Consider the following 54467-nt stretch of genomic DNA (forward strand, 5'->3'; position numbering starts at 1 on the left):
GCGGTGCAGGTCGGTGCGGCGTACGCAGCGCGGCTGAGCCTCCGCGCCCCAGAACTCGCGTTCGTCCACCTGGAACAGCAGCCGCCCCCGGCCGGTGCGGTATTCGCGCCGCAGGACCGGGTGGCCCGCGGCGGCGATCTCGTCGCCCAGGCCGAGGCGGCCCAGCGCGGTGATCGCATTACCCGGCAGGTTGACCGCCAGGCCCGCGTCGGCCGCCTGCTCCCGTCGTTCATACAGCGTGTACGCAATGCCGTGTCGGTGCAGCGCGCGGGCGAGGGCGAGGCCGGCGATGCCGCCGCCGATGATCAGAACTGGCTCGGTCATGCCGCCGATCGTGGCGGGCGGCGCCTCCGCGCGCCAGCGTCACGGTACGGACGACCCTCGATCATGGACGAACGTTGCGCCGGAGGGCCGAGAGGCTGCGCGCCCGGACCAGCGCCTGCCGCCGGCCGATCTCGCGCCCGTCGGCGGTGACCTCCACGCCGTCGACCTCGTACCAGTTGTCGTCGTCGTAGCGCACCGGCCGGTTCCAGTCGACCCGTTCGACGCGCATCCGCAGCGGGCCGGCGCCGAATCGGTAGTCGGACTCGGGGAAGAGACTCACCGGCACCACCGGGCCGCGGTTCCTGTCCATCCGCCAACTCCTTCACCATCGCCGCCACAGATATGGGAGGAAACCGTCCGTACGCGACGGGACGGGAGCCGCGCACGTGCCCCAGCATGGCCATATGCCATAGCGGATGCAAGGACTCCTGCACGTGCATATGCACATTGGAACGGACAAAAGAAAGATCGGATGCGGCCCGGGGGCCGTTCGGCCGATACGGACCGGCTGATCAGCCCGCGGAGCCGTCGAGCTCGTCGAGGATCTTGCGCAGGATCGCCGTCGTCCGGTCCGGCGGTTCCGCCTCCAGGCAGGCCCCGTCCATGGTCGCGGCGTAGTGGTCCACGTCCGCCGGCTTGTCCAGGTAGAGCGCGCTGGTGAGCTGCTCGACGTAGACCACGTCGGAGAGTTCGTCCGCCGCGAAGCGCAGGATGGCGAACGGCAGGCCGGCGGCCGCCCGCGGGCTGCCCCGGAACGGCACGATCTGGATCCGGACGTTCGGCCGCTCGGCGGCCTCGATCAGCGCCTCGAGCTGCCCCCGCATCACGGCCCGGCCGCCGAAGCGCCGGTGCAGCACGCTCTCGTCCAGCACCGCCCAGACCTGCGGCGGATCCGCCCGGTGCAGCACCCGGCGGCGGTCGCGGCGCAGCGCGATCCGCCGGTCGATCTCCCCGGCCGGCGCCCCGTCGTGCCCGTGCGCGATCACCGCCCGGGCGTAGTCGTCGGTCTGCAGCAGCCCGGGCACGAAGTGCACCTCGTACGACCGGATCAGCGAGGCGGCTTCCTCCAGGCCGAGATAGCTGAGGAACCAGGCCGGCACGATGTCCGCGTACTCCCGCCACCAGCCCGGCTCGTTCGCCCGGTGGGCGAGGCTCAGCAGCTCGCGGCGTTCGCTCTCGCCCACGCCGTAGAGGGAGAGCAGGTCCGCGACGTCGCGCTCCTTGAACGGCACGCGGCCCAGCTCCATGCGGCTGATCTTCGACTCCGAGGCCCGGATCTCCCACCCGGCGGCCTCCCGGGTCACCCCGCGTTCCTTGCGCAGCCGGCGCAGCCGGGAGCCCAGCTGGATGCGCAGCGCGGCGGGGCCCGCGGCGCCCTCCCTGCCGGAGCTCATCCGTTCTCCCCGATCAGCCGACGATCCTCACCACCGACGGGGATATCCCGATGCACGTGCATCCAAACGTGCAGCTTCACCGGACGATGCTCATTCACGTGCACGATCTTAGGCGCGGTTGCGGACAGGTCCAGCTCTCGTCACCCGAGGGGTCACGACGCGGCCGGTGGCCCCGTGGTCACGTCGGACAGCGCGATGAACGCCGGTTCACCCGCGTGGAAGGTGCGGGCGACGCGGCGTACGCCGTCCGGCGACATGCCGGTGGCGCGCAGCAACGCGGCCTGGGCCGCGGCGTTCGGCGTCTCCATCGGGCCGAAGCAGCCGTAGCAGCCGCGCTGGTACGCCGGGCAGATCGCCCCGCAGCCGGCGCGGGTGACCGGGCCGAGGCAGGGGGTGCCGTGGGCGACGACGACGCAGACGTTGCCGCGTTGCTTGCACTGGAAGCAGACGCTGTGCGCCGGCACGTCGGGGCGGCGGCCCACCAGCAGGGCCGTGATCACCTCGAGGAGCTGGCCGCGGTCGATGGGGCAGCCGTGCAGCTCGTAGTCGACATCGACGTGCGCGGCGATCGGGGTGGAGGTGGCCAGCGTCGAGATGTACTCGGGGCGGGCGTACACGACCCGGCGGAACTCGTCGACGTCGGCGAAGTTGCGCAGGGCCTGCACGCCGCCGGCGGTGGCGCACGCGCCTATGGTGACCAGCGTGCGGCTCATCTCGCGGACCCGGCGGATGCGCTGCGCGTCCTCCGGCGTCGTGATCGAGCCCTCCACCAGCGACACGTCGTACGGGCCCGGCTCGACGTGCCGGGTGGCCTCCAGGAACTGGGCGATGTGCACCCGGCCGGCGACGGCGAGCAGCTCGTCCTCGCAGTCCAGCAGGCTGAGCTGGCAGCCGTCGCACGAGGCGAACTTCCACACCGCGAGCGTGGGTACGGAGACAGCAGCAGTCATCACAGCTCCCGGACGGTGAGCAGGGAAGCGGCCCGCCCGTACGGCACGACCGGACCGTCGCGGCAGACCAGCAGCGGCCCGAGCTGGCAGTGCCCGCACCAGCCGCAGCCGCAGCGCATGGTGCGCTCGAGCGAGATCTGCACCCGGTCGGCGGCCACCCCGCGGGCGACCAGCGCCTCGGCGGTGTAGCGCATCATGATCTCCGGGCCGCACACGAAGGCCACGGCGCGGCGGGCGTCGAAGCGGGCCTGCGGGATCAGCGCGGGCACCACGCCGACGTGCCCGGTCCAGCCGGCGGCCGGCCGGTCCACGGTCACGCCCACGTGGGCGCCCTCGCGTGCCCAGCCGCTCAGGTCGGCGGGGTACAGCAGCTCGGCGGGGGTGCGGGCGCCGACGAGCACCACCAGGGCGCCGTACCGGGCCGGGTCGTCCAGGACGGCGTGCACGAGCGGGCGTACCGGCGCCAGGCCGATGCCGCCGGCCACGATGACGACGTCGCGGCCGGTGGCGGCGGCGAGGTCCCACGGGGTGCCGAACGGGCCGCGGACGCCGACGACCGCTCCGGGCCCCGCGTCGTGCAGGGCGCGGGTCACCGCGCCGACCGACCGTACGGTGTGCGTCAGCCGGCGGGTGCGGCCCTCGGCGGTGGTCTCCACCGCGCTCAGCGAGATGGGCACCTCCCCGATCCCGTACGCGGTGAGCATGGCGAACTGCCCGGGCGCGAATCCCGCCAGCGGCGCCGATTCGTTCACCAGCTCGATCGTGACCGTGTCGGCGGTCTCGGCGCGGCTCGACACGACCCGGTACGGCTGCGGGAACACCGGCGCGGCGGGGGGCGTGGCGGTCGCCGGGTGGCTGATCATCGGCCCGTCCCGTCGTCCGCGGCGTCGCCGGCCGGCCGCAACGCCGACAGCGCGGCGACCTCCCGGGTGATGTCGATCCCGGCCGGGCACCAGGCGATGCACCGGCCGCAGCCGACGCAGCCGGAGGAGCCGAACTGGTCGTGCCAGGTGCCGAGCTTGTGCGTGATCCACTGGCGGTAGCGGGCCTGCCCGCTGGAGCGGACGTTGCCGCCGTGCAGGTGGGTGAAGTCGAGGTCGAAGCAGGAGTCCCAGCGGCGCCAGCGTTCGGCGTGGTCGCCGGTGAGGTCGGTGACGTCCTCGGTGGTGGTGCAGAAGCAGGTCGGGCACACCATGGTGCAGTTGCCGCAGGTCAGGCAGCGCGACGCGACGTCGTCCCAGTGCGGGGACTCGCGGGAGGCGGTGAGCAGCTCCGGCAGCCCGTCCGCCGGCATGGACCGGGTCATCCGCGTCGCCGCCCCGGCGACCGCGCCGGCTGCGTGGGCGACGTCGTCGTCCCCGGCCGCGCGGGCCGGCAGCTCCGCCAGGATCTCGGCGCCGGCGGGGGTGCCGGCGCGGATCAGGAACCGGTGCTGCCCACCGTCCAGCATCTCGGTCATCGCCAGGTCGAAGCGCGCGTCGGCGTGCGGGCCGGTGCCCATGGACGCGCAGAAGCACACGGCACCCGGCTCGGTGCACTCCACGGCGATGACGAGGTTGCCGTCGCGGCGTCCGGCGTAGACCGGGTCGGCGTAGCGGCCGCCGGTGAGGACCCGGTCGAGGACGGCGATCGCGGCCAGGTCGCACGGGCGTACGCCGAGCAGCGCGAACCGGCGGCCGTGCTCGGGTTCGCCGCCCACCATCGAGCCGTCGGGCGTGCGATCGGCCGACCAGAGCTTCGCCCGGGCGGGATGCAGCACGTTCTTCCACGACTGCGGGCCCGCCGAGTGGCCGAACGCGGCCTCGTCGGCTCGCCGGCGCAGGCGGTACCGCCCGGCCTCGGTGTCCACGCCCCACCCGTACGGCAGCTCCGCCGCCGAGGAGAGCTCGGCGATCACGATCGCGCCGTCGCGGACAGTCGGCCCCATGACGGTGTACCCGCGGGCCTCCAGCGCGCCGAACAGCGCGGGCAGCGCGGCCGCGTCGAGCAGCGCCGGCGCCGGGGTCAGGGTGTGCGGTTCGGTCTGGGACGCCATGGCGGCCTCCTGTCGTCAGCCGGTGTTGACGGGGGACCGTCCCCGGACGACGGTCGTCGGGCAGTCGGCGTGGAACATCAGGTGCTGGCTGACCGAGCCGAGCACCAGCCCGGTCACGGCGCCGTGACCGCGGTCGCCCACCACGACCAGCTGGGCGCAGCGCGACCACTGGCTGAGCAGCACACCGGGATCGCCCCGGACGACCTGGCGCCGTACGGGCACGTCGGGGTAGCGCTCACCGACGCCGGCCAGCGCCTCGGCGAGCACCCGCTCCTCCTGCGCGTCGCCGGACCAGAACTCGTACGTCATCGGCAGCTTGCTGTTCAGTTCCGTCCAGTCGTTGCCGCTCCACGCGTGCAGGGCCACGAGGCTGGTGCCGCGCAGGGACGCCTCCTCGAGGGCGACCTCGAGGGCCGGCACGGAGTTCGGCGACCCGTCGATGCCGACCACCACGGGACCGATGCTGCGGGGCTCGCCGCGGACCACGAGCACCGGGCACGCGGCGTGCGCCGCCAGGTGCAGCGCCACGGAACCCACGAGCATCCCGCCGGTCCCGCGTTCACCGACGACGACGAGGTCGGCGTGCCGGCTCTCGTCGGTCAGGACGGTCGCGGGGCGCCCGGCCGCGAGCTCGGTGGTCACGGGCACGCCGGGCGCCACCTTCGCGGCGGTCTCGGCGGCCTCGGCCAGCCAGGCCCGGGCCTCCTGTTGCGCCGTCTCCGGCACGCCCTCGGTCATCCCGGGCGGCATCGGTACGGGCAGTTTCGGCCAGTGCAGGGCGTGCACGATGCGCAGCGGCCGGTGGCGGCGGGCGGCCTCGGCAGCCGCTATCTCGACCGTACCCCGGCTGTGCGCGGGCGCATCCACACCGACGACCACGGCGGCTCCGGCGACAGTGGCCATGACGCACCTCCTGCTGGGTGGACCTCAGAAACAGCATCCGTCGCCATGGATGGGCCCGGCAGGGCCGATGGTCCCGCGTTGGGGCGCCGTGGGCGTACGGCCCGGCGCAAGGGTCCTTCGGGCATCGATAGGGTGCGATCGGCCTCACTGTGGATCAAGCAACGCTCGTAGAGTGTGGTGATCGGCGGCCTCGAGGAGGCAGGATGTCGACGCACCAGCGGGCCGGCGGCGGTACGGCCACGGATCTCACCGCCCGGATCTCGTCCCACCCGTTCTTCGCCGCGCTCGTCCCGCACCACCTGGGGGCGCTGCGGGAGACCTGCACCCCGGTGTCGTACCCGCAGGGCGCACGCCTCTTCACCGAGGGCGGCCCGGCCGACCACTTCTGGCTGCTCGAGCACGGCGACGTGGCGCTCGACCTGCAGGTGCCCGGGCACGGCGCGCTGGTGCTCGAGACGCTGCCCGCGGGGACGCTGCTCGGCTGGTCCTGGCTGTGTCCGCCGTACCGCTGGCATTTCGGGGCGGTGGCCCGCACCGCCGTGACGACCCTGCGGTTCGACGCCGGCCTGGTCCTGCGCCGCTGCGAGGCGGACCCGTCGTTCGGCTACGCGATGATGCGGCTGGTCACCCCCGTCATCATCGACCGGCTGCAGGCCACCCGGCTGCGCCTGCTGGATCTGTACGGACCGCCCGGTGGAAGGCGGCGACAGCGATGACGCACCGCTCCGACCGGATCCTGGACGTCCGCGCGCTGGCCCGGGTCGAGGGCGAGGGCGCGATGCACGTCCGCGTCCGGGACAGCACGGTGGAGGACGTCCGGCTGGAGATCTACGAGCCGCCCCGGTTCTTCGAGGCGTTCCTGCGCGGCCGGGCGTACACCGAGCCACCCGACATCACCGCGCGGATCTGCGGCATCTGCCCGGTCGCGTACCAGATGAGCGCGTGCGCGGCGATCGAGGACGCCTGCGGGGTCACTGTGGACGACGGCATCGCGGCGTTGCGCCGCCTGCTGTACTGCGGGGAGTGGATCGAGAGTCACACGCTGCACATCTACCTGCTGCACGCCCCGGACTTCCTCGGCTACGCCGGCGCCCTCGACATGGCCACCGACCACCGCGGCCTCGTGGAGCGCGGCCTGGCCCTGAAGAAGGCCGGCAACGACATCGTGGAGCTGCTCGGCGGGCGTCCCATCCACCCGGTCAACGTGCGGGTCGGCGGCTTCTACCGGGCGCCGCACCCACGGGAGCTGCGCGGCCTGCGCGAGACCCTGCGGCGGGCGCTGGACCTGGCCTGCGACACGGTCGACTGGGTGGCGGGCTTCGAGTTCCCCGACTTCGAGCACGACCACGAGATGCTCGCCCTGGTCAGCCCCGGCCGGTACGCCATCGAGTCGGGGACGCTCGCCACCACCGGCGGCCTGACCTTCGCGCCGCAGGAGTTCGAGCAGCACATCATCGAGGAGCAGGTGAAACACTCGACCGCTCTGCACGCGAGCCTGGCCGGTCGCGGCTCCTACGTGGTCGGCCCGGCCGCCCGGTACGCGCTCAACCGGCAGTGGCTGCCGCCGGTGGCCCGCGAGACGGCCGACGCGGCGGGGCTGGGCGCGGACTGCCGCAACCCGTACCGCAGCATCGTCGTGCGGGCCGTCGAGAACGTGGTCGCGGTGGAGGAGGCGCTGGCGATCATCGACACGTACGAGCCGCCGCCGCGCCCCTTCGTGGACGTGCCACCCCGCGCCGGCGTCGGGTTCGGCGCCACCGAGGCCCCGCGTGGCATCCTCTTCCACCGCTACCGCCTCGACGACGACGGTCTGATCACCGCCGCCCGGATCGTCCCGCCGACCTCGCAGAACCAGGCGGCGATCGAGGACGACCTGCGCCGCTTCGTCTCGGCCCGGCTCGAGCTCGACGAGGAGCGGCTGACGCGCGAGTGCGAGCAGGCCATCCGCAACTACGACCCGTGCATCTCCTGCGCGACCCACTTCCTCGACCTCGTCGTCGACCGAGGGTGAGCGGTGGGCGGCCAGCGCCGGCGCGTCATCGTCGGCATCGGCAACGAGTACCGCAGCGACGACGCGGTGGGCCCCCTGGTGATCGCCGAGCTCCTCGCCCGGCAGCCGGGCGATCCGGCGCTGTCGGGCGTCGAGCTGCGGGTCAGCGACGGTGACCCGGCCGGCCTGCTGATGATGTGGGCCGGCGCCGAGGTGGCCGTGGTCGTCGACGCGGTCCGCATGGACGGCGCGCCCGCCGGTCACCTGCACGAGCTGGTCGCCGACGACCTCGCGGCGCAGGCCGGCGCGCCGGTCGCCACCTCGCACGCGATCGCCCTCGGCGAGACCGTCGCCCTGGGCCGGGCCCTCGGGCGCCTCCCGCGCCGCCTCGTGGTGCTCGCCGTCTGCGGCAAGGACTTCGGATTCGGGACGCAGCAGACCCCCGAGGTGGCCGCCGCCGTGCAGCCGATCGCCTCGCGGGCCCGCGACCTCGCGAGCGCGCCGTGACGGCGCCGGCCTGGCTGGTCCGGGTCCGCGGCACCGTCCAGGGCGTGGGCTTCCGGCCGTACGTCCACCGGATAGCGACCGGGCTGCGCCTCGACGGCGTGGTCCGCAACGTCGACGGTGACGTCTGCATCGAGGTCAGCGCCCCCTCGGCGGCCGTGGCGGCGCTGACCCGCACCATCCGTGAGAACCCGCCGCCGCACGCGGTGATCGACGAGATCAGCGTCCGGCCGCTCGGTTGTCTGCCGGCCCGCACCGGGTTCGCCGTCGAGCTCAGCGCCGGCGGCGCACCGGTGGCCGCCCGCGGCTTCGCCGGTCTGCCACCCGATCTCGCCACCTGCGACGACTGCCTGCGCGAGCTGTTCGACCCGGCGGACCGCCGCTACCGCTACCCGTTCCTCAACTGCACCGCCTGCGGGCCGCGGGCCACGATCATCGACGAGCTCCCGTACGACCGGGAGCGTACGGCGATGGCCGGATTCACGCTGTGCCCGGCGTGCGCCCGCGAGTACCACGATCCCGCCGACCGCCGCTTCCACGCCGAGCCGATCGCCTGCCCCGCCTGCGGCCCGCGTCTCGTGTGGACGGGCGACCCGGCGGAGGCGTACGCCGAGGACGCTCTCACCGAAGCCGTGACGGCGCTGACGCGCGGCCGCATCGTGGCGCTCAAGGGCCTCGGCGGCTACCAACTGGTCTGCGACGCGACGGACGCGGCCGCGGTGGCGGCCCTGCGGACGCGCAAACGCCGGCCCCGCAAGCCCTTCGCCGTCATGGTCGCCGGCGCCGCCGCGGCGGGCGGGCTGGCCGAGCTCACCGGCGCCGACGCGGCCCTGATGGCGTCCCCGGCCCGCCCGATCGTGCTCGCCCCGGCGCTGCCGGGCGACGAGCTGGCGGCCGGCGTCCACCCCGGCACGCGCCTGGCCGGGCTGTTCCTGCCCGCGACCCCGCTGCATCATCTCCTGCTGCGCGCCATGGCGCGGCCGCTCGTGGTGACCAGCGGCAACGTGTCGGACGAGCCGATCGCCATCGACGACCGGCAGGCCCGTCGCTCGCTGGCCGCCGTCGCCGACGGGTTCCTGCACCACGACCGGCCGATCCGCGCCCGCTACGACGATTCGGTGGCCCGGGGGGCCGGCGGACGCGGCCGGCTGGTGCGCCGGGCCCGCGGCTACGCTCCCCGGCCGGTGCCGATGCCGGTTCCGGCCCGGCGCCCGGTGCTGGCCGTCGGCGCGCAGCTCAAGCACACGTTCACCCTGGCGCGCGGCGACCTGGCCCTGATCGGGCCGCACGGCGGCAGCCTGGACGACGCGGACGCTCTGGCCGCGTTCGCGGCGACCCGCGAGCAGCTGTGCCGGCTGCACCGGTTCGTGCCCGAGATCGTCGCGCACGACCGGCACCCCGGCTACCTGTCCACCGCGTACGCCCTCGAGAACGCGCCCGCCGAGCGGCGGATCGCGGTGCAGCACCACCACGCGCACGTCGCCGCCTGCGCCGCCGAGAACGCGGTGGAGGCGCCGTTCCTCGGCGTCGCGTACGACGGGCTGGGGTGGGGCGAGGACGGCACGTTCTGGGGCGGGGAACTGCTGCTCGCCTCGTACACCGGTTTCCGGCGGCTGGGCCGCTTCTCCCGGGCGCCGATGCCCGGAGGTGAGGCCGCGGTCCGCCGGCCGGCGCGGATGGCGCTCGGATACCTGTACGGCGGCGAGTTCCCCGCCGGGGACGAGCGGGCCGTCGACGTCCTCGACCGCCTCGACGCCCGGGAGCGGCGGGTCGTGCGGCGGATGGTGGAACGGCGCGTGAACTGCCCGCAGGCCGGAAGCGCCGGGCGCCTCTTCGATGCCGTGGCCGCGGTTCTCGGTGTCTGCGACGACGCGAGTTACGAGGGCGAGGCCGCGGTCATGCTCGAATCCGTGGCCGCGACGGCGACCGGCCCGGCCACGCCGCTGCCCTGGAGGCTGCGGACGGCCGGCGGCCTGTGGGTGTACGACGGCGGCATGACGCTCGCGGCGCTCGTCGAGGCGGTGCGGGCCGGCGAACCCGTGGCCGCGCTCGCCGCAGGCTTCCACCGTACGGTCGTGGACGTGACGGCCGAGATGTGCGCGCGGGCGGCCGAGCGCACCGGCGTGACCGTCGTGTGTCTGTCCGGCGGCTGCCTGCAGAACGGTCTCCTGGCCGCGCAGTTGCCGCCGGCGCTGGAGGCGGCCGGGCTCAGTGCCCGGCTCGGCGCCGAGGTGCCCGCCGGAGACGGCGGCGTCAGCTACGGCCAGGCCGTGATCGCCGCGGCCCGGACCGCCGCGGAAGGATGATCGGAATGTGCCTGGGCATCCCCGGAAAGGTCACCACGGCGGACCGCGACGACGGCCTGCTGATGGGCACGGTGGACTTCGGCGGCGTCCGCAAACGGGTCTGCCTGGAGTACGTGCCGGGCGTGCGCACCGGCGACTACGTCATCGTCCACGTCGGCTTCGCGATCACCCTGGTCGACGCCGTGGAGGCCGAGCGCACGCTGGAGGTGCTGCGCGCGATGGGGGACGCGGTCGCGGCCGAGCTGGGGGAGCCGCTCCCGTGAAGTACCTCGACGAGTACCGGGACCCCGGGCTGGCGCGGGTGCTGCTGGACCGGCTGCACCGGGTGGCCACCCGGCCGTGGAGCCTGATGGAGGTCTGCGGCGGGCAGACCCACACGATCGTGCGGCAGGGCATCGACGAGCTGCTGCCGGCCGGGATCCGCATGATCCACGGGCCGGGCTGCCCGGTGTGCGTGACGCCGCTGGAGACCCTGGACCGGGCCATGGCGATCGCCGCCCGGCCGGGCACGGTCTTCACCAGCTTCGGCGACATGCTGCGGGTGCCCGGCTCGCACACCGACCTGCTGGCGTTGCGGGCCCGCGGCTGCGACGTCCGCGTCGTCTACTCGCCCATGGACGCGGTGGTGCTCGCGCAGCAGAACCCGGACCGGCAGGTGGTGTTCCTCGCCGTCGGGTTCGAGACCACGGCGCCGGCGAACGCCATGGCCGTGCTGCGCGCCGCCGGCCTGGGCCTCGCCAACTTCAGCCTGCTGGTCAGCCACGTCCTCGTCCCGCCCGCGATGACCGCGCTGCTCGGCTCGCCGGACTGCCGGGTGCAGGCGTTCCTCGCCGCCGGGCACGTCTGCGCGGTCATGGGCTGGACCGAGTACGAGCCGCTCGCCGAGCGCCACCGGGTGCCGATCGTGGTTACCGGATTCGAACCGCTGGACCTCCTGGAGGGCATCCTGATGGCCGTGACGCAGCTCGAGCAGGGCCGCCACGAGGTGGAGAACCAGTACGCCCGGGCCGTACGCCGCGACGGCAACACCGCCGCGCAGGACGCGATCCGCCGGGTCTTCCGCATCGCCGACCACGCCTGGCGCGGAGTCGGCACGATCCCCGCCAGCGGGCTCGTGCTGGCGCCGGAGTACGCCGCCTTCGACGCCGAACGCCGCTTCGACGTGGGGAACCTGACGGCCCGCGAGCACGCCGAGTGCATCGCCGGTGCCATCCTCACCGGGACCAGGGAGCCCACCGACTGCATCGCGTACGGCAGAACGTGCACGCCCCGGAACCCGCTGGGCGCGCCCATGGTGTCCAGCGAGGGCACCTGCGCCGCGTACTACTCCGCCGGGCGCACGAAGCCGGCGGCCGTTCCGGGGATCGTGCCGTGAGCACCGCCGACCTGCTGTCCGGCGCCTGCCCGGCCCCGCGCCGGGAGACCGAACGGGTGCTGCTCGGCCACGGCTCGGGCGGCCGGCTGTCCGCCGAGCTCATCGCGGACGTCCTGGTCCCGGCGCTCGGCGCGGCCGCCGTCGCGGGCCCGCTGGAGGACGCCGCCGTGGTCACGGCCGCGGGCGCCGACCTGGCGCTCAGCACCGACGCGTACGTGGTGACCCCGCTGTTCTTCCCCGGCGGCGACATCGGCCGGCTCGCCGTCCACGGCACCGTCAACGACCTCGCCATGCGCGCCGCGATGCCGCTGGCGTTGTGCGTCGCGTACGTCATCGAGGAGGGGTTCCCACTGGAGGACCTGCGCCGCGTCGCCGCCTCCGTGGGCGAGGCCGCCCGCGACGCCGGGGTCCGCGTGGTCACCGGGGACACCAAGGTGGTCAACCGCGGCGCCGCGGACGGGCTGTTCGTCGTGTCCACCGGGCTCGGCCGGCGGCTGCCCGGGACGGCGCCCTCGGCGGCGGGGGCGGCACCCGGTGACGCGGTACTGCTGTCCGGCGCGATCGGCAGCCACGGCGTCACTGTGCTGAGCACCCGTGAGGGCCTCGGCTTCGAGGCGGACGTAAGCTCCGACACCCGGCCGCTGCACCGGCTGGTCGAGGCGATGGTGCAGGCGGGCGGCGAGGGGGTGCACGCGCTGCGCGACCCGACCCGCGGCGGCCTCGCCTCGGCGGTCAACGAGATCGCGCGCGCCTCCGCGACCGGCGTCGAGATCGACGAGCCGGCGCTGCCCGTACCCGACGCGGTGCGGGCCGCCTGCGAGATGCTCGGGCTGGACGTCGCCCACGTGGCCAACGAAGGCTGCCTGGTCGCGTTCGTGGCCCCGGACTGCGAGGCGCAGGTGCTGGCGGCGATGCGCGACTGCCCGGAGGGGCGCGACGCCGTACGGATCGGCCGGGTGGTGGACGAGGAACCCGGACGGGTGTGGATGCGCACCGGTGTGGGGTCGCGCCGCGTGCTGGACATGCTGGTCGGTGAACAGTTGCCGCGCATCTGCTGACGGCCTGCCGGCCCGGCCGGGCAGGGCCTTCGCCGCTACCCCGCCCGGGCCGCGGCTCCCTAGCGTTACAGGCGCCTCGAGGAGGTCTGCCATGTCCGCCGACGTCAGCAAGCGCCGACCGGCGCGGGCCGCGCGCCGCTTCGGCTACACCGTGGCCGCCGCCGTCACCGTCGCGCTGCTCTACCTGATCAACGTCCGCCCGGGCTGGGACGCGGTGTCGTTCCTGACCCCGGACACCACCCTCGTCCTGGGGCTGGTCAACGCCTCGCTCATCGTCGGGCTCGTCGTCGACGCCGTGCAGATCGTCCACGACCCGCCGTGGGTGGTGGCGCTGGGCTCGCTGGCCACGACGTCCGTCGGGATCGCCGTTCTGGTCCGCGTCTGGCAGGTGTTCCCGTTCGACTTCGGCGACACGACGGTCAACTGGGCGACCGTCGTCCGGGTGCTGCTGGTCCTCGGCATCGCGGGCAGCATCGTCGCGCTCGTCGTCCAGGTCGTCGCCCTGTTCCGGGCCATGACACACCTGCCACCCGCGGGCGGCCCGGCGCCGCACGGCGGCCCGTAGCACCGGGGCCGTCGGACCGGGTCCAACGGCCCTGTCCGGTGCCCCGCCGGCGACGGACGATCTTCATAGGTCCCTTGCACGAGGGCAAGGCCGGATCCGGGAGGCAAGCCATGGCGCGCATCAGCCCGACCACCGCCCCGAACGTCCGCACCCACGGTCCCGTCGACGAGGCAGCGCGAACGTACGCCGTCGAGAAGCTCGAAGCGGCCCTGCACCACGCTCCGGCGCCGGTGCTGCGTTCCTGGCTGACCCTCGACGCGGCGGCGCCCGGCGACCGGGTCGACGCCCACGTCGACGTCAACGGCGTACCGGTCCACGTGCACGCGGTGGCCAGCGGCCTGCAGGAGGCAACCGACCTGATGCAGCAGAAGCTGCGGTCCTGCCTGCGCCGCATTCGCCGGCGCCCCGACCAGGGCCCGCCCGCACCGCCGCTGGAGGAGCCGGCGGTCTGACCACACCAGCGTCTCCGCCGAGGGCCCACCGTGACGGTGGGCCCTCGTTCCGCGTCCGGCCCTGGCAGGCTGGCCGGGTGATCGTCCACGAGCTGCCGACCCTGGCGGTGGCGTCGCTGGCGGCGTTCGGGCTGGCCCTGCTGTCGGCGGTGGCCGGTTTCGGGGGCGGGGTGCTGCTGCTGCCGGTGTTCGCCGCGCTGTTCGGGCTGCCGGTGGCCGTACCGATGCTGACGCTGACGCAGGTGTCCGGCAACGCCTCCCGGGTGTGGCTCAATCGCACGCAGCTGCGGTGGCGGCTGATCGGCTGGTTCGCCGCGGGCGCGGTGCCGCCGGCCGTCGCCGGCGGGCTGCTGCTGGCGCACGCGCCGCTGGGAGCGCTGCAACGCCTGCTGGGCGTCTTCCTGATCGGGGTGGTGATCTGGCGGCGGCGCAACCCCCGCCCGCACAGGCCGTCCGACCGCGCCTTCGCCGCGGTGGGAGCCGCGTCCGGGCTGGGCTCGTCGTTGCTGGGCTCGGTGGGACCGCTGACCGCGCCGTTCTTCCTTGCGTACGGGCTGACCCGCGCGGCCTACATCGGCACCGAGGCGGCCGCCGCGCTGTCGATGCATCTGGCGAAGATCGCGGCGTACGGCGCGGGCGACCTGCTGACCGGCCGGGTTCTGCTGTTCGGTGCCGCGCTGACGCCCGCGACGCTCGCCGGGTCCTGGGCCGGCAGGAGGATAGTCGGCCGGATCAGCGACCGCGCCTTCGTGACGCTGGTGGAGATCGGGCTCGTCGCCGCGGGAGTGTTGTTCCTGATCGGACCGTGACGGTGGCGCGGGCGCGCCGGGTCCAACGGCCCTGTCACGCACCGGGCGCCGGGCCCAGGCTGGAGCGGGCAGGGACGACGACGCCGGGAGGTGCGCGATGACCCTCATGACGCCACGGATGGCGCGCTGGATGTACCGCGGTGGCCGGCCGAACCGCATCGCGCGGGCGATGAACCGGCTGTCCGCCGTGCAGTTCGCCCACGGTGTGCTGGCCCCCGACCGGGCGGTGACGCTGGAGGTGCGGGGCCGCAAGAGCGGGCGGCCGGTCACGCTCCCGCTCGTGGTGGCCGATCTGGACGGCGAACGCTATCTCGTGTCGATGCTCGGCGAGGATGCCGGCTGGGTCCGCAACGTCCGCGCCGCCGGCGGACACGCCGTCCTGCGGCACCGCACCCGCGAGGACATCGTGCTCGTGGAGGTGCCGCCGCAGCAGCGGGCCGCCATCCTGCAGCGCTATCTGCAGCTCGCGCCGGGCGCGCGCCCGCACATCCCGCTGGACCGGCACGCGCCCCTCGCCGATTTCGCCGCGATCGCCGGGCAGTACCCGGTCTTCCGGATCACCGCCGGGAACTAGGTCCTTCGCTCGCGAGCAGGGCGGCTCTTCCGCAGCGCCCGCCGGACGCGTTCGCTGAAAAGGGGCGGGTGCTGTCGCGGCGAGCCCCGGCGGAGGTGTGCCATGACCAGTACCGCAGCGGGTCCGCTGTTCTCGAGCCGGCCGGAGGCCGGCCGCCGCCTGGCCGGCGTGCTCTCGTATCTGCGCGGGCCGGACGTCGTGGTGCTCGGCCTGCCCCGCGGCGGCGTGCCGGTGGCGGCGGAGGTCGCCCGGGCCCTCGACGCGCCGCTCGACGTCGTGGTGGTGCGCCGGGTCACCGTGCCCGGGCGCCCCGACCTCGTCGCCGGCGCGGTCAGCGAGGAGGACATGACCGTGGTGGACACCGAGATGATCAAAGCGCACCGGGTGAGCTGGCAGGCCCTGCACCGGGCCGAACGGATCGCGCGCGCGGCCGTGGAGTACAGCGTCGCGGTCCTGCGGAGCACCCGCTGGTGCGAGCCCCTGGTGGGCCGTACGGCGCTGATCGTCGACGACGGCATGGCGACCGGCGCGACCGCGCGCGTGGCGTGCCTGGCGGCCCGGGCGCGCGGCGCGGACCGGGTCGTGGTCGCCGTGCCGGTCGCACGACCCGGTGCCTCCGCGCTGCTGGCCGGTGTGGCGGACGGGGTCGTGTGCCTGCACCGCCTGCACGGGCTGGTCAGCGTCGGGCAGGCGTACCGGGATCTGCCGCCGGTGTCCGATGAGGAGCTCCTCCCGGTGCTCGCCCGCGCCGCGGCCCGTCCTCGCGCGGTCCGGGGCTGATCGTGGCGCCCGGCGTCCCGCGGCCGACCGTCGGGGTCGAGGAGGAGTTCCTGCTCGTCGACCCCGGCGAGGCCCGCCCGGTGCCCGCGGCGCCGCACGTCCTGCGGCTGCTCGCCGGCACCGCCGGGCTCCAGCCGGAGCTCATGCGGTACCAGATCGAGGCGAACACACCCGTGTGCACCGGCCTCGGGGAACTGCAGGACGAGCTGACGGGTCTGCGGGGCCGCCTCGCGGGCGCCGCCGCCGCGCTCGGCTGCCGTCTCGTCGCGACCGGTGTGGCCCCGGTGCGGCCCGCGGATCCGATCACGCTGAGCGACTCGCCGCGCTACCACGCGCTCGCCCAGCGGTATCCCGCGCTCACCGCCGTGTCCGGCACCTGCGGCTGCCACGTGCACGTCGGCGTCCCCGACCGGGACACCGGGGTCGCCGTTCTGGCCCGGCTGCGGCCGTGGCTGCCGCTGCTGCTGGCGGTCAGCGCGAACTCGCCGATCGAGAACGGGCGCGACAGCGGCTGGGCGAGCCGGCGCTACCGCAACGTGTCCCGGTGGCCCACCGGCCGGGCGCCGGCGGTGTGGCGCGACGCGGGCCGCTACGACGCCTGCGTGCGCCGCCTCATCCAGCGCGGCGCCGCGCTGGACGAACGGTCGGTGTACTTCCTGGCCCGGCTGTCGCCGCGCTACCCGACGGTCGAGATCCGCGTCGCCGACGTCTGCCTGGACGTCGGTACGGCGGTGCTGGTGGCCGCGCTGATCAGGGCGCTGGTCGCGACCGCGCTCGCCGCCGGGCGGCACGAGCCCGCGCCGCCCGTGCCCCGGCACCGGGTGGAGGCGGCGCTGACGGCCGCGGCCCGGCACGGGCTGACCGGCGCCGGCGTCGACCCGCCGACCGGTGCCGGCGTCCCGCACCGCCGGCTGCTGGACCGGCTGCTGAACCATGTGGAACCCGCCCTCGACGCGCTCGGCGACCGGGCGCTCACCGAGGTGCTCGTCCGGCGTCTCGACACCGGCGGCACCGGAGCCCAGCGCCAGCGCGCGGTGTGGGCGGCGCACGGGCCGGCCGCGTACGCCGATCTGATGGCGGCGGCAACGGTCGCCGTGCCGGGGGACCGGCGGGTGGACGGCGAACCGCCGGATCCGCCCGCCGGCCGGGCCCTGAGTGTCGGTCCCCACCCACGTTCCGGCCAGGGCCGGAAGGCCCGTCCGGAGGCCGCGGTCTCCGGGCCCGGCACCGTCCGGGCAGGAGGGTGAGCGGCGGGAGGGGCCGTTCGGCCCTGACCGCCGCCGGTGCCCGAGAGGTCCGATAGAGACAGCGGAGACGATGGAAGGAGGGCTGGAGATGGCTGCGCTGCTGCCACGCCTGTTCGGTGACATGTCGGACTGGTTCGAGATGGAGTTCCCGCGTCCCGCGCCCCCGATCCGGTTCGAGGACAAGGTCAGCGACAAGGAGTACGTACTGCGCGCCGAGCTGCCGGGCCTGGAACCCGACAAGGACGTGCAGATCAGCACTCACGACGGGGTGCTGACCATCAAGGCGGAACGCCGCGAGGAGGAGAAGGGCCTGAACCGCTCCGAGTTCCGGTACGGCATGGTGCACCGTTCCGTGCGGCTGCCGGCGAACGCGGACGAGGCGGGGATCAAGGCCACGTACCGCAAGGGCATCCTGGAGGTGATCGTGCCGCTGACCGCGCCGGCGCCGACGGCGCGCCAGATCGAGATCACGACCGGCGAATGAGGCCGGGAACGAGGGCGGTGGGGCCGGTACCCACCGCCCTCGGCGTCTCGTGAAAGGGGCACGCGCGATGCGATGGCGGCTGGCCGCCGCCGCTGAACTCCTGCGCCGGGCACGCGGCCCACGGCCGCGTGCCCGGATGGCGTCACGACGACCGGTGCTCCACGTGCGCCTCGGGCCCCGGGAACACCAGTGCCTCGTGGTCGGTGTCCAGCCAGCGCACCTGGTACGGCGGGCTGCCGTCGGGATGCGGCACGCCGATGATGACGCCGACGCGCTGCGGGTCGCCGAGGTGGATGCCCTTCATGACGAGCCGGTCTCCGGTTCGGGCGTTCATGGTTCCTCCGTCTCGATGGTCTCTGCACGTGCGGGGCGGCCCCGGTGCCGGGGCCGCCCCACGGCTCACTGGCGCACGGCCGGCTCGGACGCCGGCGCCGGGACGTCCACCGGTACGGGCAGCACCACGACGGGGCAGACCGCTTTGCGGATGCACTCCTCGCTCACCGAGCCGAGCACGGTGTGCCGGACGCGGCTGTGCCCGTGGCTGCCCAGCACCAGCAGGTCCGCCGTACGGGCGGCGCCGGTGAGGACATCGGCGGGCCGGCCCTCGATGATCTCGCCGGCCACCGGCACGTGCGAGCCGTGCCGGGCGACCAGTGCCTTGATCTCGCGGTCGAGCAGGGCAGCGGCCTGATCGGCGGCCTCCCGGGGGCTGGTGGCGGCGATGGGGCCGTACTCCATGCCGTCCCACGACCAGGCGACGACGGCCTGTACGGCGCCCCCGCGGCCGGCCGCCTCGGTGACCGCCCAGTCGAGGGCGCGACGGCCTCCCTCGGAGCCGTCGACCCCGGCGACGATGAGATAGGTGGCGCTCATGGCTGCTCCTTCCCGTGGTGGATCCACTGCGGCACCCTCATTCAGGCCCCGGACGCGCCCCGGCGGTAGGGCACGCCTGCCCGCGGGCCAGGGACCTTGGTCCGTTGCCGTGGCCGGCGCGCTGTCTCAAGCGGAACCCCGTGGCGCGGCGAGGAGGATGCCACTGTGGACCGGGACCTTGGACCCTGCCGGTGGCCGCGGCGCCCGCAGAGCATGGAGGGGAGGAGGTGGCCGCCATGCTCCTGATCCTTCTGCTGACCGCGGCGCTGGTCGGCGCATGCGCGTACACGGTGTGGCCCCGTGACGACGAGGCCGCAAGTGCGGACGCCGGCCGCGAGGCGCCGGCGCACGAGCCGGTGACCCTCGAGGGGGCTCTGGTGGTCCAGTTGGTGGCCGGGGAGATCAGCCGGCCGCAGTACGTGCACGCCATGGAGAAGCTGGCCGCCCGTGACGACGAGCGTCATCCGCTGGCCGTGCCGCCCGACAACGGCCCGGCCGCCGCCGGCGCTTGACCCGCCGCGGCCCGGCGCCCGGCGCGGCGTGCGACCGGCTGTGGGCCCGATGCTCGACCGGGCGCGACCCGGCGGCCGGTGCAACGTGCGACCCGCCGTGACCCGCGATCGAGACGCCGTGGCCCGGCGGCCGGCCCGGTGCTTGACCGGCCGCCGGCCCGGCACGCCGGGGCCTTCGGCCCGTGTCCGGTCGCGGTGCGGCGTCGAGGATGGACGGTGAGGGGAGGAGGGCGACGATGCTGGCGATACTGGTGATCACGTTGATGGCGGCGCTGGTCGTGGGCTCCTCGTGGCCCGCCATCCGCGACTGGAAGCGGGCGACCGATCAGGACGAGGCGCGCGAGCGCGCGGCGCCGGCCGAGCCGGTGGCCCCGGCGGAGTCGCTGGAGGGGGTCCTCGTCCGTCAAGTGATCGATCACGAGATCACGCCGCGGCAGTACCGCAATGCCATGCACCGGCTCGCCGAGCGCGACGCCGACCGGCATCCGCTGCCCGACCTGCCCGGCGACGCGCCGCCGGGCTGAGCCGGCGGCGCGATCGAGCGAGCGCCCGCGGGACAACGCCGCGGGCGGACGCCCCGCGGGCGCACCGCCGGGCCGCACGCTCAACGGACATGGCCGGGGTGGGCGCTGCGGGGGCGTCGCCGGGCCGCACGCTCAACGGACATGGTCGGGCCGGGCGCTGCGGGGGCGTCGCCGGGCCGCACGCTCAACGGACATGGCCGGGCCGGGCGCTGCGGGGGCGTCGCGCGGGGGGAGGCTTACGGGAGATCGCCGTCCTTGGCCCACGGGACGAGCAGCACGGGGCAGCTGGCGTGCACGGCCACGTCCTGGCTGACCGTACCGAGCAGGAACGGGCTGCGCGCCGGCCCGCTGCGGGTGCCGAGCACGAGCAGCGAGGCGTCGCGGGAGAGGGCGAGCAGCACGGTCGCCGGGTCTCCCACCGTCGTGTGCAGACGGACGCCGGAAAGGTCGCCGACGAAGCCGCGCAGCCGTTCCCGCAGCTCCGCGCGGGCCTCGTCGAGTTTGCGGCGGCGGTCGTCGCTGCGCCGCAGGGCGACGGTGGGCAGGGTGGCGGGCCGGCGCGGCTCGCCGCTCACATCGAGCACGTGCACCACCCGCAGGCTGGTGCCGAGACGATCGGCGTGCTGCCCGGCCGCCGCGATCACCCGTTCGTCGTGGTCGTTGCCGTCCACGCCGGCCACGACCGGGCCCGTGCCGAGCCCGGCAGATGTGAGATCCATGTCACCAGCGTGGGCGGCAGTGCCCGGGCGTGCCAGGTGCGAAGGTCCTTTGTCGCCGCCGGACTACCCCCGCTCCAGCGACAGCACCGTGTCGCGGATGTCGCGGATGATCGCGTCGACCTCGTCGATCTGTTCCTGGAGACGGTGCCGTACCTCCACGGAGGCCGCCCGGCCCGCCGCGCCCTGCAGGGCCAGGCCGTGCCGGAACAGCCGCTGGATGACCCGGTCGCGCAGCGCGGCCGCGATGTGCTCGCGGTCCTCCAGCATCCGGACGAGCTCGCTGTCGTGCCGGGCCTCGGCGAGCCGCAGCGCGAGGCCGGCCTGCCCGGCGGCGCCGCTGAGGATGTCGTGGTCCAGGTCGTCGAACGGTCCGTCGTCCGGGCGGCGCGAGACCAGCAGGACGCCGGCGAGCCGGCGCTCGGCCAGCATGGGCGCGGCCAGGCAGGCGCCGATCGTGGTGTCCTGCCGCGCGGGCCAGCCCCGCGGCAGCCGGGACCGGTCGCCGGCCACGGGCGCCGCCCGGTCCACGGCGTCGCCGACGATCGAGTCCTCGAGGCGGACGACCGTACCGGTGTAGCGGCCGTACATGCCGACGCCGACCGCGACCCGCAGGGTCGCCTCGTCATCGGTGGGCACGGCTGCGGCCGCCCCGGCCCCGCCCAGGGTCTCCAGCGCGCTGGTCACGAACTGCAGCAGCGCCACGTCCGGGTCGGCGTCGGCGAGCAGGGCGTTGGTGGCCTCCACCATGGCCGACTGCCAGGCCTGCCGGCGGCGTCCCTGCGCGAGCAGCGTGGCGTTCTCGATGGACACGCCGGCCGCGGCGGCGAGCGCGAGGACCAGCTCCTCGTCGTCCGCCGTGAACGCCGCCCCGCCCTGCTTGTCGGTCAGGTACAAGTTGCCGAAGACGCGGTCGCCCACCCGGACCGGCACGCCGAGGAACGAGGTCATCCGCGGATGACCGGCGGGGAAGCCGACCGAGGCGGCGTGGTCGCAGATGTCGCGCAGCCGCACCGGGTGCGGGTCCTCCACCAGCAGGCCGAGCATTCCCTTGCCCTCGGGCAGGTGACCGATGCGCCGGCCGGTCTCCTCGTCCATGCCGGAATGGATGAACCGGACCAGGCCGCCGTGCGACACCACGCCGAGGGCGGCGTACCGGGCCTGGACCAGGACCTTGGCGGCCTCGACGATGTGCCGCAGCACGTCGTCGAGGTCGTCGGCGCGGGCGATCGCGAGGTACGCCCGGAGCAGCCCGCGCAGCCGTCCCTGGGTCGCCTGGACCTCGCGGGCGCTGGCGACGAGCCGTTCGAGGATCTCGTCGAACTCCAGCCGGGCCGCGTGGGGGAAAGCCAAATCCATCGGATCGTCGGCGGTCGTGCCGCGCGCCGCCCGCTCGCCGAAGCCGTCTCTTTCGCTCATCGGGCACGCTCCCGCCTTGCCGCTTCGAGCTCCTGACCCCGCCCAGTCTGGCACTGGCGGCCTTCTGGGTGAACAGGCACAAATCGCGACATGGGAAAACCCGTCCCGCGGCGGACCGGATGATGACTATCGGCAATTGGTGAATCACAGCCGGTCATTTACCGTGGTCCGGCGGGACTTTGGGCCCTGCCTTCACGCGGACGGCGGCACTCAGGCTGGGAACACGTGCAGCGGCGAAGGGAGACCGAGATGACGGAGCCCGCGACCCTCGTGGCGGCCATCGCCGACGCCGAGGTGGTGGCTGTCGAACGGACCGAGATCTGCGGCACCCGGCACGCCGTCGCGGTCCGGGCGCTGCGGCGCATCCCCGAGGCCGCGGTGCCGGAGGCCGTCTCGCTGCTGCGGCGCGCCGGCGCGCGGCCGGTGGGGCCACCGGTCGCGATCTTCCGGCAGCGCACGGCCGCGGAGTTCCAGGTCACCGTCGGCTGCCCGGTACGCACGCCGGTCTCGGCGCAGGCGGGCATCGTCGCCGACGAGCTCCCCGGCGGGCACGCCGTGCAGGCGATCCACCTGGGCCCGTACGAGACGCTGCCGTCCACGTACGACCGGCTCGCGGAGTGGCTCACCGGCCATCGGTTCCCGCCCCCGTCGCTGATGTGGGAGGAGTACGTCGTCGGCCCGGACGACGCGGAGGACCCGGGACAGTGGCGTACCCGCATCGTGCTGCCGTTGCCCGCGTCGTTCCGGCCGGAGCCGGAGTGCCGCCCGCACGGCGTGCGCTCACACGCCTGAGACGCACCAGAAAGGGGCCCGCCCGACGCTCACCACATCGGGGTGAGCAGCCCCAGGTGGCCGTCGAACCGCCGGTACAGCACGGCGGCCCGGCCCGAGCCGACCCCGGTGAACGGCAGGAAGGCGGCCGCCGAGGCGTCCAGCGCCCGGACCGCCTCGGGCAGGGTGAGGCTGGGCAGGCGCGCCGGCGCATCCGCGACCGGTACGCCGTCGGGCGCACTCTCCAGCAGATCCGGGCGGTCGGCGCCGACCCGGTAACCGGCAGCGCCGGCGCGCGTGGCGACGGCGTCCTGGCCGCTGGCCCCCTCCACGAACAGGTGGAAGTCGTAGTCGCGTAGGTCCATGGTCAGCGCCGCGGCCCCGAGGTTCTGCGCGGCCGGGGGGCAGGCCTTGTGCCGGGCGACCCGGCGCGCCTTGCCGCCGATCTTGATGACCGGCGGGATCGTCCGCGCCGTCCGCAGGTCCCACGCCTCGCCGGTGAACGACGGCGGGCCGGCCTCGGCGTGCGTCAGGCGCCGCTCCAGCCGGGCGACGCGCGGCACGAGCGCCGCCACGGCCCGGTCGATCGCCTCGGCCACCGTGCCGGCGGACGCCTGCGCGCGCACCATGCGGCTCGACAGCTCCACGTTGAGCTGGGCGACCGCCACCGGCTCCCGGTCGCCGCCACGGTATTCCGCCAGCTTGAACCGGATGTGGCTCACCCCGGTCCCGGTCAGTCGCGCCCCGGCGACGGCGTGCCGCACGTACGCGATGTCCTGCGTGGTCACCGGCCCTCGGACGAGAATGTCCACGTCCTCGTCGGACACGACCGCGGTTCTGAAGCCTGGCATGGGCAGCTCCCTCCGGGGGTCCACTCTGGGTGACTGCTTGATCACCTACAAGGGGCCGAAGGTCCCGAACGCGGATGGTCACCAGGCGCCGGACGGGTCGCCGGCCACGATCGGATCGACCGGTGGCAGCACGATCAGCGGGCAGTGGGTGCGGCCGACCAGGCCCCGGACGGTGGATCCCACCGCCTGCCCCGCCCCGCCGAGACCCCGCGCCGCCAGCACGAGCAGCGCGGACGTGCGGCTGAGCTCGACCAGCGCGCGGACGGGCTCGTCGTCGTACAGGATCTCCCGTTCGGCGGCGTCGGCCTCGTCGACCGGCAGATAGTCGTAGAGCACCTGGGACAGCAGCAGGTCGGCGTCGGTCATCCGGTCGTGGCGGCAGCGGCGGACGCCCTCGGGCGGCCGGCCGTGCCGCGTCCAGACGTGCACGGCCCGCAGCGGGACGCCGCGGCGTACGGCCTCGATGGCGGAGAACGGCAGGATGCGGCGTGGGTTGGCGTCGTCGTCGAGGGCCGCGACGACCGCGGTGGCGGCGGAGTGCGGGGACCGGCCGGGGACCAGCACGGCATCGCCCGCGATCACCGGTCCGGCGCCGCCCGGCCGGCGCCCGCGCAGCAGGTCGCGGATGGCGGCGGCGATGTCGTCGGGACGCATCGTCGAGGAAGAGGGAGACGTGTTCATCGCTCACCGTCCTCGTCCGGGGCGGCCGTACCGTCAGCATGGTCCGCGGCGGTGCCGGTGCCCAGGGGCGATGGTCTGCGACTCATGGCCGGCGGGCGCCGCCGCTGGGCCCGTCGCGACGGGCCGGGCGCCTCTGGCCGTACCCGGCCGGGCCCGCACACGCTGGGCGTGGGGGAGGGACGACGGCGTCCCCTCCCGCAACGAAGGGCACTGCGATGAGAAGGATCTCTGGACGGGCGGTGGCCGCCCTCGCCGCGGCGGCCGTCCTGCTGAGCGGGTGCGGAGGCGGCGGTTCGCCGCAGACGCCCGCGTCGGCGCCCGGGCCCGGGCCCACGGTCACCACGGCGGCACCCACGGCCACCGAGTCGCCGGCCGGCACCACGGCGCCGACCACCAAGCCGAGCGTGCCGGGCGGCCAGGGCGGCGCGTCCACCCCGGCGACGACGACCCACTGGACGTCCGGGCCGGTCACCGTCCGGCACAACCCGGTCGTGCCGCCGGTCCCGGTGCTCGTCGGGGTCCGGTACGCGGCGCACTCGAAAGAGGGCTTCGACCGGATCGTGTTCGACCTCAAGGGCACCGGGCTGCCGGGCTACTCGGTGCGCTACGTGTCCGAGGTCCGCGGGGATCCGTCCGACCGGCCGGTACGCGTACCCGGCCGGCGCTTCCTGCTCGTGGTCCTCAACCCGGCGCAGGCGCACCGGGACGACGGCACCGACACGGTCTCCGGCTCGCATCGCCTCGACCTGCCGATGATGCGGGGCTACGCCGTCGCCGGTGACTACGAGGGCTACGTCTCCATCGCGATCGGCCTCGACGACGTGGTCGGGTACCGCGTCGGCGAGCTGCCGGGCCGCATCTACCTCGACGTCGCCGCGTGACCGGCGCCGCGCACCGACCGACAAGGAGAGTCTCGATGACAGTGCGAACCGGCGGCGCGGACGCGCCGCGGACGCTGCCGCCGGCCGTGCTGACCGGGTGCGTACGTTCGGCCACCGCCGCGCCGTCGCTGCACAACAGCCAGCCGTGGCTGTTCCGGGTCACCGGCGACGGGGTCGACGTGTACGCCGACCCGCGCCGCAGGCTGGAGGGGCTCGACCCGGCCGGCCGGGAGTTGTTCATCAGCGTCGGCGCCGCGGTCTTCACGCTGCGCCTGGCGATCCGCCGGGAGGGTTTCCTGACCCGCTGCGCCCTGTTCCCCGACCCGGACGACGCGGACCTCGTGGCCCGGGTGACGGTCGGCCGTCCCGCCGTGCCGAGCCCGGCCGTGGAGGCGCTCGCCGACGCCATCGCCCGGCGGCACAGCAACCGGGGTCCGTTCACGGAGGATCCCGTGCCGGCGACGACGCTCGAGCTGCTGCGCGACGCCGCGCACCGCGAGGGTGCCGTGCTCACCGTCGCCGACGCCGCCACCCGGGATGCGATCGTCGCACTGTCCCACGCGGCGGACCGCAGTCTGCGCGCCCGCGGCGGCTACCGGGCCGAGAAGTCGCGGTCGGTGCGGCACCCGCGGCGCGACGGGATGCCGTTCTCGCCCGTCGGGCCGTGGGACGCCCTGGAGGCCGTGCCCACGCGCGACTTCGGGCTGCTGCCCGAGCAGCCGCCGGAGACCGGGGCGTTCGAGCCGTACCCGACGATCCTGGTGCTGTCCACGCCGGGCGACGACCGGGCGCACTGGGTGATCGCCGGGCAGGCGCTGCAGCGGGTGCTGCTCGCCGCGACGTGGCAGAACCTGGCCACGACGCCGGCCAGCCAGCCGGTCGAGGTGCCGGCCGTACGCCGGCGGCTCACCGACGGCGCCCGCGGCCTGTGGGCGCAGATGGTGATCCGGATCGGGTACGGCCGTCCCGCGGCCGCCACTGCCCGCCGGGACCTGTCCGAGGTGCTGCTGCCGGACTGACCCCGCCGCGATCAGCGGTGGGCGGCGACGCCGGTGCGACCGGTGCGCATCGGCGTCGCGGCGTGTTCGGCGCCGGCGAAGGCCCCGCGCCGCCACGCCGTCACGAGGATGCCCGCGGCGGCCCAGGCGGTCACGACGGCCAGATCGGACCAGGCGAAACCGGCGCCGCCCGCGTCCGGCCGGGTCGCGGCCAGCAGCGACTCCATGAGATGCCGCAACGGGAAGACCTCGCCGATCGTCCGCAGCCAGCCGGGCAGCGGCGCGTCGCCGACGACGAAGATCTCCGAGACGAAGCACAGCGGCAGCAGCGTGCCCAGCGTGATCGCGGTGAGCGAGCGGAGCCGGGGCAGCACGGCCGCCAGCGCGAGCCCGAGCGCGCAGAAGCAGATCCCGCCGAGGACCACCGCCAGCACGACCGCGGGCAGGCGTACGGGGTCCAGCCGCACCCCCAGCCCTGCGACGGCGACCACGCCCAGCAGGACGGCGCTGATCAGCCCCACGAGCAGGGCGCAGAGCACCCGGCCGCCGAGGTACCAGCGCACCGGCAGCGGCGTGCCACCGAGGCGTTTGAGCACTCCGTCCGCCCGGGCCGCCGCCACCGACTCGGGGAGGTTCACATAGCCGGCGAGCGCGGCCGCGTACGCGATCATGCCCGGCAGCAGGTACTGCGCCATGGTCAGCCCGTGCACCCGGGCGCTGCCGAACACCACCGGGAACAGCACCAGGATCAGCGCCGGGAAGACCAGGGTGAAGAAGGTGGCCAGGGCGTCCCGGCGCATGCCCAGCAGGGCGAAGCGCGTCTGTCCCAGGAGCAGCGCGACGGCCGTGGGCCGGCCCGTACGGGTGGCCGTGGACGGTTGCGGCACGACCCTCGCCGGGGTGCCGGCGGCGCCTGCGGGCCGGGCGGTGCGGCCTCCGGCCGAGCCGCGGGGGCTCCATCCGAACCGCCACATCGCCACGGCGGCACCGGCGACCGTCCACCCGGCGAGCATGGCCAGGTGGCCGGGGGACCAGCCGTACCCCGGATCGGGGTCGAAGGTGGCCGCGGCCGCATCGGCGAAGTGTTTGAGCGGCAGGGCCGTGCCGATGGCGGACAGCCAGCGCGGCAGGTCCGCGCCGACGATGAACACGTCGGAGATGAACGCCAGCGGGATGAGCAGGCCCTGCGCGGCGGTCTGGGCGGCCAGCACGGTCCGCGTCACCGACGTCAGCGCCATGCCGAGCGCGGCCAGGCAGGCCACCCCGAGCAGCAGGGTCACCAGCAGCGCCGGCATCTTGCGCCACTGCAGCGTCACGCCGAAGACGAGAACGCCGACCGCGCCGACCAGCAGGAACGAGGTGAAGGACGCCACCAGCGAGGCCACCACCCGCGAGGCCAGCACCGCCCGGCGGGGCACCGGGGCGCCCCGCAGGCGCAGCAGCACCCCGTTCTCCCGCAGGATCGCGGTGTCGATGGCCAGCACGCTGAACGCCGCCTGCGCCACGCCGAAGACGGCGAACGGCGCGACGAGGTACTGCACCACCCGTACGCCCTCCGGGGTGCGCTCGTCGCCCACGAGGGAGGCCACGATCACCAGGAACACGAGCGGGAAGATCAGCGTGAAGAAGGCGGCCATGGGGTTGCGGAAGAACGCGCGCACGGCGTGCCGGGACAGCGTCAGCGCGGGACGCGGGCGCAGGGCTCGGTCACTGTCCATCCTGGGCCTCACCGGTCAGCGCCAGGTACGCGTCCTCCAGCGTCGGCGGCTCCACGGCGAGGTCCGGCAGCTCGAGGCCCGCGTCGACGGCCCACGTGGTCAGCCGCCACGTGTCCACCAGCGGGGTGTGGGTGCGTACCCGGACCAGCCGGCCGTCGACCTCGGGGGTGCCGGTCAGGGCCGGCAGCCCGGCGAGCCCGGCCCGCGCCGGCAGCTCGAACGTGATCACCGTCGGCAGCCGGCCCTCGCTGCGCAGGCCTTCCGGTGAGCTCAGCGCCACCAGCCGCCCGGCGACGAGCACGGCCACCCGGTCGGCGAGGCGCTGCGCCTCCTCCAGGTAGTGCGTGGTGAGCAGGATCGTGGTGCCGAGCCCGCGGAGCCGCTCGATCAGCTCCCAGGCGCGGCGGCGGGCGGCCGGGTCGAAGCCGGTCGTCGGCTCGTCGAGGAACAGCAGGTCGGGCGCGCCGGCCAGGCCCAGCGCCAGGTCGAGGCGGCGGCGCTGGCCACCGGAGAGCGCTTTGACCCGGACGTTGCGCTTGTCCGTGAGCTCCACCAGGTCGATCAGCTCGTCCGGGTCGTGCCGGCGCGGGTACAGCGACACCTGCAGGCGGACTAACTCGCGGACGGTGAACTCCTCCTCGAAGCCCGCGGCCTGCAGCACGATGCCGATGCGTTCGCGGTACGCCGTACCGCCGGTGGCCGGGTCGAAGCCGAGCACCGTGACCTCACCGCCGTCGCGGTCCCGGTAGCCCTCCAGGATCTCCACGGTCGTGGTCTTGCCCGCGCCGTTGGGGCCCAGCAGCGCGAAGATCTCGCCGGCGTCGACCGTGAAACTCAACCCGTCGACGGCGCGCACGGTGCCGTACGCGCGCACCAGGTTCCGTACGGTGATCGCCGGCGTGGCGGCCGCCTCGGCCCGTACGGTCGTCTCCGGCGCGGCATGCGGGTTCACAGCGGCTCTCCCTCGCGCTGCTCGAGCGGGACGACGGCGACCGGGCAGTGCGCTCCGGCCGCGACGGCTGCCGGGACGTCGCCGGTGCGCACCCGCCCCACCACCCCGCGGCGCTTGTCGCCGACCACGAGGAGCCGCGCGCCCGAGCCGGCCCGGATCAGCGCGCCGGCCACGGTGCCGTGCAGCACGGCCCGCCGCACCGGCACGGCCGGGTGTTTGGCGGCCGGCGGTTCCGTTTCGGCGGCGAGAAGATCCAGCGCGGCCGGCTCGACGGCGAAATGCGTCGACAGCGTCACGTCGTCGTAGAAGTAGTCGTCGTGGCTGGCCTCGGACACGTGCACGGCGCCCAGCGGGAAGTGGTGCTCGTCGGCCAGCGCGAAGCCGAACTCCAGCGCCGCCCGGCTCGCGGGGGAACCGTCCACCCCGACGACGATGTGGCCGGCGAGCGCCGCGGTGCGGTCCGGCGGCGTCTGCGGGCGGATCACCACCACCGGGCAGTGCGCGTGCCGCAGCACCCGGCGCGCCGTACGGCCGTTGCCGCCGGCGCCGATCGCGAGCAGCCGGACCCCCGCCGACGCCTCGACCAGCAACGACACCGGATCGCCGGCGCGGACGCGCAGGCTGACCCGGTGCCCGCCGAGGCGTGTCTGCATGCTCGCGTACGCGCGGGCCAGCGCCGGATCTGCCAGCTCGACGGCCGCCGCCGGCGCGTCGCCGCCGGCGCGGTCCAGCGGTGACCCCGGCGCGCAGACGTGCAGCAGGACGAGCCGGGCGCCGGCCCGTTCCGCCTCCTCGGCGGCCCAGGCCAGCGCCTGCTCCCCGCCGGCACCGCCGACGCCGACGGCGATCGAGGCGTCCATGGCGTTTCCCCTACTCGACGATGGTGATGACGTCCCGCGGGTCCCGGCGCGGTGCGGCCTGCTCGAGGGGTGTCACGGCGACCTCCGTCCGTCGGCCTGCTCTCACCGTGCCGGTTGCCCCGGCGGCCCGGTCAGGGGCGAAGGTCCCGTCCGGCCCGGCGGACGGCGGCGCTCAGCGGGAGAAGACGTCCAGGTGTCGTTCGGACGCCGCGAGCAGAGCGGTGTAGACCTGCTCGACGTCCGGGGCGGTCAGTCCGGTCAACGCGTCCTTCAGCTTCGCGATGTCGTCCCGCTCCACCTGCTGCCCGGCGGTGCGCGCCGCGGCCGGGCTCGCGCTGCCCTGTGCCAGCAGCCGGTCGTACGTGGCCTGCACGGCGGGATCGGTGAACCTGCCGGCGGCCTGGCCCGCGGTCGGGTCGGTCACGCCGTACCGCTGCAGCAGGGTGCGGACCGCGCTGAGGTGATGGTTCTCGGACATGGCGATGTGGCCGAAGAGCCCCGCGTCGGAGCGGGCGGCGAAGGCGGCGTACAGGTCGTGCGCCAGCTTCTCCTCCTGCGCCATCGACGCGAGCGTGGCCCGCTGGGCGGTCGTGAGAGTGCCCTGCTGGGCCGTGACGCCGAGCCCGGGGCAGAAGCCGTTGCTCATGCCGTACCCGTTCCCCATGCCCGTGCCGTACCCCATGCCCGTGCCGTACCCCATGCCCCTGCCGTAGCCCATGCCCATGCCCGCGCCCCACCCGGGACCCGGGGCGCTGCTCGCCGGCGCGGGGGCGGCGAACGGACCGGCGCCGGCCAGCGCCGGAGCCGCGGCCGCGAGCGCACCCAGGCCGAGCACGCCGGCCGCCACGACGCCGGTCGCCCGGAGGCTGATTCCCTTCATGGCTCCTCCTCGATGTCGGACACCCTCACCGTCGCTCGCCGGCATGGCCGTGGCGTGCAGCCGATGTGGAGACGGTGTGGAGACGAGCGCCGACGGGTCAGCGCACCGTGTACGCCGTCCGCTCGCTCTCGTGGCACCGGCGGCACGTGTGGACCTGAGGTGTGGTGATCTCGTCCTCGTAGTAGAACCAGGGCCCCCAGTCGTGCACTGTCCTCGACTCGGTCGCGGCGCACCGCGCACACCGGCGGCTCTGCTCGCACTTGCCGGGCGCGATGGAGGCGAACTGCCCCCAGGTGTGCCGGGTCTGCTCCTCGCGTCTGCCGCACTCCTCGCACACCCGCTCGGCCTCGCACCGGCGGCCGGGATACGACCACCGCCCGGAGTGCCGGCCCATCGCACACAACGCACTGCGCAGGATGCTCATCTCGGCTCCCGTCCGCGGTCCTTTCCTGCGACGCTAGGCCGCCGCCGGCGGGCGCCGTCAGGGCCGAAGGTCCAAAGGCACAATCGGACCGGCCTGTCGCCGCTGGTGGCCCGCGTCCGCCCGGCGTGTACTGGAGATGATCGCCGCACATCCCGCCGGCGGTCAGTGGTCAGGGGAGGCGGCCATGGCGGTCGTACGGTTGAAGAATCTGACAAAGGTCTTTCCCGGGGGCACCACGGCGGTCGACGACCTGAGCCTCACGATCGCGGACGGCGAGTTCCTCGTGCTGGTGGGCCCGTCCGGCTGCGGCAAGTCGACGGTCCTGCGGATGATCGCGGGGCTGGAGGACGTCAGCGGCGGGAATGTGCTCATCGACGGGGACACCGTCACCGACTGGCCGCCGAAGATGCGCGACATCGCCATGGTCTTCCAGAACTACGCGCTCTACCCGCACATGACGGTGCAGCAGAACATGGGGTTCGCGCTCAAGCTGCGGCACGTGGACAAGGCCGAGGCCCAGCAGAAGGTGAACGACACTGCGGCCCTGCTCGGGCTGTCGGCCCTGCTGGAACGCAAGCCGGTGGCCCTGTCCGGCGGCCAGCGCCAGCGGGTCGCGATGGGCCGCGCGATGGTCCGCCAGCCGCGCGTCTTCCTCCTGGACGAGCCGCTGTCCAACCTGGACGCCAAGCTGCGCGTGTCGATGCGCGCCGAGCTGGCCCGGCTGCACCAGCGCTACCGGATCACCACCGTGTACGTCACCCACGACCAGGTCGAGGCGATGACGCTCGGTGACCGGATCGCGGTGCTCGACCGGGGCAAGCTGCAGCAGATCGGTACGCCCGACGAGCTCTACCGCGCCCCGGCGAACCGGTTCGTGGCCGGCTTCATGGGCTCGCCCAGCATGAACTTCGCGACCGTCGGGGTGGGCGGGGAGGACGACCGGCTCACCGTGACCCTCGCCGGGCGTGAGCTGACCGTGCCCGGCGCGCTGCGCCGCCGCCCCGGCCTGGCCCGCTACCGCGGCTCCACCGTGGTGATGGGGCTGCGGCCCGCGGCGTTCGCCGCGTCCGGCACGACCGGCGCCGCCGAGTTCGAGGTCGTCCCGCTGGGCGTCGAGTCGCTCGGCGACGAGAAGCACGTGCTGTTCGAGGCGCCGGCGGCGGGCAGCTCCGCCAGGACGGCCGGCGCGGAGGACGTGCCGCTCACCGTCGACGACACGGCCGCCACCCCGCTGTGGACGGCCAAGGTCACCCAGCACGTCGACCTGGCCATCGGGCACCCGGTGACGCTCGCGGCGGACCTGCGGGAGGCGTACTTCTTCGACCCGGCCAGCGGGCTCGCCGTCCCCGAGGAGGAAGCGGTCGCCTCGCCGGAGCCGGCCGGGGCCGCCGCCGGCTGAGGACGCCGGAGGACGAAGGGCAGAACGATGAGGTCGGGCGACACGGGCGCGTTGATCGATCACTGGACGAGCGCCGGGCTGATCACGCCGGAGCAGGCGCGGCTGCTGCGGGCCGACGTGCCCGCCCCGCCGCGGCGCGCCGGGCTGGTCGCGGAGGGCCTGGGCTATCTCGGCGGAGCGCTGGTGGCGGTCGCTTCCGGCCTCGTCGCCGGGGAGTTCTGGGACGAGCTGGGTCGGGTGGGCCGGCCCGCCGTCGTGGGCTCGGTCGCGCTGCTGCTCGCCGTGGCCGGCGCTGTGGTGCCGGCCCGCCGGGGGTCCGCGGCCCGGCTGCGCGCGGTGCTGTGGGCCGGCGCCTGCGCCGCGCTCCTCGGCGCGCTTCTGCTGACCGAGGAGCTGACCGGCTGGAGCGCGGAGGGGACATTGGCGCTCGCCGCCACGGGCATGCTGGTGTGCGCGGCCGCGTTCTGGGCCCTGTTCCCGCACCCGCTGCAGCACGTCACGGCGTACGCGGCGGGTGTGCTGCTCGGCGCGGCGCTGACCGGGCTGCTGCCGCATCCCGGTGTGCTGCCGGGCCTCACGGTGTGGGCGCTCGGGCTGGCGTGGGGTCTCGCGGCCTGGGGCGGCGTCGTCCGTCCGGGCCCGCTGGGCCGGTGGCTCGGTGCGGTGGTGATGACCGGCGGAGCCGTCGCGGTGGCCGGGGTCGGCTGGGGCTCCGTCCTGGCGGTGGCCACGGTGGCCGCGCTGGTGGCGGCGGCGGTGGCGATCCGCGACACGGTCCTGCTGATCGTCGCGGCGGCGGGATCCCTGCTGATCCTTCCGGCCGTGGTCGGGCTGTGGTTCCCCGGAATGGTGAGCGCGGCCCTCGCGCTGCTGGTGACCGGCATGGTCCTGGTCGCCGCGGCGGTCCTGCTGGCACGGCGGCGGCCGCGGTCCCCGGCCGCGGGCGCCGACCGGCAGGCCGGTCCGAGACGTCCCGCGCTCACGGCGGCGGCTGTCGTGGTCGCCGCGACCGCGCTGGTCGTCGTCCTGGCCGGGACCTGATCGCGCACGCAGGTGAGCGGCCCGTACGCACCTCGTTGTGCGTACGGGCCGCGGTCCGCACCTACAGCAGGGGCGTACGCCCGGAGAAGCCGGTCGCGACCTGGACCCGGGGGAGCAGCGTGGAGCCGTCGCCCCGGTACAGGTAGACCGCGTTGTTCGATTTGAGCACCGCGGCCAGATCCAGGTAGCCGTCACGGTCGAAGTCCCCGGCGCCGACCAGGTCGCGCATGGTGTCCCAGCCGGTGCCCAGCTGCCGGCGGGCGGCGAAGCCACCGGAGCGCCCGGAGTAGAAGTACAGGACGCCGCTGGAGGTCAGCCGGGCCACCATGTCCGGGTAGCCGTTGCGGTCGAAGTCGCCCACGCCGGCCAGCTCGCTCATCGTGTCCCACCCGCCGGTGCCGACCTGGACCCGCGGTCCCAGCGTCGCGCCGGTCCGGCCCGGGTAGAGGTACAGGTTCTTGTTGCTGGTCTGGGCGGCGAGCAGGTCCGGGTAGCCGTCACGGTTGAAGTCGCCGATCGCGGTGATCTCCCGCAGGCCGTTCCAGCCGGTGGCGAGCCGCTTGCGGGTGCCGAAGCCGGAGCCGGTGCCCGGGTAGAACCACAGATCCCCGGTGGAGCTCTGCCGCGCGACGACGTCCTCGTGGCCGTCCCGGTCGAGGTCGCCGATGCGCACGATCGTGTTCATGGCGCCCCAGCCGCTGCCGAGGCCGAGGGCCGCGCCGGTGTCGAGGTACCGGCCGTTGCCCGGGTACAGCACGAGGGTGCCGTCGCTCGTCGTCCGGGCGAGCACATCGGACCAGCCGTTGCCGGAGAAGTCCGCGTACTGGGCTGAGGGCAGCGGGGCGACGTCGGCGTAGTCGTTGTCGATGTTGATGGTGACGCCGCCGTACGTCTCCGTGTGCCCGCCCAGGTACTGCTTGATCCGGCGGTGCGGCGACCAGTACGAGGCGGGGATGGCGGCGTCGTCCACGGTGGCCACGCCGTCCCAGCGGGCGAAGTCGAGGTAGTCCGGCCGCACGTAGCCGGCGGTGTTGTAGTTGGCGACCTGGTCGGCCACGCCGGAGCCCATGCTGCTGTAGAAGCCGGACAGGTAACCGCGGTCGTGCAGCCGCGCCGACCAGGCGCCCATGAAGGCGAGCACTCCGGCACGGCAGACGGCATCGTCCGTGCGGTACGCCTCCATGTCGTAGATCAGCGTGCTCTCGGCGCCCAGCCCCAGCGCCGTGGCCTGGGTGACCGCGTCGTCGGCGGTGGCCCGGCCCTGCGCGGCGGCCTGGGTGTCGTCGATCCGGTTCGGCTTGCTCGAAGTGGTGCACGAGGCCTGCGGACCGACGTAGAGCGGCAGCAGATGCCAGCCGCCCGCCTGCTGACGGGCGACCCAGTCCGCGGTCAGATTCGCCTGGGTGCAGCCCCGGTTGTTCCCGCCGAAGTAGATCCCCACCGCCCGGTACGGCGACGTCAGCCACGCGTCCATGGTGGCGTCGGGGGGCGCGGTGCAGGCATCGAACCCGGATCCGGTGAACGTTCCGGGCGCGGCGGCCGCCGCCAATGCCGGCGCGGGCGCCGCGGCCAGCGAGACGGCCGAGGCGCAGACGGTGGCGGCCATGGCGGACAGGAGACGGTGCGAGAGGCGCCGGACACGCGGCGCGGCACACGGTGATCCCATGGCGGACCTCGCTCACAGTGGACGTCTCCCGACGCAACCAAGCCGAGCCGCCGCCCGGAAGGGCCGAAGGACCCTTCTCCCGATCCGTCACGGGCGGCCGATGCGGACCCGCTCTCCCGCGCCGACCGGGTCGAGGTAGCGGCCGCCCGGTTCGGCCAGCGCGTGACCGAGCCCGTCCAGCCGGTACCGCATCGGTACGGCGGTCGGGATGTCGAGCCGTTCCACCTCGGCGGGCCCCAGCCCCTCCAGGTACATCACGAACGCGCGCAGGCTGTTGCCGTGCCCCACCACCAGGGGCGTCCCGCCGGCGCGGACCTCGGGGAACAGCGCGTCCGCCCAGTAGGGGAGCAGCCGCGCCCGCACGTCGGCGAGGCTCTCGGTGCGGGGGCGGTCCTGCGGGGCGAGGGCGGCGTAGCGGTCGTCGGCGTACATCGCGGCGGCGTCGGCCTCGCTCATCGGCGGGGGTGCGACGGCGTACGAGCGGCGCCAGGCGCGGAATTCCGTGGCGCCGGCCTCGGCGGCGACGGCCCGCTTGTCACGGCCGGTGAGGGCGCCGTAGTGGCGCTCGTTGAGCCGCCAGGACCGGTGCACCGGCACCCATCCGCAGCCGAGCCCGTGTGTCACGATCTCCGCGGTGGCGATCGAGCGCCGCAGCAGCGAGGTGTGCACGCTGGTGGGCCGTACGCCCAGCTCGCGCAACACCGCCGCCGCGCCGCGCGCCTGGCCGGCGCCCAGCGGGCTGAGCGGGACGTCGGACCAGCCGGTGAAGACGTCCGCCGCGTTGCTCACGCTCTGCCCGTGCCGCAGCAGCAGCAAGGCCCCCGTTGCCGTCGTCCCTCCACCCACACCGATCACGGTAGGGGACTCGGCGCCGCCGCCCCCGCTGCCATCCCGGCGAAGAAGGCGACCAGGTCGCGCGGGGCGTCGGCGTTGAAGATCGCTTCCAGGCTCTGCGCGGAGTCCTCGGCCGCCGCCTGCGCCCGGGGGAACATCGCTTCCTCGTACGCCGCCAGCGCGGACTCGACGTCGTCCCCGTGCTCGACGAGGGCCAGCGCCAGCTCGGCGCCGTCGAGCATCGCGAGGTTCGCGCCTTCGCCCGCGTACGGCGCCATCACGTGCGCGGCGTCGCCGACCAGCGTGACCCCAGGCACCCGGGCCCAGCGGTGACCGGCCGGCAGGGCGAAGATCTGCCGGGGCGTGATCGTGTCGTCGCAGTGGCGGATGAGCCCGGTCAGCTCGGTGGACCAGTCGGCGACCTGCGCCAGCAGGGCGCTGCGGGCCGCGGCGGTATCGGACCAGTCCACGCCGATCGTCCGCACCCAGTCCTCCGGAACGCGCAGCGACACGCCGATCTCGATGCGGCTGCCACCGTGCCCGAGGAAGGCCTTGTTGTCCGAGAGCGCGAAAATCATGCCGGGCCCCACGAGCGCGGCGAGCCGGGGGTGCGCTGCCGGGTCGCTGATGGTGATCTCGACGTGCGAGATGCCGCTGTACTGCGGCGTCGCCGGGGACACCAGCCGGCGCACCTTCGACCAGGTGCCGTCCGCCCCGATCAGCAGGTCGGCGACGGCCCGGGTGCCGTCGGCGAACGTGAGCTCGTGCCCGCCGCCGGGCAGCGGGGCGACTGCGGTGACCTTGTGCCCCCACCGGATGCGGCCGGGCTCGAGGGAGTCGAGGAGCAGGTCCCGCAGCGCCGTGCGGTCGATCTCCGGGCGCCCGCCCGTGCCGCCTTGCGGGCCGGCGTCGACGAGGACGTGCGCGGCCTTGTCGAGGACGCGGACGTGCTCGCCCTGCGGATGCGTGCGGCGGCGGAACTCCTCGTGCAGGCCGGCCTCGCGCAGCGCGAACTGACCGGACTCCTCGTGGATGTCGAGCGAGCCGCCCTGACGGCGGGCGGTCCGCGAGATGTCGGACTCGTGGACGGTGGACGCGATGCCGTGGTTCTGCAGGATTCTGGCGAGCACGAGCCCGGACAGGCCGGCGCCCACGATGGCGATGGTCGTCATGCCCGAACGCTATCACGAACACGTTCGTTGCGAACATGTTCGTCATTCACCGGGCGTCCTCGCGGCCGTTCACCTGACCGCCGGTCACCGGAGGAGATCCGGGCGGTGGACGGGTCTGCGGCCGGGAGGCTGCACCGGCGGATCGCCCACCTTCGGCGGGGGAGGAATCGGCCGGGTCACCGGGGCTTCGGTGGTGACCGTCAGCGGCTCGCCGTGGTGGCGCAGGTCCAGCCGAGCGCCGCCGCGGTGGTTGCGCAGCGAGTAGACGGCCTCGTCCGGGCGTACGGTCACGTGCAGGCGCAGGCCGCGCCACAGCAGGGAGAAGGCGAGCCGGTCGATCCGCGACGGCAGGCGCGGGGCGAAGGACAGCTCACCGTTGTGGTCGCGCATGCCGCCGAGCCCCGCGACGAGGGCGAGCCACGCGCCGGCCAGCGAGGCGATGTGCACCCCGTCGCGGGTGTTGTGGTGCAGGTCGGCGAGGTCCATCAGCGCGGCCTCGCCGAGGTAGTCGTGCGCCAGCTCCAGATGTCCCACCTCGGCGGCCAGGATCGCCTGGGTGCAGGCCGACAGCGAGGAATCGCGTACGGTCCGCGGCTCGTAGTACGCGAAGTTGCGCGCCTTCTGCTCGGCGCTGAACGCGTCACCGCACCAGTGCATCGCGAGGACGAGGTCCGCCTGCTTGACCACCTGGCTGCGGTACAGGTCGAGGTACGGGAAGTGCAGCATCAGCGGGTAGTCGTCCGGTGCGGTCCGGGCGAAGTCCCACTCCTTGCGCAGCGTGAACCCGCGCACCTGGGCGTGGACGCCGAGCTGCTCGTCGTACGGGACGGTCATGGCCGAGGCCGCGGCGCGCCAGGCGGCGACCTCCGCGTCGGTCACGCCGAGCATCCGCGACCGGTCCGGGTGCCGCGCGACCACGGCGGCCGCCGCGAGCAGATTCCGGCGCGCCATGAGGTTGGTGTAGATGTTGTCGTCGGCGACGGCGGTGTACTCGTCCGGGCCGGTGACTCCGTCGAGGTGGAACGCGCCGTGCCGGTCGTGGTGGCCGAACGACGCCCACAACCGCGCGGTCTCGACCAGCAGGTCGACGCCGACGTCGCGGTCGAAGGCCTCGTCGCCGGTCGCGTTCACGTAGCGGACCACCGCGTCGGCGATGTCCGCGCCGAGGTGCAGGGCGGCCGTGCCGGCCGGCCAGTAACCGGAGCATTCGTGCCCGCGGATGGTGCGCCACGGGAACGCCGCGCCGGCCCAGCCGAGCGTCTCGGCCCGCTCCCGCGCCAGATCGAGCGTGGCGTGCCGCCAGCGCAGCGCCTCGGCGGCCGCGGCCGGTTGCAGGTACGTCAGCACGGGCAGCACGAAGCGCTCGGTGTCCCAGAACACGTGCCCGTCGTAGCCGGGGCCGGTCAGTCCCTTGGCCGCGATGGGCCGCCGCTGGGCGCGGGCCCCGGCCTGCAGCACCTGGAACATCGCGAACCGGACCGCCTGCTGCACCTCGGCGTCGCCGTCGAGCTCGATGTCCGCCGCGTCCCAGAAGGCGTCCAGGTACGCCCGCTGCGCGGCGACCAGCCCGTCCCAGCCGTCGATGTGCGCGCCTTTGATCGCGGCGGCCACCTGGTCGCGCAGCGCGGCCACCGACCGCCGGCTCGAGGCGCCGTACGCCACCAGCTTCACGATGGTCAGCCGCTGCCCGGGCTCCAGCCGGCAGACCACCGTCGTGCGGGCCAGGTCCGGGAACGCCTCGCTGCTCGACCGCACGCCCGGCGGTCCCGACACGACGTGGTCCATCGCGGCGGCCAGGCGCAGGCCGCTCTCGCGGGTGACGTGCACCAGCACCGCGCCCGTGTCGTTGGCGTTGTGCGCCTGGGCGACGAGGGGCGCCTTCAGCACCGCCGCGACCCGGGGATCCTTGACCGGGCCGGGCATCGTCTCGTTGGCGACCAGTTCGGACTGCACGATCACCCGTACCGGCGTGTCCACGGGTGTCACCTCGTAGCGGATCGCGGCGACCGACCGTTGCGCGAAGGACACCAGGCGGGTCGAAGTGACCCGTACCGCACGGCCGGCCGCCGACTCCCACTCGACCTCGCGGTGTAGCGTCCCGCCGCGCAGGTCGAGCACCCGCTCGTGCCGGTGCAGCCGCCCGTCGCGCACGTCGAACGGCTCGTCGTCCACCAGCAGCCGGAGCACCTTGCCGTCGGTCACGTTGACGATCGTCTGACCGGACTCGGGATAGCTGTAGCCGCCCTCCGCATACGGCAGCGGCCGCAGCTCGTAGAACGAGTTCAGAAAGGTGCCCGGCAGCGCGTGCGGATCACCCTCCTCGAGGTTGGCCCGCAGTCCGATGTGCCCGTTGGACAACGCGAAGATCGACTCGGACCGGGCCAGCGCCTGCAGGTCGAGGAACGTCTCGCGGACCTGCCACGGCTCGATGGGGTACGCCGGATGCCGGATCACATGAGCCTCCCCTCGCGATGAGGTTACGACGTCCGGGACGGGAACGGGTCGCCTGCCGCCGCCGGTGGGGGCGGCAGGCGACCCGTGGTGGTGCGGTCTCAACGGGCCGCGGCCGTGAGCGGGAGGAGGGTTTCGTCGACCGTCGTCACCGTGCCCAGCGACAGCATGAAGTGGTCGGCGAGATCACCGTTCGTCTTCCCGTACGCCCACTGCTCGGGGTGGCCGGGGGCGGTGAACCCGATCACCACGTCACCGGGCGGCATGGTGTCGAGCAGGTACCGGCCGTCCGCCCCGGTGGTGGTCCGCACCGAGCCTGCCGTGGCGGAGAGGCTCACGTAGACCTCCGCGTCGGGGACCGGTGCGCCGGAGCTGTCCACCAGCCGGCCGGTCAGGACGGCCGGGGCCAGCAGCGTCTCGTCGACGCGCGTGGTGGCCCCGGGCGTGACCGTGTAGTGCTGGGCCTGCGACCACTCCAGGGTGCGCGGCGAGTACTGCCTCAGCTCACCGTTGGTGAAGACCACGACGTACCCGGTGCCGGGCTTCAGGCTCACCGAGTACGTGCCGTCGGCGGCCGTGGTCGTGCTCCACGACGACGCAGTGGTGACGTCCTCGACGGTGACGGTGATCCCCGCGGCCGGCGCGCCCGCGGCGGTGGTGACCGTACCGGCGATGGCGCCGGCGGGGATGGGCGGCAGGAGCTTGTCGTTGACCGTGGTCACCGTCCCCAGCCGCAGGGTGATCCGGTCCGCCGTCTCCATCGACCTCTTCTGGTACGCCCACTGCTCGTGCCCGTCGGCGGTGGTGAACCCGACGACGACCTCGCCGGGCGGCATGGTGTCGAGCAGGTACCGGCCGTCCGCGCCGGTGGTGGCTGTCGCCTCACCGGCCGTGGCGAGCATGCTCACCGTGACGCTCGCGCCGGCGACCGGCGTCCCGGACTCGTCGACGAGCCGGCCGGTGAGGACCGCCGGGGCCAGCAGCCGCTCGTCGACGCGCGTGGTGTGGCCGGACCGGACCGTGTACTTCTCGGCCTTCGCCCAGTCCAGGGTGCGCCGCGAGTATTGCGTCAGCTCGCCGTTGGTGAAGCTGACGGTGTAGCCGGTGCCCGGCGGCAGGCTCACCGAGTAGGTGCCGTCGCGGGCCGTGGTGGTGTCCCACGCGGATGCGGTGGGGTCTCCGATGGTGACGGTGATGCCCGCGGCCGGTCCACCCCGGGCAGTGGTGACGCGCCCGGCGATGAACCCGGGCGCCGTGACAACGCTGTTCGCCACTGTGGTGTGTCCCGTGACGACCCGGTACGACGCCGCGCGGGCGGGATCGGTGATCCGGCCGGGGGCCCACTCGGACCAGCCGTCCCGGTCGATGAGGATCTTGTAGCTGCCCGGCTGCAGGCCCGGTACGCGGAACGCGCCGGTGCCGCCGGTGGTCGTCCTGGCCACCTCGGGGCCGGACAGGTCGGCCGGGTACACGATGATCGTCGCACCGCTGACGGCGGCGCCGCCGGTGTCGTGGACGACGCCGGCGAGGCCCGTGGACCGGTGCTGCGCCGCGGCGGGCGGCGCTCCGGCGGTCGCGGCCGCGGCCCCCGCGAGGACGGCGGCGGCGATGACGCTGATGAGTACTCGGGGTCGCTTCACTGCGATCTCCCTTCGCGAGGTGTGTCCCGTGGACGAGCGGCGACGCGAAGGCTCGGATCGACGGCACAGGTCGCCGTTCGCCCGACAGCTCCATGCTGGCAACCCCGGCTGGGCCGGGGCAGAGGCGGTGTGCTCGCGTACGCCTGCCGTCCGGCCCGCTCAGGAGAGGTGAGCGGCGTCGAGGGCGGACTGCAGCGACTGGAGGTAGCCCTCGCTGGTGACCGTCGCACCGGAGACCGTGTCGATGCTCGCGCTCTGCGCCGCCAGGGTCTCCTGCTTGAGGACCGGCAGCGCGTACGCGTTGATCTCCCGGTCCCGGCCGTTCTCCGACGGGTAGACCGGCACCGCGACATCCGTGATCTTGCCGTTGGCGACCGTGATGGCGACCTGCACGTCGCCCCAGCGGGTCGACGCCACCGCGCCGGTGTAGGTCTTGCCCCCGGACGAAGTACCGAACGTCGTTCCGGAAGTCGTGACGGAGGAGGTCGCGGCGCCGGCCTCGGCCGCCGAATTCGTGCTGGTGCGGTAGCTGAAGAGCAGCACCAGGGCCGCCACGGTGGAGAACAGCCACATGCTGATGCGTCGCATCGCCGGATCCTTTCGGGTCACCAGGAGAAGAGTTCGGTGTGCAGCCGCCCGGGGGCCACGCCGGCGCCGGCCGCGGCGGTGCGGGCGGCCTGCGTCCACGCGTCCGGGCCGCACACGTAGACGTGCGAGTCGGCGATCCGCGGGGCGATCCGGCTCAGCGCCTCGGCGTCACCGTGATCGGCGTACTGCGCCGGCAGCCAGGACGCCCGGGTGGCGCGCGGGCCGAGCAGGTAGACGATCCGGACCCCGCGGTGGGCGGCGAACCAGTCCAGTTCGGACCGGAACGCCGCCTGCGCCCCGGTGCGGGCCCGGTAGATCAGGGTCGCCTCGCCGGGCGCGTACGGCAGGTCACCGAGCAGCGACAGCAGGGGGGTGACCCCGATGCCGCAGGCCAGCAGCACGACCGGCCCGCCGGTGTACGTCTCGCCGGTGAGCTTGCCGTACGGCCCCTCGATGAGCGCCCGGGTGCCGGGCCGCAGCGAGGCCACGCGGGCGCTGCCGTCGCCGAGGTCCTTGACGGTGATGCGCAGCATGCGGCCGTTCGGTGTGGCCGACAACGAGTACGGGTGCGACCGGCTCCAGCCCGGGCCGTCGAGGAAACGCCACTGGAAGAACTGCCCGGCGCGGGCCGGCAGGGTGTGCAGCGCGCGGCCGGTCAGGTAGACCGAAGTCAACCCGGGGCCTTCCGGCTTCACGTGCGAGACCACGAGGCGGTGCCGCCAGTTGCGCCACACCGGCACCCCGGCCCGGTAGACGAGGACCGCGCCCGCCGACACCGCGTACAGCGTCCACCAGTACGCGGTCGACGCGGCGGAGCCGACGAAGTCGGTGCCGGTCCACAGCTGGTGCGGCAGGGCCAGGCCGACGCCGAGGTACGCGTACAGGTGCAGCAGGTGCCAGGACTCGTAGCGCAGCTTGCGCCGGGCGGCGCGGATCGAGGTGACGACCACCATGAGGATCGCGGCCGTGCCCGCCGTGGCCAGCAGCATGCCGGGGTAGGTCCGGATCATGTCCCACAGCTCGGCGACCGCGCCGGCGTGGGCGGCCCCGGCGTAGCCGAGGGTGATGAGCACGATGTGGCCGATCATCATCCAGAACGACGTGAACCCGGTCCAGCGGTGCCAGCGGGCCAGCCGGTCCTGCCCGAAGGCGCGTTCGACCAGCGGGATCCGGGCCATCAGCAGGACCTGCAGGAGCAGCAGGTCGGACGCCCACAGCCCGGTCAGCCGGCCGATCGCCGACATCGCATCCGGGCCGCCGCCGGCGAGCTGCTGCACGCCGCCGTTGCCGACCCACAGCGCGGTCACGATCAGCAGGCTCACGCCCGCGCCGAGGCCGCCCGCGTCCGCCCACCAGCGCGGGGTGACGCGGCGCGGCGGCGCGTGGACGGCCGGCGCCGGTGAGGTCCTGGGCATCGCTGCTGCGGTCATGACCCCACCATCGGTGGGGTAGCTGAGGAAACCGGGCCCGGAACCTATGGCCCACCTATGAAGTCGCTATGAACCCCGCCGCCGGGACTTCGGGTCTTGCGGCCCTGCCGGTGCCCCGGCCGATCCGGCGATCATGGAAGCGCACCGGTGGGCGCGCGATCCGCCGGCAGCCGGTGGGGGTGGCGATGCGGTGGTCATGGCAGCGGCGCGAGCAGATCCTGTTCGCCGCCACGACCCTGCTGGTCCTGGCGGGCCTGGCGATCGCGGCGGCGGGCGCCCGGGACGCCGCGGACGCGGTGTGGATCACGGCGACGGCACTGGGCCTGGCGTACTCGACGGCTTCCCTCGCCGCGGCAGCGCGCCGGCGCGAGCCCAGTGTCGACGTGATCGCGTGGCTGGCGCTGGTCGGTGCGCTGTGGGTCGGCGAGGCGTTCGCGGGCGCGGTGATCGCGGTCATGCTCGCCAGCGGCGTGCTGCTCGAGGCCCGCGCCGCCGCCCGGGCACGCCGCGAGCTGAGCGCGCTGGTCGCCCGGGCGCCGCGCACCGCCCGGCGCGACACCGCCTCCGGGCCGGTCGAGGTGCCGGTCGCCGACGTGCTGCCCGGTGACCCGCTCGTGGTCGGCTCGGGGGAGATCGTCCCGGTCGACGGCCGGCTGCTCACCCCGGCGGTGCTGGACGAATCGGCGCTGACCGGCGAACCCCTGCCGGTGGAGCGGCGGGCCGGCGAGGACGTCCGCAGCGGCGTGGTGAACGCGGGCGCGCCGATGCGCCTGACCGCCACCGCGACCGCCGAGGCGTCGACGTACGCGGGTGTCGTCCGGCTGGTGGAGCAGGCGCAGGCGGCGAGCGCGCCGTTCGTCCGGATCGCGGACCGCTTCGCGGTGGCGTTCGTCCCGGTGACGCTGGCGCTGGCCGGTGCCGCGTGGGCGGTCGCCGGCGACCCGGTACGCGCGGTCGCGGTGCTGGTCGTGGCCACGCCGTGCCCGCTGCTGCTCGCGGCGCCGATCGCGATCATGTCCGGGCTGTCCCGGGCCGCCCGTTCCGGTGTCGTCGTCAAGGGCGGCGGCGCGCTGGAACGGCTCGCGGCCGGCCGGGTCCTGCTGTTCGACAAGACCGGGACGCTGACCGCCGGCCGTCCGGTCCTCACCGACGTGGTGACCCCCGCGGACGCCCGCCTGGCCGCGGGCGAGGTGTTGCGTCTCGCGGCGAGCCTCGACCAGATCTCCGCGCACGTGCTGGCCGGCGCCATCGTCACCGCGGCCGCCGACCGCGAGCTGCGGCTGTCTCCGGCCACCGACGTGCGCGAGCGCCACGGGTACGGGGTGGAAGGCCTCGTGGACGGTCACAAGGTCCGGCTCGGCAAGGCGGCGTGGGTCGTCCCCGGCGCGCTTCCGGCATGGGTACGGCACGCGCGCCGGCGGGCCGCGCTCGACGGCTCGCTGACGGTGTTCGCGTCGGTCGACGGCGAGCCGGCGGGGGTGCTGCTGCTGGAGGATCCGGTACGGCCGCAGGCGCCGCGCATGGTCCGGGCGTTGCGCGACGCCGGGATCACCCGGGTGGTGCTGGTGACCGGCGACCGCGCGGACACCGCCGAGGCCGTCGGGCGGATCGTCGGCGTCGACGCCGTGCACGCCGACTGCGATCCCGGGGACAAGCTGGTCCTCGTCGGCGCCGAACAGGAGCACGCGCCGACGATCATGGTGGGCGACGGCATCAACGACGCGCCCGCGCTGGCCACCGCGGGCGTGGGAGTGGCCCTCGCGGCCCGCGGCGCCACCGCCTCCGCCGAGGCCGCCGACGTGGTCCTCACCGTGGACCGCCTCGACGCGCTCGCCGACGCGATCCTCGTCGCCCGGCGCTGCCGCCGCATCGCGGTGTGGGCGGTCGCGGTGGGGATGGGTCTGTCGGCCGCGGCGATGATCGTGGCAGCGGCCGGCTACCTGCCACCCGCCGCGGGCGCGCTGCTGCAGGAGGGCATCGACGTCGCCGCGATCGCCATCGCCCTGACCGCGCTGCTGCCCGGCAAGTCGCACACCGTGGCCATGCCGCCGGCCGACGTCGCGACGGCCCAGCGCCTGTACGCCGAACACCGCGAGATGCGCCCGCTGGTCGAGCAGGTACGCACGGTCGCCGACGCGCTCAACACCCCGCCGTACGACCTGGGCCCGGTGCGCGACCTGCTGGAGCACCTGGAGGTCGAGCTGCTGGCCCACGAGCACGCCGAGGAGGCCGAGCTGCTGCCGATCATGGCGCGGGCGCTCGGCGGGACCGAGGTGACCAGCGGGCTGAGCCGTACCCACGCCGAGATCGACCACCAGGTGGGGCGGCTGCGCCGGACGGTGGACGACCTGGTCGAGGAAGCGGAGCCGGAGGACGTCACCGACGTACGGCGGCTGCTCTACGGCCTGTACGCGATCCTGCGGCTGCACAATGCGCAGGAGGAAGAGGGCGCGTTCAGCCTCGTCCCCGATCCGCACACACCGTGACGGCAGGAGCCGACGATGAGCCAGCATCCGGGTGAGCCGCACGCCGGGGAGATGTCCGGGCGGCTGAACCGCCTGCGCGCCGGGGTGCTGGGCGCCAACGACGGCATCGTGTCGACGGCCGGGCTGGTGGTCGGCGTGGCCGGGGCGAGCGCGTCCACCGGCGCCATCCTCACCGCGGGCGTCGCCGGGCTCGTCGCCGGCGCCGTGTCGATGGCACTCGGCGAGTACGTCTCCGTCAGCAGTCAGCGCGACACCGAGCGGGCCCTGCTCGCCAAGGAGCGCACCGAGCTCGCCGAGATGCCGGCACAGGAGCTCGACGAGCTGACCGCCCTGTACGAGGCCAAGGGGTTGTCGGCGGCGACCGCGCGGCTGGTGGCCGAGGAGCTGACCGCGGCGGACGCCTTCGCCGCGCACGCGGACGTCGAGCTGCGGATCGACCCCGAGGCGCTGGCGAACCCGTGGCATGCGGCCGGCGCGTCGGCGGCCGCGTTCACGGTCGGTTCGCTGCTGCCGCTGATCGCGATCCTGCTGCCGCCGGCCGGCGCCCGCGTACCCGTGACGTTCGTGGTGGTGGTCCTGGCCCTCGCTCTGACCGGTGCGGTGAGCGCCAGGCTGGGATCCGCCGGCGTCGGACGCGCGATGGCCCGGCTCGTCGGCGGGGGCGCGCTCGCCATGGCGATCACGTACGGCATCGGTCAGGCCGTCGGCGTCGCCACCGGCTGAGCGTCACTTGCCCGTGACCGTGACGGTGGCTTCGAGGCACTTGTAGCGGCCCGGCTTGTCGATGGCCAGGATCTGCGTCTCGCCCGGGTCGACCCGGTTGTTGTCCCCGTTGCCGCCGGGGTCGGGCGAGCAGGTCACTGTCCGGGCGGTCGCCGACTCGTTCACCACGGTGAAGTTCTGGGTCGCCGCCACCGACAGGTGAGCAGGGTTGACAGTGCGCGCGCCGGTCACGGTGAGTGTCGGCTCGGGGGTCTCGCAGCCGCTGTCCCCGGAGACCTTCAGGTGCAGGACCGCGCGGTGCGTCGTTCCCGCGCTCTGCACGGTGAAGCTGCCCGTCTCGGGGAACTGGATCACCTGCCGTTCGTCCACGTCGAGGACGCTGGTCACCAGGCCGGCGTCCGGTTCGGCGACCAGCTCGTGGACCCGGCCGGACCGGTTCGTCACGGCCAGGAACGATCCGCGCTGGATGGTCAGCGTGTCGGGGCTGAACGCGAACCGCTGACCGCCGGCCGTCGCCCGCTTCACGATGGCCACCTTCCGGGCCCGGGTGCAGGTCGCGCTGGTCGCCCCGGCATGCGCCGATCCGGTACGGCCGGAGCCGGCCGCCCCCGTCCGCTGTGGCGCAGGTGCGCCGGCCGTCGGCGCGCACGCCGAGAGGGCCAGTGCCACGACCACGTTCCCCGTCAGCCGCAGGCGACGGGCCACCACCGCTTCACGCACGAGCTCCACCTTCCGGTCGCTGATCGTTTCCTACGGCAGGTACGGCCGGCACCGGTGGCTCGGTTCATCCGAAATGCGCCGCGTCGAGGGCGGCCTGCAGCGACTCGACATAGCCGCCGCTGGTCACCGTGGCGCCGCTGACCGCGTCGATCCGCGCGCTCTGGGCCTGCAGCACCTCGGCGCGCAGTTGCGGCAGGGCGTACCCGTTGATCTCGTCGTCCCGGTCGTTGCCCGTCGGCCGGCGCAGCGCGCGGACGTCGGTGATCTTGCCGTTGGTGATGGTGACCTGCACCTGGACCGGCCCCCAGCGGGTCTGCGCGACCGTGCCGTTGACCGTCACGCTCTTCGTCCGGTGCGTGGGCCGCGCGGAGCCCTGGGGCGGGGCCGGGGCGGGCACGATGCCGGGCGCGGCGGCGCCGACGGCCGCGGAGGGCGCCGGGCCGCCCAGGCTCGTGCGATAGCTGAACAGCAGGACGACGGCGGCGATCGTGGAGACGATCCAGAGCGTCAGGCGGCGCATACGGGCCTCACCATGCGAACTCCTCGGCGTGAATCAGATCATCGGGTACGCCCGCCTCGCGCAGGCTCGTGCGGACGGCGGCCATCCACGGGGGCGGCCCGCACAGGTACGCCTCCCGCTCGGCGACGTCGGGGACCAGCCACCGCAACGCGGCCGCGTCGTCGCCGCGGCTGTACCGGGCCGGCAGCCAGGAACCGTGGCGCGGACGGCTGCCCTCGAGGTAGACGACGCGCACGCCGTAGCGGCGGGCGAGGTCGTCGAGCTCGGCACGGAAGACCGCCTCGGTGTGCGTACGGATCCGGTAGAGCAGCGTGGCGCCGTTCCCGGCCGGGCCGAGGTCGTCGAGCAGGGCGCGCATCGTCGTGATGCCCACCCCGGCGGCGACGAGCAGGGGCCGCCGGCCGGTCGACCGTTCCGCGGTCAGCGCCCCGTACGGCCCCTCGACCAGCACGCGGGTCCCCGGCCGCAGATGCCGGACCCGGCCGCTGCCGTCGCCCAGCTCCTTCACGGTGATCCGCAGCAGGTCCCGGCTCGGTCCCGCCGACAGCGTGTACGGGTTCGCCCGCGACCAGCCCGGCCCGTCGAGGAAGCGCCACAGGAAGAACTGCCCCGCGCGCACGGGCAACCGGTCCAGCCGATGGCCGCGCAGGTACACCGACACCACCCCGGGCGCCTCGGCGACCACGGTGTCGACCCGCAGCCGGTGGTACGCCGACCGCCAGAGCGGCAGCGCGACGCGAAACGCCAGCACGGCCGCGAGGGTCGCGGCGTACAGACCCCACCAGTACAGCCGGGCCACGGGGGAGGCGGTGAAGTCCGCGCCGGTCCAGATCTGATGCGGCAGGGCCAGGCCCACCCCGAGGTACGCGTACAGATGCAGCAGGTGCCAGGTCTCGTACCGTTGCCGGCGCCGCGCCGCCCGCACCGACAGCACCACCACCAGGACCAGCAGCACCGTTCCGGCCGCGGCGAGCAGCATGCCCGGGTACGTGACCACGAGGCTCCAAGCCTCACCCGGCACGCTCGCCGGCTCGGACTGCGCGTACCCGGCTGTGGTCAGCACGACGTGCGCGACCATCAGCCAGAACGACACGAACCCGAGCACCCGGTGCCGCCGGGCCAGCAGGTCCTGCCCGTACGCCCGCTCCACCCACGGGATCCGGGCCATCAGCAGCACCTGCAGCAGCAACAGGTCCGAGGCGACCAGCCCGGTCAGCCGGCCCAGGGTGGTCGCCGGCTCGCCCGCGCCCTGCAGGTCACGTACCCCGCCGTCGGCCAGCCACAACGCCACCACGGCCAGCACGCTGAGGATCGCGGCCGACCCGGCCAGATCACGCCACCGCCGCGGCGGCCGCGGCGCCGGGATCCGGTGCGGCGGCCCGGCCAGCCGGACCCGTCCGGTCACCCCGCTCGTCGTCGTCACACTCACGCGGCGAGCGTGCCGCGCGGAATTGGGAAAACTCGAAGAATCCTGTCCGGCGGGCGGGAGACCCCCGTCAGGCGACGGTGATCAGGACCTTGCCGACCACGCCGCGCTCGACCGCGTCGTGGGCCTCGGCGGTGCGGTCGAGGGGGAAGTGGTGCAGGGGCAGGCCGTGCTCCTCGCCGACCGGAAGCGCGCCGTCGCGCAGCGCCGCGCCGACGTCCTCGGCCGCGGCCTGCAGGGCCGGCTCACCGAGGGTGTAGAGGATGAGGAACTGCACCCGGGTGTTGAGCATCATGTTCGGGCGGATGTCGAGGGAGACCGTGTCGCCGCCGTTGTTCGCGTAGATCGCGATGCTCGCGTGGTTCGCCGCGACCTCCTGGTCCAGCTGCGCGTTCCGCGCGGCCGCGACCTCCACGATGATGTCGGCGCCGCCGGGCGCCACCGCGCGGATCTCCTTGGCCGCGTCGCCGTGCCGGTAGTCGACGACGTGGTGGGCGCCGGCGGCAGTGGCCAGGGCGGCCTTCTCCGGGCTGCTGACCGTGGTCACGACCGTCGCGCCGGCCCAGCGGGCGAGCTGGATCGCGGCGTGCCCGACGGCGCCCGCGCCGCCGGCCACCAGCACGGTGCGTCCGTCCAGGGCGCCGGGGCTGAGCCGGCCGGATCCCGCTTCGGAGACGGTCAGGGCCCGGTGCGCGGTGATCGCCGGTACGCCCAGCGCGGCGCCCACGTCGTACGAGACGCCGTCGGGCAGCGGGAAGGCGCGGGCCGCCGGGACGATCGCGTAGTCGGCGGCGGTGCCGTACGGGCTGCCGTGCGCGGCGAGCATGACCCACACCCGGTCGCCGATGTGGTGCGACAGCACCCCCGGGCCGACCGCGTCCACCAGGCCGGCGCCGTCCATGTCGGGCGTCACCTCGGCGAAGCCCAGCTCGCCCGTGGCCCGCCGCTTCCAGTCCGTCGGGTTGACGCCCGAGCGGATGACGCGGACGCGGATCTGGCCGTCGCCGGGCTCGGGAACGTCGCGCTCGGCGAGGCGCAGGACGGAGCTGTCGCCGGTGCTGCTGAACACGATCGCCCTCATGGAAGCGACTCTACGGCGGCCCCACCCGTCATCGAGAACTCGCTCACAGCAATCCCGTCCGCTTTTCTGGGTACGAGGAACCGGAGCTGCCGCCCGGCAGGTCGGCGAGGGGCGCGCGATCAAGACCCTGCTGCGCCCGTAAGGATTCACCGTACGTTCCGACGACCTTGGAGGGTCACCATTCTCACCGTCAACGCCCTCGCGGCCCCCTCGGCCACCGACGCCCTCGTCCGCACCACCGTGCAGCGGCGTGACGTCGGGCCGCGGGACATCCTGATCGAGATCGCCTACGCGGGGATCTGCCACTCCGACATCCACACCGTGCGCGGCGACTGGGGCCCGGTGCCGTACCCGCTGACCGTCGGCCACGAGATCGTCGGCCGGGTCGCCGAGGCCGGCGCCGAGGTCACCCGGCACGCCGTCGGCGACCGGGTCGGCGTCGGCTGCATGGTCAACTCGTGCCGCGAGTGCGACAACTGCCAGGCCGGGTACGAGCAGTACTGCACCAACGGCAACACCGGCACCTACGCGAGCGTCGACCGGGACGGCACGGTCACGCAGGGCGGCTACTCGACGCACATCGTCGTGGACGAGGACTTCGTGCTGCGGGTGCCGGAGAGCATCCCGTACGAGGCGGCCGCGCCGCTGCTGTGCGCGGGCATCACCACGTACTCGCCGCTGGCGCACTGGAAGGCCGGGCCGGGCCGGAAGGTCGCCGTCGTCGGCATGGGCGGCCTCGGTCACATGGGCGTCAAGATCGCCGCCGCGATGGGCGCCGAGGTGACGGTGCTGTCGCAGACGCTGAGCAAGAAGGACGACGGCCTGCGCTTCGGCGCCGAGCACTACCACGCCACGAGCGACCCGGCCACGTTCGAGACGCTGGCGAACAGCTTCGACCTCATCCTCAACACGGTCAGCGCGCCGATCGACATGGCCGCGTACCTCGGCATGCTGCGCCTGGACGGCACCCTCGTCAGCGTGGGCGCCCCGCCGGAGCCGCTGCCGGTGCAGGTCTTCTCGCTGTTCTCCAACCGGCGCTCCTTCGCCGGATCCAGCATCGGCGGCATCGCCGAGACCCAGGAGATGCTCGACTTCTGCGCCGAGCACGGTATCGCGCCGGAGGTCGAGCTCATCGACGCGGACGCCGTCAACGAGGCGTACGAGCGGGTGCTGAAGTCGGACGTGCGCTACCGGTTCGTCATCGACGTCACCTCGCTGCGCTGACCCCTGCCCGTTGCCGAGCGGGGTGGCCCCCCATATCCTTCCCGAAGGAAGTGGGGGACCACCCCGCTTTACCGACGGGATGTGCCATGCGCGCGATCGAGTACGACCGGTACGGACCCCCTGACGTGCTCCGGCTCGTCGAGAAGCCGACGCCCGTGGCCGGTCCCGGGCAGGTGCTCGTCGAGGTGCACGCCGCCGGGGTGGGTGGTGGCGAGATGCCGATCCGGGCGGGGCGGCTGCGCCGCGTCGTGCGGGGCCGGCTGCCGCGCGGCATCGGCAACGACTTCGCCGGCCGGGTCGCCGGGGTGGGCCCCGGCGTCCAGGAGTTCCGTCCCGGCGATCGCGTGTGGGGCGTGATGCCGCACCTGAGGTTCGGCAGCACCGCCGAGTACGTGGCTGTCCCCGTACGGCTGCTCGCCACGGCGCCGGCGAACCTCGACCTCGTCGAGGCCGCCGCGCTGCCCACCGCCGGGACCACCGTGCTCACCGCCTTGACGAAGAAGGTGCAGCTCGCTGCGGGGGACCGGCTGCTCGTACGCGGCGCCGCCGGCGGGGTCGGCAGCGTCGCTGTGCAGCTGGGCCGGGCCCTCGGCGCCCACGTCACCGCCCTGGCCGGCGCCCGCGCCCTCGCCTGGATCACCGAGCTCGGGGCGCACGAGGCGTACGACTACCGCACGACAGCCCCGGCGGACCTCGGCCGCTTCGACGTGGTGCTCGACCTGGTCGGCACCGGGCTGCGCGCGTACCGGCGGCTGCTGACGCCCCGCGGACGCCTCATCGCCCTGGTGGTCGACCCCGATCATCTGGTCCGGTCCGTGCTGTCCGGTGCCGCGCCGAGGACGACGAGCTTCAGCAACAACCCGTCCGCGGACGATCTCGCCACGCTGACCCGGTACGCCGAGCAGGGCGCCGTCCGGCCCGTCGTGGACGCGGTGCTGCCGATGGCCGAGGCGGCGCAAGCGCACCGGAGGGTGGAGGCGGGCGGCCTCCGCGGCAAGATCGTCCTCACGACGGGCCGGGGCGGGACCGTCAGTTGACGAAGTCCTGGGTGAACCACACCCTGCCGCCGCTGTCCCGCGTGACGGCCAGGCCGACCCGGGTGAAGCCCGCGTTGAGCAGGTTCTTGCGGTGCCCGTCGTCCGGCGGTGTCTCGGCGAGCATGAGATCGGTCAGGCCGTTCGCCGCGGCGATGATCTCGGTGGCGTTGTCGCGCGCGTTGCCCTGACCGATGTTCTCGCCCGCTGAGCGCCACGAGACACCCGCGGCGGTGAACCGGTCGCCGAGGCCCGCCTCGCCGGGGCACTGGTGCGACAGCCCGCACCCGCCGGCCATCAGTGCGGTGTGGGCCTGCGACGCCTTGGTCAGCTCGGCGCTGAGGGTGAGCGGCTGCAGGCCGTTCGCCGTACGCGCCGCATTGATGTGCTGCAGCGCGGCGGTGACGACCGCGTCACCCGCGGGCGGCTCCGCGGTGGCCGGCGGCGTGGTGGTAGGTGCGGTGGTCACCGGCGGCCGGGTGGCCGGCGGGGTCGTCGCCCGGGTGGGCGGCGGCGTGACCGGCCGGGTGGCCGGCGAGGTCGTGGGGGCCGCGGTGGTGGGAGCCGCGGTCGGGGCGGTGCTCGCCGAGGTGGTGGGCCGCGGCCAGTGCCGGCCCCGGGCGTGGTGGTCCGCGCTGGTGGCGGAGCCGAGCAGCGGGGCGGCGTGGCGGACGGCGTGCGGCCGGTGGACGGTCTGGGCGGACGCGCGCGGCGATTCTTTTAGGAACCTTTAAAGATCGGTTCAGCAGAACCTCAATCAGCGTCCCGCTCCCACGCCGAGGCCCAGCAGCGCGGCCGCCACCACGAGGACGGCGATCACGGTGGCGTCCCGCAGGCGCCGCCGCCGTACGCTGCGGCGGGCGCGGACCAGGATCGCTTCGACGTGCTCACGGTTCGGCTCGCGGATCGCGTCCAGCAGCTGCCCGCGCAGGTAGGCCAAGGCGCCACCGTCCGGATCGTCCGGGACGGTGACGGCCGCCGGCCGCGGGCAGACGAACCAGCGCGCCGGCCGATTCGCCGGCTTGGCCCGGCCGCATCTGCGGCAGTGGTTGTTCATACCTTCATGACGCTGCCGAGGGCGAGAACGTTGCTCCGCCGGTCGCGCGGGGTTCGGGCGCCGGCGCGCGGCGGTCACGTCCCCGGATCGATGCCGACGGTGACGTGACGTGGGCCGGCGGGCCGCCCGGCGTGACGGCCGGCCGGGTCGCGGCGTTGCGGGCGGCGGCGGTCAGCTGCTCCCGCCGGCGAGGACGACCTCTTCGGCGGGGGCTGTGGTGGCCGGCGGGTCGGTCGGGTCCGGCGGGGGCGGGGTCTCGGTGGACTCCGGCGGCGGCGTGGTGTGCGGGGGAGTCTGCGTCGGCTCCGGGTCCGGCTTCGACGAGGTCGGCGGCGGGCTGCTCGGGGTGTGCGGCGGCGTCGACGGCGGCTTGCTCGGGGTGGCCGGGGCGGTGGTCGACGGCGCCGGGGCGGTGGTCCGGGCGGGCCGGTGCGGGCGGGTGGTCTCGCGGGCCGGGGTCTCGGTGATCGCGCGGACCGGCTGATCGGTCTCGGCCGGCGCGATCTTCACGGGCGCGGCCGAGGTGACCGGCGGCGTGGTCATCGGCTGCGGCGTGCGGGGCGGGACGCCGGCGCCCGCGCCGGGCGCGCCCTCGACGGCCGCCTCCGCCTGCCGGCCGCGCAGCGTCGAGTAGCCGTTGGCCACCTGCAGCCCGAGGACGCTGATGACCGCCGCGGCGACGGCGGCCGAGGCGGTGACCGCGGCGCGGCGCCGGGAGCGGGTGCGCTGCGCGGACGGGACGCTGCGGGTCAGAGCCGGGACGCTGCGGGTGAGCAGCGCCGCGGGGCGTACGGCAGGCGCCGTGCCCGAGGCGCGCCGCAGGCCCTCGGCGACCTGCGCGGCCGTCGGACGCCGCGCCGGGTCGTCGGCGACGCAGGCCTCGTACAGCCGGATGATCTCGCGGGGCAGGCCGGTAATGCCGGGCAGGCGCGGGGTGCGGCGCTCGTGCCGGGCGGCGAGCACCTCGCCGACGCTGGTGCCCGGCCAGGCGCGCGCGCCGGTGAGGCATTCGAAGAGCACCAGGGCGAGCGCGTAGACGTCCGCCGCCGGGAAGGTGGGCTCGCCGCGCAGCTGCTCCGGCGCGAGGTTGGCCGGGGTGCCCCAGAGCCGTCCGTGGGCGTCGAAGCTGTTCTGCCCGGCGACGGCGGCGATGCCGAAGTCGAGG

General features: G+C 74.6%; 58 protein-coding genes (2 of these 58 running past the window's edge). 26 read left to right on the forward strand and 32 right to left on the reverse strand.

All coding sequences use genetic code 11. The features are described from left to right. The 7 genes from AB0K03_RS06745 to AB0K03_RS06775 all read right to left on the reverse strand — a co-directional run. Window positions 1-324, reverse strand: partial view of an NAD(P)/FAD-dependent oxidoreductase gene (locus tag AB0K03_RS06745; RefSeq protein WP_364681489.1) — the beginning only. Its footprint begins 798 nt before the window's first position; the window shows 324 of its 1122 coding nt (coding positions 1-324); its start codon is at window positions 322-324; its stop codon lies beyond the left edge, outside the window. A gap of 61 nt (window positions 325-385) precedes the next feature. Further along, a complete protein-coding gene (locus AB0K03_RS06750) occupies window positions 386-634 on the reverse strand; it encodes a hypothetical protein (RefSeq protein WP_364681491.1) in 249 nt (82 codons plus the stop codon). Between the two features lie 202 nt (window positions 635-836). Beyond that, window positions 837-1718, reverse strand: a complete 882-nt coding sequence (locus AB0K03_RS06755) for a helix-turn-helix transcriptional regulator (RefSeq protein ID WP_364681493.1) — start codon at window positions 1716-1718, stop codon at window positions 837-839. Window positions 1719-1870: 152 nt separating this feature from the next. Continuing rightward, window positions 1871-2668 carry an oxidoreductase gene (locus AB0K03_RS06760; RefSeq protein ID WP_364681495.1) on the reverse strand — a complete coding sequence of 266 codons (798 nt, stop codon included), beginning with the start codon at window positions 2666-2668 and terminating at the stop codon, window positions 1871-1873. Continuing rightward, on the reverse strand, window positions 2668-3531 hold the full coding sequence (locus AB0K03_RS06765; protein ID WP_364681497.1) for an FAD/NAD(P)-binding protein: 864 nt from the start codon (window positions 3529-3531) through the stop codon (window positions 2668-2670). Before AB0K03_RS06765 ends, AB0K03_RS06760 begins: the two co-directional genes overlap by 1 nt. Then, the gene (locus tag AB0K03_RS06770) at window positions 3528-4703 is read right to left on the reverse strand and encodes a 4Fe-4S dicluster domain-containing protein (RefSeq protein WP_364681499.1); all 1176 of its coding nucleotides are present in this window, start codon (window positions 4701-4703) and stop codon (window positions 3528-3530) included. Before AB0K03_RS06770 ends, AB0K03_RS06765 begins: the two co-directional genes overlap by 4 nt. A gap of 15 nt (window positions 4704-4718) precedes the next feature. Continuing rightward, complete coding sequence (locus AB0K03_RS06775; RefSeq protein ID WP_364681501.1) at window positions 4719-5606, reverse strand: universal stress protein; 888 nt, start codon at window positions 5604-5606, stop codon at window positions 4719-4721. 203 nt (window positions 5607-5809) lie between these two features. On the opposite strand from AB0K03_RS06775, the gene AB0K03_RS06780 reads away from it, so the two are divergent. From AB0K03_RS06780 to AB0K03_RS06845, 14 genes are all read left to right on the forward strand, one after another. Next, window positions 5810-6322 carry a Crp/Fnr family transcriptional regulator gene (locus AB0K03_RS06780; protein WP_364681503.1) on the forward strand — a complete coding sequence of 171 codons (513 nt, stop codon included), beginning with the start codon at window positions 5810-5812 and terminating at the stop codon, window positions 6320-6322. Then, window positions 6319-7617, forward strand: coding sequence for a Ni/Fe hydrogenase subunit alpha (locus tag AB0K03_RS06785; RefSeq protein ID WP_364681505.1), 1299 nt, complete (start codon window positions 6319-6321; stop codon window positions 7615-7617). Before AB0K03_RS06780 ends, AB0K03_RS06785 begins: the two co-directional genes overlap by 4 nt. Window positions 7618-7620: 3 nt before the next feature. Continuing rightward, complete coding sequence (locus AB0K03_RS06790) at window positions 7621-8103, forward strand: hydrogenase maturation protease (RefSeq protein ID WP_364681507.1); 483 nt, start codon at window positions 7621-7623, stop codon at window positions 8101-8103. Further along, window positions 8100-10406 carry a carbamoyltransferase HypF gene (gene hypF / locus AB0K03_RS06795; RefSeq protein WP_364681509.1) on the forward strand — a complete coding sequence of 769 codons (2307 nt, stop codon included), beginning with the start codon at window positions 8100-8102 and terminating at the stop codon, window positions 10404-10406. The genes AB0K03_RS06790 and hypF overlap by 4 nt, the downstream gene beginning before the upstream one ends. A gap of 5 nt (window positions 10407-10411) precedes the next feature. Beyond that, window positions 10412-10669: a HypC/HybG/HupF family hydrogenase formation chaperone gene (locus tag AB0K03_RS06800; RefSeq protein WP_364681510.1), complete on the forward strand. Its 258-nt coding sequence runs from the start codon at window positions 10412-10414 to the stop codon at window positions 10667-10669. Further along, entirely contained in the window at window positions 10666-11781 is a 1116-nt protein-coding gene (gene hypD, locus AB0K03_RS06805; RefSeq protein ID WP_364681512.1) for a hydrogenase formation protein HypD, read from the forward strand. The genes AB0K03_RS06800 and hypD overlap by 4 nt, the downstream gene beginning before the upstream one ends. Then, window positions 11778-12839 (forward strand): hydrogenase expression/formation protein HypE, encoded by a 1062-nt coding sequence (hypE, locus tag AB0K03_RS06810; protein ID WP_364681514.1) that lies wholly within the window; start codon window positions 11778-11780, stop codon window positions 12837-12839. The genes hypD and hypE overlap by 4 nt, the downstream gene beginning before the upstream one ends. A gap of 91 nt (window positions 12840-12930) precedes the next feature. Continuing rightward, the gene (locus tag AB0K03_RS06815) at window positions 12931-13404 is read left to right on the forward strand and encodes a hypothetical protein (RefSeq protein WP_364681516.1); all 474 of its coding nucleotides are present in this window, start codon (window positions 12931-12933) and stop codon (window positions 13402-13404) included. A gap of 110 nt (window positions 13405-13514) precedes the next feature. Next, a complete protein-coding gene (locus AB0K03_RS06820; protein ID WP_364681518.1) occupies window positions 13515-13856 on the forward strand; it encodes a hypothetical protein in 342 nt (113 codons plus the stop codon). Window positions 13857-13933: 77 nt separating this feature from the next. Beyond that, complete coding sequence (locus AB0K03_RS06825; RefSeq protein ID WP_364681520.1) at window positions 13934-14665, forward strand: sulfite exporter TauE/SafE family protein; 732 nt, start codon at window positions 13934-13936, stop codon at window positions 14663-14665. 97 nt (window positions 14666-14762) lie between these two features. Next, window positions 14763-15239: a nitroreductase family deazaflavin-dependent oxidoreductase gene (locus AB0K03_RS06830; RefSeq protein WP_364681522.1), complete on the forward strand. Its 477-nt coding sequence runs from the start codon at window positions 14763-14765 to the stop codon at window positions 15237-15239. A gap of 102 nt (window positions 15240-15341) precedes the next feature. Beyond that, entirely contained in the window at window positions 15342-16019 is a 678-nt protein-coding gene (locus tag AB0K03_RS06835; protein ID WP_364681524.1) for a phosphoribosyltransferase family protein, read from the forward strand. A 2-nt stretch (window positions 16020-16021) separates the two neighbouring features. Further along, a complete protein-coding gene (locus tag AB0K03_RS06840; protein ID WP_364681525.1) occupies window positions 16022-17266 on the forward strand; it encodes a glutamate--cysteine ligase in 1245 nt (414 codons plus the stop codon). Window positions 17267-17354: 88 nt separating this feature from the next. Next, window positions 17355-17750 (forward strand): Hsp20/alpha crystallin family protein, encoded by a 396-nt coding sequence (locus AB0K03_RS06845; protein ID WP_364681527.1) that lies wholly within the window; start codon window positions 17355-17357, stop codon window positions 17748-17750. A 142-nt stretch (window positions 17751-17892) separates the two neighbouring features. Here AB0K03_RS06845 and AB0K03_RS06850 read toward each other — a convergent pair whose 3' ends face one another. Both AB0K03_RS06850 and AB0K03_RS06855 read right to left on the reverse strand, forming a co-directional pair. After that, window positions 17893-18084, reverse strand: coding sequence for a DUF1918 domain-containing protein (locus AB0K03_RS06850; RefSeq protein ID WP_364681529.1), 192 nt, complete (start codon window positions 18082-18084; stop codon window positions 17893-17895). Window positions 18085-18149: 65 nt separating this feature from the next. Continuing rightward, on the reverse strand, window positions 18150-18623 hold the full coding sequence (locus AB0K03_RS06855; protein WP_364681531.1) for a universal stress protein: 474 nt from the start codon (window positions 18621-18623) through the stop codon (window positions 18150-18152). A gap of 236 nt (window positions 18624-18859) precedes the next feature. On the opposite strand from AB0K03_RS06855, the gene AB0K03_RS06860 reads away from it, so the two are divergent. Then, window positions 18860-19135: a hypothetical protein gene (locus AB0K03_RS06860; protein WP_364681532.1), complete on the forward strand. Its 276-nt coding sequence runs from the start codon at window positions 18860-18862 to the stop codon at window positions 19133-19135. Window positions 19136-19371: 236 nt separating this feature from the next. Further along, entirely contained in the window at window positions 19372-19659 is a 288-nt protein-coding gene (locus tag AB0K03_RS06865; RefSeq protein ID WP_364681534.1) for a hypothetical protein, read from the forward strand. 236 nt (window positions 19660-19895) lie between these two features. Here the strand turns inward: AB0K03_RS06865 and AB0K03_RS06870 are convergent, their stop codons facing one another. Together AB0K03_RS06870 and AB0K03_RS06875 are read right to left on the reverse strand one after the other, a co-directional pair. Then, window positions 19896-20378: a universal stress protein gene (locus tag AB0K03_RS06870; RefSeq protein WP_364681536.1), complete on the reverse strand. Its 483-nt coding sequence runs from the start codon at window positions 20376-20378 to the stop codon at window positions 19896-19898. Window positions 20379-20441: 63 nt separating this feature from the next. Beyond that, complete coding sequence (locus AB0K03_RS06875) at window positions 20442-21794, reverse strand: GAF domain-containing protein (protein ID WP_364681538.1); 1353 nt, start codon at window positions 21792-21794, stop codon at window positions 20442-20444. 249 nt (window positions 21795-22043) lie between these two features. Here AB0K03_RS06875 and AB0K03_RS06880 point away from each other — a divergent pair, with 249 nt between their 5' ends. Further along, on the forward strand, window positions 22044-22586 hold the full coding sequence (locus tag AB0K03_RS06880) for a GyrI-like domain-containing protein (protein ID WP_364681540.1): 543 nt from the start codon (window positions 22044-22046) through the stop codon (window positions 22584-22586). A 29-nt stretch (window positions 22587-22615) separates the two neighbouring features. Here the strand turns inward: AB0K03_RS06880 and AB0K03_RS06885 are convergent, their stop codons facing one another. Beyond that, window positions 22616-23416, reverse strand: coding sequence for a sigma 54 modulation/S30EA ribosomal C-terminal domain-containing protein (locus tag AB0K03_RS06885; RefSeq protein WP_364681542.1), 801 nt, complete (start codon window positions 23414-23416; stop codon window positions 22616-22618). A gap of 78 nt (window positions 23417-23494) precedes the next feature. Further along, complete coding sequence (locus AB0K03_RS06890) at window positions 23495-24097, reverse strand: universal stress protein (RefSeq protein WP_364681544.1); 603 nt, start codon at window positions 24095-24097, stop codon at window positions 23495-23497. A 215-nt stretch (window positions 24098-24312) separates the two neighbouring features. On the opposite strand from AB0K03_RS06890, the gene AB0K03_RS06895 reads away from it, so the two are divergent. Continuing rightward, the gene (locus AB0K03_RS06895; RefSeq protein WP_364681546.1) at window positions 24313-24978 is read left to right on the forward strand and encodes an AMIN-like domain-containing (lipo)protein; all 666 of its coding nucleotides are present in this window, start codon (window positions 24313-24315) and stop codon (window positions 24976-24978) included. 35 nt (window positions 24979-25013) lie between these two features. After that, the gene (locus AB0K03_RS06900; protein WP_364681548.1) at window positions 25014-25997 is read left to right on the forward strand and encodes an Acg family FMN-binding oxidoreductase; all 984 of its coding nucleotides are present in this window, start codon (window positions 25014-25016) and stop codon (window positions 25995-25997) included. 11 nt (window positions 25998-26008) lie between these two features. Here the strand turns inward: AB0K03_RS06900 and AB0K03_RS06905 are convergent, their stop codons facing one another. The 5 genes from AB0K03_RS06905 to AB0K03_RS06925 form a co-directional block, all read right to left on the reverse strand. Further along, window positions 26009-27694 (reverse strand): ABC transporter permease, encoded by a 1686-nt coding sequence (locus AB0K03_RS06905; protein ID WP_364681550.1) that lies wholly within the window; start codon window positions 27692-27694, stop codon window positions 26009-26011. Next, window positions 27684-28646 (reverse strand): ABC transporter ATP-binding protein, encoded by a 963-nt coding sequence (locus tag AB0K03_RS06910; protein ID WP_364681552.1) that lies wholly within the window; start codon window positions 28644-28646, stop codon window positions 27684-27686. Before AB0K03_RS06910 ends, AB0K03_RS06905 begins: the two co-directional genes overlap by 11 nt. Further along, window positions 28643-29506 (reverse strand): universal stress protein, encoded by an 864-nt coding sequence (locus AB0K03_RS06915; RefSeq protein ID WP_364681554.1) that lies wholly within the window; start codon window positions 29504-29506, stop codon window positions 28643-28645. The genes AB0K03_RS06910 and AB0K03_RS06915 overlap by 4 nt, the downstream gene beginning before the upstream one ends. Window positions 29507-29678: 172 nt before the next feature. Next, window positions 29679-30386 (reverse strand): DUF2202 domain-containing protein, encoded by a 708-nt coding sequence (locus tag AB0K03_RS06920; RefSeq protein ID WP_364681555.1) that lies wholly within the window; start codon window positions 30384-30386, stop codon window positions 29679-29681. Window positions 30387-30483: 97 nt separating this feature from the next. Beyond that, on the reverse strand, window positions 30484-30810 hold the full coding sequence (locus AB0K03_RS06925) for a hypothetical protein (protein ID WP_364681557.1): 327 nt from the start codon (window positions 30808-30810) through the stop codon (window positions 30484-30486). Window positions 30811-30994: 184 nt separating this feature from the next. Here AB0K03_RS06925 and ugpC point away from each other — a divergent pair, with 184 nt between their 5' ends. Together ugpC and AB0K03_RS06935 are read left to right on the forward strand one after the other, a co-directional pair. Further along, the gene (gene ugpC, locus AB0K03_RS06930; protein ID WP_364681559.1) at window positions 30995-32209 is read left to right on the forward strand and encodes a sn-glycerol-3-phosphate ABC transporter ATP-binding protein UgpC; all 1215 of its coding nucleotides are present in this window, start codon (window positions 30995-30997) and stop codon (window positions 32207-32209) included. Window positions 32210-32236: 27 nt separating this feature from the next. Beyond that, window positions 32237-33250: a DUF2157 domain-containing protein gene (locus AB0K03_RS06935; RefSeq protein ID WP_364681561.1), complete on the forward strand. Its 1014-nt coding sequence runs from the start codon at window positions 32237-32239 to the stop codon at window positions 33248-33250. A gap of 61 nt (window positions 33251-33311) precedes the next feature. Here the strand turns inward: AB0K03_RS06935 and AB0K03_RS06940 are convergent, their stop codons facing one another. From AB0K03_RS06940 to AB0K03_RS06970, 7 genes are all read right to left on the reverse strand, one after another. Next, window positions 33312-34856, reverse strand: a complete 1545-nt coding sequence (locus AB0K03_RS06940) for a glycoside hydrolase domain-containing protein (protein WP_364681563.1) — start codon at window positions 34854-34856, stop codon at window positions 33312-33314. A gap of 147 nt (window positions 34857-35003) precedes the next feature. After that, window positions 35004-35762 (reverse strand): 2,3-bisphosphoglycerate-dependent phosphoglycerate mutase, encoded by a 759-nt coding sequence (locus AB0K03_RS06945; RefSeq protein ID WP_364681565.1) that lies wholly within the window; start codon window positions 35760-35762, stop codon window positions 35004-35006. A 5-nt stretch (window positions 35763-35767) separates the two neighbouring features. After that, entirely contained in the window at window positions 35768-36922 is a 1155-nt protein-coding gene (locus AB0K03_RS06950) for an NAD(P)/FAD-dependent oxidoreductase (protein ID WP_364681567.1), read from the reverse strand. 84 nt (window positions 36923-37006) lie between these two features. Then, window positions 37007-39376, reverse strand: coding sequence for a glycosyl hydrolase family 65 protein (locus AB0K03_RS06955; RefSeq protein WP_364681569.1), 2370 nt, complete (start codon window positions 39374-39376; stop codon window positions 37007-37009). 98 nt (window positions 39377-39474) lie between these two features. Continuing rightward, window positions 39475-41013: a carboxypeptidase-like regulatory domain-containing protein gene (locus AB0K03_RS06960; RefSeq protein WP_364681571.1), complete on the reverse strand. Its 1539-nt coding sequence runs from the start codon at window positions 41011-41013 to the stop codon at window positions 39475-39477. Window positions 41014-41172: 159 nt separating this feature from the next. After that, on the reverse strand, window positions 41173-41601 hold the full coding sequence (locus AB0K03_RS06965; protein WP_364681573.1) for an FMN-binding protein: 429 nt from the start codon (window positions 41599-41601) through the stop codon (window positions 41173-41175). A gap of 17 nt (window positions 41602-41618) precedes the next feature. Continuing rightward, complete coding sequence (locus AB0K03_RS06970; protein ID WP_364681575.1) at window positions 41619-43031, reverse strand: ferric reductase-like transmembrane domain-containing protein; 1413 nt, start codon at window positions 43029-43031, stop codon at window positions 41619-41621. 185 nt (window positions 43032-43216) lie between these two features. Here AB0K03_RS06970 and AB0K03_RS06975 point away from each other — a divergent pair, with 185 nt between their 5' ends. Together AB0K03_RS06975 and AB0K03_RS06980 are read left to right on the forward strand one after the other, a co-directional pair. Beyond that, on the forward strand, window positions 43217-45517 hold the full coding sequence (locus tag AB0K03_RS06975) for a heavy metal translocating P-type ATPase (RefSeq protein ID WP_364681577.1): 2301 nt from the start codon (window positions 43217-43219) through the stop codon (window positions 45515-45517). A gap of 15 nt (window positions 45518-45532) precedes the next feature. Continuing rightward, complete coding sequence (locus AB0K03_RS06980; RefSeq protein ID WP_364681579.1) at window positions 45533-46240, forward strand: VIT family protein; 708 nt, start codon at window positions 45533-45535, stop codon at window positions 46238-46240. A 3-nt stretch (window positions 46241-46243) separates the two neighbouring features. On the opposite strand, the gene AB0K03_RS06985 is transcribed toward AB0K03_RS06980, so the two are convergent. The 4 genes from AB0K03_RS06985 to AB0K03_RS07000 form a co-directional block, all read right to left on the reverse strand. Further along, entirely contained in the window at window positions 46244-46960 is a 717-nt protein-coding gene (locus AB0K03_RS06985) for a hypothetical protein (RefSeq protein ID WP_364681581.1), read from the reverse strand. Window positions 46961-47024: 64 nt separating this feature from the next. After that, window positions 47025-47480, reverse strand: coding sequence for an FMN-binding protein (locus AB0K03_RS06990; RefSeq protein ID WP_364681583.1), 456 nt, complete (start codon window positions 47478-47480; stop codon window positions 47025-47027). Window positions 47481-47487: 7 nt separating this feature from the next. Continuing rightward, window positions 47488-48909, reverse strand: a complete 1422-nt coding sequence (locus AB0K03_RS06995; RefSeq protein ID WP_364681584.1) for a ferredoxin reductase family protein — start codon at window positions 48907-48909, stop codon at window positions 47488-47490. A gap of 67 nt (window positions 48910-48976) precedes the next feature. Next, window positions 48977-49987, reverse strand: coding sequence for an NADPH:quinone reductase (locus AB0K03_RS07000; RefSeq protein ID WP_364681586.1), 1011 nt, complete (start codon window positions 49985-49987; stop codon window positions 48977-48979). A 180-nt stretch (window positions 49988-50167) separates the two neighbouring features. Between AB0K03_RS07000 and AB0K03_RS07005 the strand changes: the two genes are divergently transcribed. Continuing rightward, window positions 50168-51211, forward strand: coding sequence for an NAD(P)-dependent alcohol dehydrogenase (locus tag AB0K03_RS07005; protein ID WP_364681722.1), 1044 nt, complete (start codon window positions 50168-50170; stop codon window positions 51209-51211). Between the two features lie 86 nt (window positions 51212-51297). Next, window positions 51298-52248, forward strand: coding sequence for an NAD(P)-dependent alcohol dehydrogenase (locus tag AB0K03_RS07010; RefSeq protein ID WP_364681588.1), 951 nt, complete (start codon window positions 51298-51300; stop codon window positions 52246-52248). Here the strand turns inward: AB0K03_RS07010 and AB0K03_RS07015 are convergent. Continuing rightward, window positions 52241-52714, reverse strand: coding sequence for a CAP domain-containing protein (locus AB0K03_RS07015; protein WP_364681590.1), 474 nt, complete (start codon window positions 52712-52714; stop codon window positions 52241-52243). The two genes, AB0K03_RS07010 and AB0K03_RS07015, sit on opposite strands and share 8 nt — an antisense overlap. On the opposite strand from AB0K03_RS07015, the gene AB0K03_RS07020 reads away from it, so the two are divergent. Continuing rightward, window positions 52692-52979: a hypothetical protein gene (locus tag AB0K03_RS07020; protein ID WP_364681592.1), complete on the forward strand. Its 288-nt coding sequence runs from the start codon at window positions 52692-52694 to the stop codon at window positions 52977-52979. The genes AB0K03_RS07015 and AB0K03_RS07020 overlap by 23 nt on opposite strands. 23 nt (window positions 52980-53002) lie before the next feature. On the opposite strand, the gene AB0K03_RS07025 is transcribed toward AB0K03_RS07020, so the two are convergent. Continuing rightward, complete coding sequence (locus AB0K03_RS07025; protein WP_364681594.1) at window positions 53003-53302, reverse strand: hypothetical protein; 300 nt, start codon at window positions 53300-53302, stop codon at window positions 53003-53005. Between the two features lie 171 nt (window positions 53303-53473). Beyond that, a protein-coding gene (locus AB0K03_RS07030; RefSeq protein ID WP_364681596.1) for a protein kinase domain-containing protein crosses the window boundary here: on the reverse strand, window positions 53474-54467 show its 3' portion. The gene runs 449 nt beyond the window's last position; the window shows 994 of its 1443 coding nt (coding positions 450-1443); its start codon lies off the right edge, out of view; it ends in the stop codon at window positions 53474-53476.

Origin of the sequence: Actinoplanes sp. NPDC049316 (assembly GCF_040677315.1) — a bacterium.
Lineage (GTDB): Bacteria > Actinomycetota > Actinomycetes > Mycobacteriales > Micromonosporaceae > Actinoplanes.

Bases quoted from the DNA above. Each gene is read 5' to 3' on its own strand.
- AB0K03_RS06770 (WP_364681499.1), bottom strand. From the start codon at position 4,703: ATGGCGTCCCAGACCGAACCGCACACCCTGACCCCGGCGCCGGCGCTG.
- AB0K03_RS06975 (WP_364681577.1), top strand. From the start codon at position 43,217: ATGCGGTGGTCATGGCAGCGGCGCGAGCAGATCCTGTTCGCCGCCACG.
- AB0K03_RS07010 (WP_364681588.1), top strand. From the start codon at position 51,298: ATGCGCGCGATCGAGTACGACCGGTACGGACCCCCTGACGTGCTCCGG.
- AB0K03_RS06990 (WP_364681583.1), bottom strand. From the start codon at position 47,480: ATGCGCCGCCTGACGCTCTGGATCGTCTCCACGATCGCCGCCGTCGTC.
- AB0K03_RS06830 (WP_364681522.1), top strand. From the start codon at position 14,763: ATGACCCTCATGACGCCACGGATGGCGCGCTGGATGTACCGCGGTGGC.
- AB0K03_RS06935 (WP_364681561.1), top strand. From the start codon at position 32,237: ATGAGGTCGGGCGACACGGGCGCGTTGATCGATCACTGGACGAGCGCC.
- AB0K03_RS06875 (WP_364681538.1), bottom strand. From the start codon at position 21,794: ATGAGCGAAAGAGACGGCTTCGGCGAGCGGGCGGCGCGCGGCACGACC.
- AB0K03_RS06925 (WP_364681557.1), bottom strand. From the start codon at position 30,810: ATGAGCATCCTGCGCAGTGCGTTGTGTGCGATGGGCCGGCACTCCGGG.
- AB0K03_RS06835 (WP_364681524.1), top strand. From the start codon at position 15,342: ATGACCAGTACCGCAGCGGGTCCGCTGTTCTCGAGCCGGCCGGAGGCC.
- AB0K03_RS06820 (WP_364681518.1), top strand. From the start codon at position 13,515: ATGGCGCGCATCAGCCCGACCACCGCCCCGAACGTCCGCACCCACGGT.
- AB0K03_RS06845 (WP_364681527.1), top strand. From the start codon at position 17,355: ATGGCTGCGCTGCTGCCACGCCTGTTCGGTGACATGTCGGACTGGTTC.
- AB0K03_RS06750 (WP_364681491.1), bottom strand. From the start codon at position 634: ATGGACAGGAACCGCGGCCCGGTGGTGCCGGTGAGTCTCTTCCCCGAG.
- AB0K03_RS06920 (WP_364681555.1), bottom strand. From the start codon at position 30,386: ATGAAGGGAATCAGCCTCCGGGCGACCGGCGTCGTGGCGGCCGGCGTG.
- AB0K03_RS06760 (WP_364681495.1), bottom strand. From the start codon at position 2,668: ATGACTGCTGCTGTCTCCGTACCCACGCTCGCGGTGTGGAAGTTCGCC.
- AB0K03_RS06950 (WP_364681567.1), bottom strand. From the start codon at position 36,922: ATGACGACCATCGCCATCGTGGGCGCCGGCCTGTCCGGGCTCGTGCTC.
- AB0K03_RS06870 (WP_364681536.1), bottom strand. From the start codon at position 20,378: ATGGATCTCACATCTGCCGGGCTCGGCACGGGCCCGGTCGTGGCCGGC.
- AB0K03_RS06780 (WP_364681503.1), top strand. From the start codon at position 5,810: ATGTCGACGCACCAGCGGGCCGGCGGCGGTACGGCCACGGATCTCACC.
- AB0K03_RS06940 (WP_364681563.1), bottom strand. From the start codon at position 34,856: ATGGCCGCCACCGTCTGCGCCTCGGCCGTCTCGCTGGCCGCGGCGCCC.
- AB0K03_RS06855 (WP_364681531.1), bottom strand. From the start codon at position 18,623: ATGAGCGCCACCTATCTCATCGTCGCCGGGGTCGACGGCTCCGAGGGA.
- AB0K03_RS06900 (WP_364681548.1), top strand. From the start codon at position 25,014: ATGACAGTGCGAACCGGCGGCGCGGACGCGCCGCGGACGCTGCCGCCG.
- AB0K03_RS06895 (WP_364681546.1), top strand. From the start codon at position 24,313: ATGAGAAGGATCTCTGGACGGGCGGTGGCCGCCCTCGCCGCGGCGGCC.
- AB0K03_RS06755 (WP_364681493.1), bottom strand. From the start codon at position 1,718: ATGAGCTCCGGCAGGGAGGGCGCCGCGGGCCCCGCCGCGCTGCGCATC.
- AB0K03_RS06965 (WP_364681573.1), bottom strand. From the start codon at position 41,601: ATGCGACGCATCAGCATGTGGCTGTTCTCCACCGTGGCGGCCCTGGTG.
- AB0K03_RS06850 (WP_364681529.1), bottom strand. From the start codon at position 18,084: ATGAACGCCCGAACCGGAGACCGGCTCGTCATGAAGGGCATCCACCTC.
- AB0K03_RS06860 (WP_364681532.1), top strand. From the start codon at position 18,860: ATGCTCCTGATCCTTCTGCTGACCGCGGCGCTGGTCGGCGCATGCGCG.
- AB0K03_RS07000 (WP_364681586.1), bottom strand. From the start codon at position 49,987: ATGAGGGCGATCGTGTTCAGCAGCACCGGCGACAGCTCCGTCCTGCGC.
- ugpC (WP_364681559.1), top strand. From the start codon at position 30,995: ATGGCGGTCGTACGGTTGAAGAATCTGACAAAGGTCTTTCCCGGGGGC.
- AB0K03_RS06905 (WP_364681550.1), bottom strand. From the start codon at position 27,694: ATGGACAGTGACCGAGCCCTGCGCCCGCGTCCCGCGCTGACGCTGTCC.
- AB0K03_RS06885 (WP_364681542.1), bottom strand. From the start codon at position 23,416: ATGCCAGGCTTCAGAACCGCGGTCGTGTCCGACGAGGACGTGGACATT.
- AB0K03_RS06765 (WP_364681497.1), bottom strand. From the start codon at position 3,531: ATGATCAGCCACCCGGCGACCGCCACGCCCCCCGCCGCGCCGGTGTTC.
- AB0K03_RS06785 (WP_364681505.1), top strand. From the start codon at position 6,319: ATGACGCACCGCTCCGACCGGATCCTGGACGTCCGCGCGCTGGCCCGG.
- AB0K03_RS06915 (WP_364681554.1), bottom strand. From the start codon at position 29,506: ATGGACGCCTCGATCGCCGTCGGCGTCGGCGGTGCCGGCGGGGAGCAG.
- AB0K03_RS06890 (WP_364681544.1), bottom strand. From the start codon at position 24,097: ATGAACACGTCTCCCTCTTCCTCGACGATGCGTCCCGACGACATCGCC.
- AB0K03_RS06880 (WP_364681540.1), top strand. From the start codon at position 22,044: ATGACGGAGCCCGCGACCCTCGTGGCGGCCATCGCCGACGCCGAGGTG.
- AB0K03_RS06980 (WP_364681579.1), top strand. From the start codon at position 45,533: ATGAGCCAGCATCCGGGTGAGCCGCACGCCGGGGAGATGTCCGGGCGG.
- AB0K03_RS06865 (WP_364681534.1), top strand. From the start codon at position 19,372: ATGCTGGCGATACTGGTGATCACGTTGATGGCGGCGCTGGTCGTGGGC.
- AB0K03_RS07025 (WP_364681594.1), bottom strand. From the start codon at position 53,302: ATGAACAACCACTGCCGCAGATGCGGCCGGGCCAAGCCGGCGAATCGG.
- AB0K03_RS06815 (WP_364681516.1), top strand. From the start codon at position 12,931: ATGTCCGCCGACGTCAGCAAGCGCCGACCGGCGCGGGCCGCGCGCCGC.
- AB0K03_RS06970 (WP_364681575.1), bottom strand. From the start codon at position 43,031: ATGACCGCAGCAGCGATGCCCAGGACCTCACCGGCGCCGGCCGTCCAC.
- AB0K03_RS06775 (WP_364681501.1), bottom strand. From the start codon at position 5,606: ATGGCCACTGTCGCCGGAGCCGCCGTGGTCGTCGGTGTGGATGCGCCC.
- AB0K03_RS06800 (WP_364681510.1), top strand. From the start codon at position 10,412: ATGTGCCTGGGCATCCCCGGAAAGGTCACCACGGCGGACCGCGACGAC.